The sequence below is a fragment of the Brevibacillus panacihumi W25 genome (assembly GCF_000503775.1).
In the GTDB taxonomy this organism is placed as follows: Bacteria; Bacillota; Bacilli; order Brevibacillales; family Brevibacillaceae; genus Brevibacillus; species Brevibacillus panacihumi_A.
The window spans coordinates 346,028-403,103 of sequence record NZ_KI629782.1 but is presented as its reverse complement, the minus strand read 5'-3'; the positions used below and the strand labels follow the sequence as shown (position 1 = coordinate 403,103).

Annotated in this window: 64 protein-coding genes, 1 tRNA gene and 1 pseudogene (2 of these 66 cut by a window edge); 63 read left to right on the top strand and 3 right to left on the bottom strand. The window is 51.2% G+C overall.

What is annotated here, in order from left to right:
* The 7 genes from T458_RS31405 to T458_RS31375 all read left to right on the top strand — a co-directional run.
* A protein-coding gene (locus tag T458_RS31405) for a YphA family membrane protein (protein WP_023554451.1) crosses the window boundary here: on the top strand, positions 1-429 show its 3' portion. The gene continues 210 nt to the left of window position 1, outside the view; only the last 429 of its 639 coding nucleotides appear in the window; its start codon lies beyond the left edge, outside the window; the stop codon is at positions 427-429.
* Between the two features lie 5 nt (positions 430-434).
* Positions 435-1,328, top strand: coding sequence for a YIEGIA family protein (locus T458_RS31400; RefSeq protein WP_023554450.1), 894 nt, complete (start codon positions 435-437; stop codon positions 1,326-1,328).
* A 23-nt stretch (positions 1,329-1,351) separates the two neighbouring features.
* The gene (locus T458_RS31395; protein ID WP_023554449.1) at positions 1,352-1,531 is read left to right on the top strand and encodes a capping complex subunit for YIEGIA; all 180 of its coding nucleotides are present in this window, start codon (positions 1,352-1,354) and stop codon (positions 1,529-1,531) included.
* A 58-nt stretch (positions 1,532-1,589) separates the two neighbouring features.
* Entirely contained in the window at positions 1,590-2,903 is a 1,314-nt protein-coding gene (der, locus tag T458_RS31390; protein WP_023554448.1) for a ribosome biogenesis GTPase Der, read from the top strand.
* 16 nt (positions 2,904-2,919) lie between these two features.
* Positions 2,920-3,525: a glycerol-3-phosphate 1-O-acyltransferase PlsY gene (plsY, locus tag T458_RS31385; RefSeq protein ID WP_023554447.1), complete on the top strand. Its 606-nt coding sequence runs from the start codon at positions 2,920-2,922 to the stop codon at positions 3,523-3,525.
* 60 nt (positions 3,526-3,585) lie between these two features.
* Positions 3,586-4,620 (top strand): NAD(P)H-dependent glycerol-3-phosphate dehydrogenase, encoded by a 1,035-nt coding sequence (locus T458_RS31380; protein ID WP_023554446.1) that lies wholly within the window; start codon positions 3,586-3,588, stop codon positions 4,618-4,620.
* A gap of 72 nt (positions 4,621-4,692) precedes the next feature.
* Positions 4,693-4,962 (top strand): stage VI sporulation protein F, encoded by a 270-nt coding sequence (locus T458_RS31375; protein ID WP_023554445.1) that lies wholly within the window; start codon positions 4,693-4,695, stop codon positions 4,960-4,962.
* A gap of 120 nt (positions 4,963-5,082) precedes the next feature.
* Here T458_RS31375 and T458_RS31370 read toward each other — a convergent pair whose 3' ends face one another.
* Complete coding sequence (locus T458_RS31370) at positions 5,083-5,571, bottom strand: hypothetical protein (RefSeq protein WP_023554444.1); 489 nt, start codon at positions 5,569-5,571, stop codon at positions 5,083-5,085.
* Positions 5,572-5,705: 134 nt separating this feature from the next.
* Between T458_RS31370 and T458_RS57505 the strand changes: the two genes are divergently transcribed.
* The 44 genes from T458_RS57505 to T458_RS31150 all read left to right on the top strand — a co-directional run bounded on the left by T458_RS57505 (position 5,706) and on the right by T458_RS31150 (position 42,614).
* Positions 5,706-5,894, top strand: coding sequence for a DUF2768 family protein (locus T458_RS57505; RefSeq protein WP_023554443.1), 189 nt, complete (start codon positions 5,706-5,708; stop codon positions 5,892-5,894).
* A gap of 12 nt (positions 5,895-5,906) precedes the next feature.
* Positions 5,907-6,203 carry a 2Fe-2S iron-sulfur cluster-binding protein gene (locus T458_RS31360; protein ID WP_023554442.1) on the top strand — a complete coding sequence of 99 codons (297 nt, stop codon included), beginning with the start codon at positions 5,907-5,909 and terminating at the stop codon, positions 6,201-6,203.
* A 16-nt stretch (positions 6,204-6,219) separates the two neighbouring features.
* Positions 6,220-6,561, top strand: coding sequence for a 2Fe-2S iron-sulfur cluster-binding protein (locus T458_RS31355; protein WP_023554441.1), 342 nt, complete (start codon positions 6,220-6,222; stop codon positions 6,559-6,561).
* A 21-nt stretch (positions 6,562-6,582) separates the two neighbouring features.
* Positions 6,583-7,314 (top strand): hypothetical protein, encoded by a 732-nt coding sequence (locus tag T458_RS31350; RefSeq protein ID WP_023554440.1) that lies wholly within the window; start codon positions 6,583-6,585, stop codon positions 7,312-7,314.
* A gap of 180 nt (positions 7,315-7,494) precedes the next feature.
* The gene (gene spoIVA / locus T458_RS31345) at positions 7,495-8,973 is read left to right on the top strand and encodes a stage IV sporulation protein A (protein ID WP_031305337.1); all 1,479 of its coding nucleotides are present in this window, start codon (positions 7,495-7,497) and stop codon (positions 8,971-8,973) included.
* Positions 8,974-9,214: 241 nt separating this feature from the next.
* Positions 9,215-9,487, top strand: a complete 273-nt coding sequence (locus tag T458_RS31340; RefSeq protein ID WP_023554438.1) for an HU family DNA-binding protein — start codon at positions 9,215-9,217, stop codon at positions 9,485-9,487.
* A gap of 242 nt (positions 9,488-9,729) precedes the next feature.
* Complete coding sequence (gene folE / locus T458_RS31335; protein WP_023554436.1) at positions 9,730-10,293, top strand: GTP cyclohydrolase I FolE; 564 nt, start codon at positions 9,730-9,732, stop codon at positions 10,291-10,293.
* Positions 10,294-10,438: 145 nt separating this feature from the next.
* Positions 10,439-11,941, top strand: a complete 1,503-nt coding sequence (locus T458_RS31330) for a hypothetical protein (RefSeq protein WP_023554435.1) — start codon at positions 10,439-10,441, stop codon at positions 11,939-11,941.
* Positions 11,942-12,268: 327 nt separating this feature from the next.
* Positions 12,269-12,345: transfer RNA gene (locus tag T458_RS31325), tRNA-Pro, on the top strand.
* A 132-nt stretch (positions 12,346-12,477) separates the two neighbouring features.
* On the top strand, positions 12,478-13,149 hold the full coding sequence (locus T458_RS31320) for a lytic transglycosylase domain-containing protein (protein WP_031305336.1): 672 nt from the start codon (positions 12,478-12,480) through the stop codon (positions 13,147-13,149).
* A 28-nt stretch (positions 13,150-13,177) separates the two neighbouring features.
* Complete coding sequence (gene mtrB / locus T458_RS31315) at positions 13,178-13,408, top strand: trp RNA-binding attenuation protein MtrB (RefSeq protein ID WP_023554433.1); 231 nt, start codon at positions 13,178-13,180, stop codon at positions 13,406-13,408.
* Between the two features lie 70 nt (positions 13,409-13,478).
* Positions 13,479-13,988 (top strand): hypothetical protein, encoded by a 510-nt coding sequence (locus T458_RS31310; protein WP_023554432.1) that lies wholly within the window; start codon positions 13,479-13,481, stop codon positions 13,986-13,988.
* A gap of 122 nt (positions 13,989-14,110) precedes the next feature.
* A complete protein-coding gene (locus T458_RS31305; protein WP_023554431.1) occupies positions 14,111-14,947 on the top strand; it encodes a heptaprenyl diphosphate synthase component 1 in 837 nt (278 codons plus the stop codon).
* Positions 14,948-14,965: 18 nt separating this feature from the next.
* Positions 14,966-15,676, top strand: a complete 711-nt coding sequence (locus tag T458_RS31300; protein ID WP_031305334.1) for a demethylmenaquinone methyltransferase — start codon at positions 14,966-14,968, stop codon at positions 15,674-15,676.
* Between the two features lie 77 nt (positions 15,677-15,753).
* On the top strand, positions 15,754-16,623 hold the full coding sequence (locus tag T458_RS31295) for a UbiA-like polyprenyltransferase (RefSeq protein ID WP_023554429.1): 870 nt from the start codon (positions 15,754-15,756) through the stop codon (positions 16,621-16,623).
* Positions 16,620-17,216 carry a UbiX family flavin prenyltransferase gene (locus T458_RS31290; RefSeq protein WP_023554428.1) on the top strand — a complete coding sequence of 199 codons (597 nt, stop codon included), beginning with the start codon at positions 16,620-16,622 and terminating at the stop codon, positions 17,214-17,216. Before T458_RS31295 ends, T458_RS31290 begins: the two co-directional genes overlap by 4 nt.
* A 134-nt stretch (positions 17,217-17,350) precedes the next feature.
* Positions 17,351-18,316 (top strand): polyprenyl synthetase family protein, encoded by a 966-nt coding sequence (locus tag T458_RS31285; RefSeq protein ID WP_023554427.1) that lies wholly within the window; start codon positions 17,351-17,353, stop codon positions 18,314-18,316.
* Positions 18,317-18,422: 106 nt separating this feature from the next.
* The gene (gene ndk, locus T458_RS31280; RefSeq protein ID WP_023554426.1) at positions 18,423-18,866 is read left to right on the top strand and encodes a nucleoside-diphosphate kinase; all 444 of its coding nucleotides are present in this window, start codon (positions 18,423-18,425) and stop codon (positions 18,864-18,866) included.
* Positions 18,867-19,015: 149 nt separating this feature from the next.
* The gene (locus tag T458_RS31275; protein ID WP_031305332.1) at positions 19,016-19,789 is read left to right on the top strand and encodes a CheR family methyltransferase; all 774 of its coding nucleotides are present in this window, start codon (positions 19,016-19,018) and stop codon (positions 19,787-19,789) included.
* Positions 19,790-19,863: 74 nt separating this feature from the next.
* On the top strand, positions 19,864-20,031 hold the full coding sequence (locus tag T458_RS57080) for a hypothetical protein (RefSeq protein WP_023554424.1): 168 nt from the start codon (positions 19,864-19,866) through the stop codon (positions 20,029-20,031).
* Between the two features lie 204 nt (positions 20,032-20,235).
* Positions 20,236-21,396 carry a chorismate synthase gene (aroC, locus tag T458_RS31270; protein ID WP_023554423.1) on the top strand — a complete coding sequence of 387 codons (1,161 nt, stop codon included), beginning with the start codon at positions 20,236-20,238 and terminating at the stop codon, positions 21,394-21,396.
* Entirely contained in the window at positions 21,396-22,499 is a 1,104-nt protein-coding gene (gene aroB / locus T458_RS31265; RefSeq protein WP_023554422.1) for a 3-dehydroquinate synthase, read from the top strand. Before aroC ends, aroB begins: the two co-directional genes overlap by 1 nt.
* Positions 22,499-22,876, top strand: coding sequence for a chorismate mutase (gene aroH / locus T458_RS31260; protein WP_023554421.1), 378 nt, complete (start codon positions 22,499-22,501; stop codon positions 22,874-22,876). The genes aroB and aroH overlap by 1 nt, the downstream gene beginning before the upstream one ends.
* 397 nt (positions 22,877-23,273) lie before the next feature.
* The gene (gene trpE, locus T458_RS31250; protein ID WP_023554419.1) at positions 23,274-24,788 is read left to right on the top strand and encodes an anthranilate synthase component I; all 1,515 of its coding nucleotides are present in this window, start codon (positions 23,274-23,276) and stop codon (positions 24,786-24,788) included.
* Complete coding sequence (gene trpD / locus T458_RS31245; protein ID WP_023554418.1) at positions 24,782-25,807, top strand: anthranilate phosphoribosyltransferase; 1,026 nt, start codon at positions 24,782-24,784, stop codon at positions 25,805-25,807. The genes trpE and trpD overlap by 7 nt, the downstream gene beginning before the upstream one ends.
* Complete coding sequence (gene trpC, locus T458_RS31240; protein WP_023554417.1) at positions 25,797-26,606, top strand: indole-3-glycerol phosphate synthase TrpC; 810 nt, start codon at positions 25,797-25,799, stop codon at positions 26,604-26,606. Before trpD ends, trpC begins: the two co-directional genes overlap by 11 nt.
* Complete coding sequence (locus T458_RS31235) at positions 26,603-27,241, top strand: phosphoribosylanthranilate isomerase (RefSeq protein ID WP_023554416.1); 639 nt, start codon at positions 26,603-26,605, stop codon at positions 27,239-27,241. Before trpC ends, T458_RS31235 begins: the two co-directional genes overlap by 4 nt.
* Positions 27,234-28,469 carry a tryptophan synthase subunit beta gene (gene trpB / locus T458_RS31230; protein WP_023554415.1) on the top strand — a complete coding sequence of 412 codons (1,236 nt, stop codon included), beginning with the start codon at positions 27,234-27,236 and terminating at the stop codon, positions 28,467-28,469. The genes T458_RS31235 and trpB overlap by 8 nt, the downstream gene beginning before the upstream one ends.
* Positions 28,466-29,287: a tryptophan synthase subunit alpha gene (trpA, locus tag T458_RS31225; RefSeq protein ID WP_023554414.1), complete on the top strand. Its 822-nt coding sequence runs from the start codon at positions 28,466-28,468 to the stop codon at positions 29,285-29,287. The genes trpB and trpA overlap by 4 nt, the downstream gene beginning before the upstream one ends.
* A 30-nt stretch (positions 29,288-29,317) precedes the next feature.
* Entirely contained in the window at positions 29,318-30,406 is a 1,089-nt protein-coding gene (gene hisC, locus T458_RS31220) for a histidinol-phosphate transaminase (RefSeq protein WP_023554413.1), read from the top strand.
* A gap of 72 nt (positions 30,407-30,478) precedes the next feature.
* Complete coding sequence (locus T458_RS31215) at positions 30,479-31,579, top strand: prephenate dehydrogenase (RefSeq protein WP_023554412.1); 1,101 nt, start codon at positions 30,479-30,481, stop codon at positions 31,577-31,579.
* A 75-nt stretch (positions 31,580-31,654) separates the two neighbouring features.
* Entirely contained in the window at positions 31,655-32,935 is a 1,281-nt protein-coding gene (gene aroA / locus T458_RS31210; RefSeq protein ID WP_023554411.1) for a 3-phosphoshikimate 1-carboxyvinyltransferase, read from the top strand.
* A 319-nt stretch (positions 32,936-33,254) separates the two neighbouring features.
* The gene (locus tag T458_RS31205; RefSeq protein WP_023554410.1) at positions 33,255-34,370 is read left to right on the top strand and encodes an amidohydrolase family protein; all 1,116 of its coding nucleotides are present in this window, start codon (positions 33,255-33,257) and stop codon (positions 34,368-34,370) included.
* 148 nt (positions 34,371-34,518) lie between these two features.
* Entirely contained in the window at positions 34,519-35,109 is a 591-nt protein-coding gene (locus T458_RS31200) for an RNA polymerase sigma factor (RefSeq protein WP_023554409.1), read from the top strand.
* Positions 35,106-35,759: a zf-HC2 domain-containing protein gene (locus T458_RS31195; RefSeq protein ID WP_051410013.1), complete on the top strand. Its 654-nt coding sequence runs from the start codon at positions 35,106-35,108 to the stop codon at positions 35,757-35,759. The genes T458_RS31200 and T458_RS31195 overlap by 4 nt, the downstream gene beginning before the upstream one ends.
* Before the next feature lie 83 nt (positions 35,760-35,842).
* A complete protein-coding gene (locus tag T458_RS31190) occupies positions 35,843-36,787 on the top strand; it encodes a tetratricopeptide repeat protein (protein WP_031305329.1) in 945 nt (314 codons plus the stop codon).
* A 106-nt stretch (positions 36,788-36,893) separates the two neighbouring features.
* Positions 36,894-38,027, top strand: coding sequence for a hypothetical protein (locus tag T458_RS31185; protein ID WP_031305328.1), 1,134 nt, complete (start codon positions 36,894-36,896; stop codon positions 38,025-38,027).
* A gap of 86 nt (positions 38,028-38,113) precedes the next feature.
* Positions 38,114-38,329: an IDEAL domain-containing protein gene (locus T458_RS31180; protein ID WP_023554405.1), complete on the top strand. Its 216-nt coding sequence runs from the start codon at positions 38,114-38,116 to the stop codon at positions 38,327-38,329.
* A 94-nt stretch (positions 38,330-38,423) separates the two neighbouring features.
* Positions 38,424-38,846, top strand: coding sequence for a DUF2487 family protein (locus T458_RS31175; protein ID WP_023554404.1), 423 nt, complete (start codon positions 38,424-38,426; stop codon positions 38,844-38,846).
* A 215-nt stretch (positions 38,847-39,061) separates the two neighbouring features.
* Complete coding sequence (locus T458_RS31170; RefSeq protein WP_023554403.1) at positions 39,062-39,580, top strand: Rieske (2Fe-2S) protein; 519 nt, start codon at positions 39,062-39,064, stop codon at positions 39,578-39,580.
* A gap of 1 nt (position 39,581) precedes the next feature.
* Positions 39,582-40,253 carry a menaquinol-cytochrome c reductase cytochrome b subunit gene (qcrB, locus tag T458_RS31165; protein ID WP_023554402.1) on the top strand — a complete coding sequence of 224 codons (672 nt, stop codon included), beginning with the start codon at positions 39,582-39,584 and terminating at the stop codon, positions 40,251-40,253.
* 31 nt (positions 40,254-40,284) lie between these two features.
* Positions 40,285-41,076, top strand: coding sequence for a menaquinol-cytochrome c reductase cytochrome b/c subunit (locus T458_RS31160; RefSeq protein ID WP_023554401.1), 792 nt, complete (start codon positions 40,285-40,287; stop codon positions 41,074-41,076).
* Between the two features lie 72 nt (positions 41,077-41,148).
* On the top strand, positions 41,149-41,748 hold the full coding sequence (locus T458_RS31155) for a DUF1405 domain-containing protein (protein WP_023554400.1): 600 nt from the start codon (positions 41,149-41,151) through the stop codon (positions 41,746-41,748).
* Positions 41,749-41,798: 50 nt separating this feature from the next.
* A complete protein-coding gene (locus tag T458_RS31150; RefSeq protein WP_023554399.1) occupies positions 41,799-42,614 on the top strand; it encodes a sporulation protein YpjB in 816 nt (271 codons plus the stop codon).
* A 59-nt stretch (positions 42,615-42,673) separates the two neighbouring features.
* Here T458_RS31150 and T458_RS31145 read toward each other — a convergent pair whose 3' ends face one another.
* A complete protein-coding gene (locus T458_RS31145) occupies positions 42,674-43,531 on the bottom strand; it encodes a YitT family protein (RefSeq protein WP_023554398.1) in 858 nt (285 codons plus the stop codon).
* A 102-nt stretch (positions 43,532-43,633) separates the two neighbouring features.
* A pseudogene (locus tag T458_RS31140) lies at positions 43,634-44,788 on the bottom strand (MFS transporter).
* A 226-nt stretch (positions 44,789-45,014) separates the two neighbouring features.
* On the opposite strand from T458_RS31140, the gene T458_RS31135 reads away from it, so the two are divergent.
* From T458_RS31135 to dinG, 12 genes are all read left to right on the top strand, one after another.
* A complete protein-coding gene (locus T458_RS31135) occupies positions 45,015-45,356 on the top strand; it encodes a nucleotide pyrophosphohydrolase (protein ID WP_023554397.1) in 342 nt (113 codons plus the stop codon).
* The gene (gene dapB / locus T458_RS31130; protein ID WP_023554396.1) at positions 45,356-46,108 is read left to right on the top strand and encodes a 4-hydroxy-tetrahydrodipicolinate reductase; all 753 of its coding nucleotides are present in this window, start codon (positions 45,356-45,358) and stop codon (positions 46,106-46,108) included. Before T458_RS31135 ends, dapB begins: the two co-directional genes overlap by 1 nt.
* A gap of 47 nt (positions 46,109-46,155) precedes the next feature.
* On the top strand, positions 46,156-46,563 hold the full coding sequence (locus tag T458_RS31125) for a methylglyoxal synthase (RefSeq protein WP_023554395.1): 408 nt from the start codon (positions 46,156-46,158) through the stop codon (positions 46,561-46,563).
* A gap of 7 nt (positions 46,564-46,570) precedes the next feature.
* On the top strand, positions 46,571-47,266 hold the full coding sequence (bshB1, locus tag T458_RS31120; RefSeq protein WP_023554394.1) for a bacillithiol biosynthesis deacetylase BshB1: 696 nt from the start codon (positions 46,571-46,573) through the stop codon (positions 47,264-47,266).
* 19 nt (positions 47,267-47,285) lie between these two features.
* Complete coding sequence (gene bshA, locus T458_RS31115) at positions 47,286-48,419, top strand: N-acetyl-alpha-D-glucosaminyl L-malate synthase BshA (RefSeq protein WP_023554393.1); 1,134 nt, start codon at positions 47,286-47,288, stop codon at positions 48,417-48,419.
* Between the two features lie 139 nt (positions 48,420-48,558).
* Positions 48,559-49,782 (top strand): CCA tRNA nucleotidyltransferase, encoded by a 1,224-nt coding sequence (locus tag T458_RS31110; RefSeq protein WP_023554392.1) that lies wholly within the window; start codon positions 48,559-48,561, stop codon positions 49,780-49,782.
* Positions 49,772-50,755 (top strand): biotin--[acetyl-CoA-carboxylase] ligase, encoded by a 984-nt coding sequence (locus tag T458_RS31105; protein WP_023554391.1) that lies wholly within the window; start codon positions 49,772-49,774, stop codon positions 50,753-50,755. The genes T458_RS31110 and T458_RS31105 overlap by 11 nt, the downstream gene beginning before the upstream one ends.
* Before the next feature lie 295 nt (positions 50,756-51,050).
* On the top strand, positions 51,051-51,914 hold the full coding sequence (panB, locus tag T458_RS31100; protein WP_023554390.1) for a 3-methyl-2-oxobutanoate hydroxymethyltransferase: 864 nt from the start codon (positions 51,051-51,053) through the stop codon (positions 51,912-51,914).
* Positions 51,911-52,771, top strand: coding sequence for a pantoate--beta-alanine ligase (gene panC / locus T458_RS31095; RefSeq protein WP_023554389.1), 861 nt, complete (start codon positions 51,911-51,913; stop codon positions 52,769-52,771). Before panB ends, panC begins: the two co-directional genes overlap by 4 nt.
* A gap of 36 nt (positions 52,772-52,807) precedes the next feature.
* Entirely contained in the window at positions 52,808-53,191 is a 384-nt protein-coding gene (gene panD / locus T458_RS31090; protein ID WP_023554388.1) for an aspartate 1-decarboxylase, read from the top strand.
* A gap of 88 nt (positions 53,192-53,279) precedes the next feature.
* Complete coding sequence (locus T458_RS31085; RefSeq protein ID WP_023554387.1) at positions 53,280-54,731, top strand: tetratricopeptide repeat protein; 1,452 nt, start codon at positions 53,280-53,282, stop codon at positions 54,729-54,731.
* A 92-nt stretch (positions 54,732-54,823) separates the two neighbouring features.
* Positions 54,824-57,076, top strand: the 5' portion of a protein-coding gene (gene dinG, locus T458_RS31080) for an ATP-dependent DNA helicase DinG (RefSeq protein ID WP_023554386.1). 648 nt of this gene lie beyond the right edge of the window; 2,253 of the gene's 2,901 nt are visible here — the first part of the coding sequence; its start codon is at positions 54,824-54,826; the stop codon falls past the right edge of the window.

Sequence of the window (57,076 nt, the reverse complement as noted above, 5' to 3'; positions counted from 1 at the left end):
CTTTTCTGCGGCTGGCTGTACGTCCAGATCTCTGCGAGCCGACGCCGCTTTCATCTGTTTGCCGCGATTGTCATGGCCTGGATATTGTTTTGGCTGAGGTGGATTTTTTTTACCGATCCAGTCTTGCTGTTTTGGGACGAGCAGATCATCCTGCCGACTGTCGCCGTTGTCGCAGCCTTGATCATCAACAGGCGGGGGGGAGCTCAGCTTTTTTCTCTTTTGCTCTCTATCGTGCTGGCAGATGCCATTTACGGGTTCTATATCGGGAAATTCTCCGGAACCTGCCAGCTTGGGAGTGAATTCGCACAAGACCTGATCTGGAGCTCCCTTTCCTTCTGGTTCTGTTTCCGGGTTATCTGGTTGTGGATTTGTCGCTGGATCGGGTGGAGTCATACCGAACCCTCCAAATCAGATGCACGTAGGGGATGACGAGATTGTACAAAGAACTGCTGGCGAGTGAATTTCTCGTGCCGTTGTTGCTGGGATTTACGTTCGGGATTATGTGCAGGATCCACTTGCTTCGCACCGATTACCGTCAATATCCGACCTATCCACACGGGAAAATCATCCAGGTTGCGCTGGGCGTCATCGCGGCTGCTCTCGGCGCTGTTGCCATTCCCGCACTGTTCAAGGAAAACTATACAGCCGTTACCTTTTTGACTGTGGCAGCCCAGCAATTTCGTGACGTGCGCAATATGGAGCGTACGACCTTGACGGAGATCGACAAGCAAGAGCTGGTTCCCCGGGGAGGCCCTTATATCGAGGGGATCGCGTTGGTATTCGAGGGCCGGAATTACCTGGTCATCTTCTGCTCGCTCATGACAACCCTTGCTGCTGTTTTCTTTCATTGGTGGGGCGGCATCATTGCCGGAATCATTACCCTCGTGATCGCCAAGTTTCTGATGTCGGGCAAAACGCTCTCGCTGATCGTGGACATCGAGCCTGCTGAGGTGAGAGTAGAGGGAAAAGATCTGTATGTGGGCGATATCTACATCATGAACGTGGGGCTTGAGGATGCGCAAAAAATGATTCAGCAGCATGGCATGGGCATGATCCTCTCGCCGAAAGACCCCAATGCGAAAGTTACGATCTCCCAACCGGGACAAAGGCAAGCGATTCTCCACGATGTTTCGACACAGCTTGGCGTATACATGGATACAGGTGAGCCTTCCTTGACACCCCTTGCCAAGAGGGACATGGCTACAGGACGCTTGGGCGTGTTCTTGCTTCCGCAGGTGAAGGATATAGAGAAGGCGAGGGCGGTGATCGGAGCAGTGCCAATCCTGGAGAGTGTCTACCGCAAACCCACGAAAGCCAAGCAAGACTAATCGGGATGCAGGAGGTGCAGGACATGCTCAGCAGTATCCTTGCTGTCATTACGTTGAATAAGGACCGGGTCGCTGGCGGTGCCCCCATCTTTTATTGTTCCGATCATCAGGAACAGCAGCAGATCGCCTTCCTTTTGGAAAAAATTCTGGACGGGATGGTGCATGAGGTGACAGCAGATACCCTGGTCATTGTTCGGCATTAGGAGTGTATGGTATGATTAGCTAGTCAAAAACAGAAAATGAGAGAGAGTGTTGTCAACTATGGGATTGCCAGTGGTAGCCATTGTGGGGAGACCCAACGTGGGCAAGTCCACGATTTTTAACCGATTGATCGGCGAGCGGATCGCCATCGTGGAGGACAAGCCGGGAGTAACCCGTGACCGTTTGTATGGAAAAGGAGAGTGGCTGACCCACACCTTCCATGTCATTGACACCGGCGGTATTGAATTTGGCGAGACCGACGAAATTCTCACGCAAATGCGTTATCAGGCTGAACTGGCGATTGATGAAGCGACTGTCATTGTCATGATCACAGATGGTCGAACAGGTGTGACAGATGCCGATCTGGAATTGGCGCGCATGCTGAATCGCACGGGAAAGCCGATAGTCCTTGCCGTAAACAAAGTAGACAACCCGGAAATGCGGGCTGATATTTACGATTTCTACACGCTGGGTCTTGGCGAGCCGTTTCCAATATCAGGAAGCCACGGACTTGGACTGGGGGACATGCTGGAGGAGGTCGCAAAACACTTCCCGGACCCCAACGAGGATGAAAGCGGGGAAGACGTGATTCGCGTCTCCATTATCGGTCGTCCGAATGTCGGCAAATCGTCTTTGACGAACGCCATTTTGGGTGAAGAACGGGTTATCGTCAGCGATGTAGCAGGGACGACACGCGATGCCATCGATACCCCGTTTGAACGGGATGGCCAAAGCTATATTCTCGTGGATACCGCCGGGATGCGCAAGCGCGGCAAGGTATACGAAAACACGGAGAAATACAGCGTCATGCGAGCCATGCGAGCCATTGAAGATTCAGACGTTGTGCTGGTGGTCCTCAACGGAGAAGAGGGCATTATCGAGCAGGACAAGAAGATCGCGGGTTATGCCCATGAGGCAGGCCGCGGGGTCATCATTATCGTGAACAAATGGGATGCGTTGGAAAAAGACGACAAGACCATGCAGCGATTTACCGAGTTGATCCGGGAAGAGTTCAAGTATCTGGACTATGCTCCGATTCTCTATGTGTCGGCCAAATCCAAACAACGCGTGCATACGATTCTTCCGAAGGTCAATGAAGTAGCAGAAGCACATTCCATGCGAGTACCGACGTCCGTCCTGAACGATTTGGTGACAGATGCCACCATTCGCACACCACCGCCATCGGATCGCGGCAAACGATTGAAAATCAACTATGCGACACAGGCAACAGTAAAACCTCCGACATTCATCCTATTCGTGAATGATCCGGAGCTGATGCATTTCTCCTATGAACGTTACATAGAGAATAAAATACGTGAAGCGTTTGTCTTTGAAGGCACGCCTGTACGTATCTGGACCCGGAAAAAAACGTAGGGAGAGGGAAAGGGTCATGGTGTTACTATCCTGGGTGATCAGCTATTTGATTGGATCCATTAGTTTTAGCTATCTCATCAGCAAAAAAATAGCCGGCATCGACATCCGCTCCCACGGGAGTGGCAACGCAGGTGCGACGAATACATTGCGGGTGCTCGGCAAAGGACCTGCCATTCTTGTCCTGCTGTTGGATGCGGCCAAAGGTCTATTGGCGATGGGCATCACCCACTTGTTGACAGGCGGGGACCCAGTCGCCTATGCCATGTCAGGGTTGTTTGCCATCGCCGGTCACAACTGGCCCATTTTTTTCGGATTTCGCGGGGGGAAAGGAATCGCCACTACTTTAGGTGTGGCGCTTGGCTTTTCGCCCCTCGCCTTCCTCATCGGTGCCGTCCTAGCAGTGGTCACGATTGCGATTACGCGTTATGTATCGCTGGGATCACTCATTTTGGTATCGGTTCTCCCCGTTGCGATCTACGTGTTGGACAAGCCGAACGCTTTTGTTTGGACCAGTCTAGCACTCGCCGTCTTTGCCTACATTCGGCATTATAACAATATCCGCAATCTTCTTGCAGGGAACGAGCGAAAACTGGGAGACCGATCACACAGGAAACTGGGGTAGTCATTGCCCTGGGTGGTATCGACGGGAGTAAGCCGAGATGAAAACGTGGAGGGAGCGCTCTTGATTCAAAACGTCGCCGTCATTGGCGCTGGGAGTTGGGGTACTGCACTTGCTTCTGTCCTGGCCAAAAACGGTCATCAGGTGACATTGTGGGTGCGTGATGCCCAATTGGCGGATGAAGTAAATCAAACACATCGTAATCAAAAATACCTTCCGGAGGCGACTCTTCCTGTCAACATCGTCGCCACGTCAAGTCTGGAAAAAGCGGTAGCGGGAAAGCCTGTTGTGCTGCTTGCTGTTCCTTCGCACGCCATGCGCCAGGTTTGCCAAAGCATGGCTGCTTATCTTGATCCAGAAGTCTTGCTGCTGCATGCGACAAAAGGATTTGAGCTGGAGAGCTTGAAGCGGATGTCCGAAGTGATCGCAGAAGAGCTGTCGCCACAAATCACCTCTCGCCTTGCTGTCCTTACGGGACCGAGTCATGCAGAGGAAGTGGTATGCGAACAGCCGACAACGGTCGTAGTCTCTTCGGAATCTGAAGAGAGCATGCTGCGGGCGCAGGATTTGCTGATGAACCAGAATTTCCGCGTCTACACCAACCCGGATCTGGTCGGAGCCGAGATCGCCGGCGCCCTGAAAAATATCATCGCGCTTGGCGCTGGGATGTCGGACGGCCTGGGCTATGGAGATAACGCCAAAGCTGCTCTTCTGACGCGAGGGCTTGCGGAAATCAGTCGTCTCGGGATCAAGCTGGGTGCCATGCCTCTGACGTTTGCTGGTCTAGCCGGGGTCGGAGATTTGATCGTGACCTGTACGAGCAAGCACTCTCGCAACTGGCGTGCGGGCTATATGCTTGGCCAAGGAAAGAGGCTGGATGAAGTCCTGGAGCAAATGGGCATGGTGGTAGAAGGAGTCCGCACCACCCACGCCGCTTATGCGCTGGCTCGGCGAGAACAGGTAGACATGCCGATCACGCAGGTGTTGTACGGGATCTTGTTTGAAGGGAAGACAGCCAGACAAGGTGTGGAAGAGTTGATGGGACGAGGAAAAACCTTTGAGATGAGCTATCTCAATCCGGAAGCGGATCGTTCGTAACAGAACGCCTCACACAATTAGGCTCCTGCACATATGATAGGGTGAAAGCCCAGATGCAGGAGGAGGTTTTGTATGAACACCAATCGATCCCGTCGTTTCCTGGATAGTCTGCAAGGGAAACTGGCTGGCAAGGTAGATGAAGGCAAGTTGCAAGCGATGGCCAGTCAGATGAAAAAAAGCGATTTTGAAGATGAAACCAAGCTTCGTCAAATGATTCAGTCGTTGGCAACGTTGACAGGAAAACAACTGACTCCCGAACGCGAAGACAAGATCATTCAGATGTTCCGGGACAAGGAAATCAATCTCCAGGATCTATCCTCTTTAAACAAGCTGCTCAGGTAAGAGAAATGGGCGATTATGACCGTTGCGTGCTGAGCAAACCGTCATACAGTAAGATTAGGAACAATCATGGCTCTACAGGGACATGGCTGACCTACAGAAACAAGAAAAAAAGAGGGGAATTTACCCCTCTTTTTTTCGTTGTTTGCCGTTGTTCGCAAACGTTTGGCTCAGCAAATTCTGGACCAGTGGAGATTGCAGCAATCCGAGCAATTGCGCGATGTCGATATTCGCCAGTGGATTATTGCCGCTGCTGTTGCTCTCTTCTGGTTCCGGCTCCGTAGGCTCGCTGGTTGTACGGGCGGTTTGTGAGGCTGCTTTCTTCTTGACGGTGGTCTTTTCTGTTGCTGCCGCTTTTTCGGCTGAGCGTTTTCCCAAATTCTCGAACATCTCCATCGCGCCGTAGAGCGTGTCCATGGTTTGTTCCACTTGCCGAATGGTTGTACTAATCCCTTTAATATTATTGCGCATTTTGGATACAGAAGTGCGCAGATCGACAGCGGGGATTACCTTTTTGGGCGTTACGGCAAGCGAGACCTCCGTTGCCTGATCATTCAGTTTTTTGCTGGGGATGGGAGCATAGGGATTTCGCCATTTTCGCTTGCTACTCATCTGCTATCCCTCCAATAGGCGAATTCATCACAATAGTCTATGCGAACGTCTAGATGGAGGTTCACATCCCTCAGGTGCAAGATGGTGAAGTATGGTATAATGAAACCAAAAATGCAAAGGATGCTGCAGGGTAGATGTATATTGATCCTATCACCAAGATGAACATCTCTTTTGTCGCAATGGGACTGATGTTCGTCTGTAATTTTCTCATGATATTTTCGCGGAAAACTCAAAACGGCTGGCTCCGTTTCTTGTTTAGAACGCTCGGTCTGCTAATGCTGATTACAATCTTTGTATTAATACTCATCGTTATTTTCGTGTAAGGGGGAATAGATGTGGGACAACTTACGATGCAGACACGTGCAGGGAGCCACACAATTCCCGCAGAGACAGGCAAAACCATCGTGGAACTGGCCAAGCAGCATAAAATCGTCTGGGGACATGCCTGCCAGCGCGGTGTGTGCGCACAGTGCCGTACCTTTGTCGTCGAAGGGGCAGAGGTGTTGAATGAAGTGACCAAAGAAGAAAAGCTGCGTTTGCGAAAAGCAGAGCGAGCCGAGGGGTACAGGCTGGGTTGTCAGATTCAACTCGTCAGAGACGGCGATGTGACGGTTGCTCATCGGCCTTATTAGTTGGGGGCAGTGATTGATGGGGAAAATGACCTTTTTGCCATCCGGCAAATCGATCAAAGTGAGGGCGGGACAGTCCGTAGTCAGTGCAGCGGGTTCAGCACGCGTCGTGATACCACAGCGTTGCAGCGGCCATGCTTCCTGTCTGATGTGCCGCATCGTCCTGGAAAAAGGCGATCTGACCGCTCCGACAGCGTTAGAGCTGCGAAAACTGTCGCCGCAAGACCTCGCCCAAGGGATTCGATTAGGATGTCAAGCAAAGGCGACACAGCAGGATTGTACCGTACGCATACCGGAAAATCGGCTGAAGTCGGTGGTACAGGCTGCTTTGGAGCGGCAACGGGAAGAAAACGAAGATTGAGGTAAGAGGTGCATAAAGACAATGGGGGATTCATCACGTAAATGGCAATACCTGATCGTAACACTGGTTCTGGTTTCTGTAGCATTGACGGGATGCTTGTATCCGGATGAAAGACGTGCAGAGAACCAAATGCCGAGCACCTTTTTTTTGGAGCAGACGCAAAAGGCGATTGATCAGTTCAGAGCGGATACGTCGGTTCTGCCGATCGTCACCAAGGATATGAACACACCAATTTTTGAGAAGTACGAGATAGAGTTCCGCAAATTGATCCCGAAATACTTGCCGGACGCGCCGGGCAATGCCTTTGAAAAGGGCGGGGTCTACAAATACGTTTTGATTGACGTGGAAACCAATCCTGCCGTCAGACTGATCCATCTGCCCTCCGTCAGCACGGTAGCGGATGTCCAGCGTGCGATAGACAGCTATCGCTATCAAAATGATGATCAGCTGCCGATCAAGGCGGATTTGGGAGAAGGCTATTTTTCTATTGATTTTGGCAAAATTGGCATGAAGGAGACACAGGTGCCAGGTACGGCAGGGAATTACCTGCTGCCTCTGATCATGAATGGCAAAGGTCAGGTGGGCATCGATTATGCCATCGACATCGCCACTGTTCTGCGAGAGAGCGAGGCAACCGTCCAGGAACGGACAGACCCGCGTTACGTCATGGCGCGCGAATCCAATTTCGTGCCGGCCAAATCATTTCCCTATACGATGGATGGGGACCAACCGAAATTGCTGAAAATAAAGTAAAGGATGAAAAACGACTCGCAAAATAGAGTCGTTTTTTTTGTTCTAGTTGTGATGTACAGACATATATTTGTACTGTCCACGGAACTTGTACGAGATCCCCGGGAAAATGCTGGCGGTCAGGGATAATTCGGAAAAACGGTCATAGTGTAAAAATAGACAAATAGAAGGAGGTCATCGATGGTGGAACGAGTTGACATCTTTAAAGACATAGCCGAACGGACGGGCGGAGACATCTACCTTGGTGTGGTAGGGCCTGTTCGTACGGGAAAATCAACCTTTATCAAGCGATTTATGGAGCAGGTCGTCATCCCCAACATTCAATCAGAAGCAGAGCGGATCAGGGCGACGGATGAGCTGCCGCAAAGCGCTTCCGGACGAACAATCATGACGACAGAGCCCAAATTTGTTCCCAACCAAGCTGTCAATGTCCATGTTACCGAAGGTCTTAGCATCAACGTCCGCCTCGTTGACTGCGTAGGATACACGGTGCAAGGGGCAAAAGGGTTCGAGGATGACAACGGGCCGCGCATGGTGAACACACCCTGGTATGAAGAGCCAGTCCCGTTCGAGGAAGCGGCAGAGGTCGGTACGCGCAAAGTCATCCAGGAGCATTCAACCATCGGCATTGTGGTGACGACAGACGGCAGTATCGCGGAGATTCCGCGTGTGGGATACATCGACGCCGAGGAGCGCGTTGTCAATGAACTGAAAGAAGTAGGGAAGCCGTTCGTCATCGTAGTCAACTCGACACGTCCCCGCTCGGAAGAAGCACAAAATCTGCGCGTCCAGCTTCAGGAAAAATACGATGTGCCTGTCGTGGCTCTCTCCGTGGACCATATGACAGAACAGGAAATCCTGCTGTTGATGCGGGAAGTATTGTTTGAGTTCCCTGTGCATGAAGTAAACGTCAATCTGCCAAGCTGGGTGATGGTGCTCGAGAGCGGCCACTGGCTGCGTCAGAACTACGAGGAAGCCGTACGTGAGACGGTGCAGGACATTCGTCGATTGCGGGATGTGGATCGTGTAGTGGGCTTCTTCAACGAATACGACTTCGTGGAGAACGCGTCGTTGGCAGGAATGCATATGGGCCAGGGTATTGCGGAAATCGATCTCTACGCGCCAGATGAGCTGTACGATCAGATTTTGATGGAGATCGTGGGTGTCGAGATCAGCGGCAAGGATCAGCTCTTGAAGATCATGCAGGAGTTCTCTCACGCCAAACGCGAGTACGATCAGGTAGCAGAAGCGCTACATATGGTCAGGAGCACCGGTTACGGGATCGCCGCGCCGTCGCTGCATGAAATGACCTTGGACGAACCCGAACTCATTCGTCAAGGACCACGCTTCGGAGTAAGACTAAAAGCGACCGCACCGTCCATCCATATGATCCGCGTGGATGTAGAGTCAGAATTTGCTCCGATTATCGGTACGGAGAAACAAAGTGAAGAGTTGGTTCGCTACTTGATGCAAGACTTCGACAAAGATCCATTGTCCATCTGGAACTCCGATATTTTTGGAAGATCCCTGCACTCCATCGTGAGGGAAGGCATCCAAGCCAAAATCACCATGATGCCGGACAATGCCCGCTACAAATTGCAGGAAACATTGGGACGCATCATCAACGAAGGCTCCGGTGGACTGATTGCGATTATCCTGTAGCAACCGGGAGAAAAGACCTAAAAAAATAGGTATTAGAAGGGGCGCCCTCTGTGATGGGATGCCTTTTTTTCTTGTATTTCGTTCAAATTCGACAGGAGGTACTTGAATTTAAGAAAACGGTGTATTACTATTAGCTTGTCAGAGCGGTAAAAACAACCAATACGTGTATAAAACCGCGCATTTCGGTTAAGAAAAATAATAGCTAGGACTTGTGGTGTTCTTTGAGGGGAGGTGAACAAGAATGAACAAAACAGAACTGATTGCAAAAGTGGCGGAAACCACTGAACTCACCAAAAAAGATGCAACTAAAGCAGTTGATGCCGTTTTGGATGCAATTGCTGATGCTCTGAAATCCGGTGACAAAGTCCAACTGATCGGCTTCGGTAACTTCGAAGTTCGTGAGCGTGCGGCTCGTAAAGGTCGTAACCCACAAACTGGGGAAGAAATCGAAATCGCTTCCAGCAAAGTGCCTGCGTTCAAACCAGGTAAACAACTCAAAGACTCCATCAAGTAATCGTATTGCCTGATAATGGACACTTACATAAAAAAATCCACATTTTCGCGATGTGGGTTTTTTTCTTTTTTCATCCGCTGCCAAATGTGCATTCGCAAGAACTCATTTTTGTTTTTTACCAAGGAATATGGTAAGATGGCTTTGTTTCGTTTTTTGGACAACTTACCCAACAAAAGAAAAGTCATAGGTTCGTACGGATAGATAGAATCGTGCAAATAGAACCAAAAGCTAGGAGGTACAGGATGAACGTTGATATGGAGAAAATTCAACAGGCCGTCCGTATGATTTTGGAGGCCGTAGGAGATAACCCGGATCGGGAAGGGCTGCTGGACACGCCGAAACGCGTGGCAAAAATGTACGCGGAAGTATTGGAAGGCATGCACATCAATGAAGAAGTCTACTTCGAGACCGTATTCAGCGAAGAGCATGAGGAAATGGTCATGGTCAAGGACATCCCGTTCTATTCCATGTGCGAGCATCACCTCGTTCCATTCTTTGGCAAGGCGCATGTGGCATATATTCCACGTGGAGGCCGTGTCGTCGGCTTGAGCAAATTGGCCCGTGCCGTAGATGTCGTCGCCAAACGACCACAACTCCAGGAGCGGATCACGTCAACCGTTGCCGATTCGATGATGCGCAAGCTGGATCCGCATGGGGTAGTTGTTGTCATCGAGGCGGAGCATATGTGCATGACGATGCGCGGGATCAAAAAGCCCGGCTCCAAAACGATCACTTCGGCTGTTCGTGGAATCTTTGAAAAAGATGCGGCTGCCAGAGCAGAAGTATTCAGCTTGATTCGTGTATAAATGAATGACTAGAATACCAGACGCTCCTCATTTCATGCACAGCATGATGGGGAGTGTTTTTTATTTTCTGCAAAATTTGGATTCTTCTATTCCTTATGGTAAAATCAGGAATATGTTTTGGATTAGGAACAAAGGAGAGATGCACATGAAACGGGCACATCATTCATGGATCAAATGGGTCTGCACCGGGATCTTGCTTGCTGCCCCCCTCGCTCCTGTGTCTATCGCACAAGCTAACAGTCCCAAAGCCATGGAGAAGGAAGCTTTGGAACAGATAAAGCAACTGCCCCCCAAAGCGAAGCGGGTTGTAGAAGAGACGGCGGCATACTTTTTCAGAAGTCAGCACAAGCTTGACATTCAAATCCAAAAAAAGAGGGAGGACGCATGGGATGTGCAAATGATCCAGCATCCTGATGAGATCGGACAAAAACATCAGCCGAGTTCGGTCGCATTGCGCCTTTCCAAAGGAGGAAAGCTGGAGCGGCTTGACGCTTTCTGGGATGCAAAAGAGAAGAAGGGCTCGATCAGCCAGTGGACGGCTGTTGATGAGGCCGAAGGATTTGTCAAACAGGTTCTCGGCAGCGATCTCAGGGCTGGGCTGCAGCCCTCCAGGATAGCGAATGATTGGTTTGCGATCCCGTTCTATCCCGTCGTCAATAACATCACTGTCCAGAAAGAGGCCGCATCTGTTATCATCGACGCAGCCGGAAATCTCCGCTCTTTCCAATCCAAGGAGATTGAGCTGCGAGAAGCTATGCTCCCGTCCCGCTCTGGTGTGATCGACAGCCAAGACGCCAAACGAGCGTTTGCAGATCTGCTTTCCGTAGAGTTGGTGTACGATGACGAACGGGGCAAATTCGGTTATCAATCGTCGCCATTCAGCCGAATTGACGCCAAGACGGGTAATCGATTAACCGTTCCGTACGAAACGGTTGATGAAGAGTGGACATGGGATCAAGACAAGAAATCGGCCCATCTGACTACTGATCAGGCAAAAGCAATTGCCAGCGCATATGCTGGCTTGGATGCCGGCAAGCTTAGTGTTCGTACCTCTCGCCAGAAACACCCGGATGAAGACGCCAAAACGATTTTTACCGTAACCGACGGGAAGCGAATACTGATTCTGAAAGCGGATGAGAATACGGGTACCCTGCTCTCCATCCACGAGGAGGATGCGGAGAAGACCACCGCTTCCAATAGCAAAAAAGCGGATGAAGCAAAGCGAAAAGCACGCCAGTTCATAGAATCGTATGCGAGCCTGGAAAAAGGGGATTACGTATTGCGAGAGAAGCGCTACGCAGAAGGGGAAGCTGCGGACGAATACCAGTTTGAATTATACCCGATGCATGGTGACGTACGGGCAGCGAAGCCGATCTTGACGCTGTCTTTCGATCGTAGCCAAAATACGCTTTCCGCCATGAATACCCGCTCGTTCCAACGGTATTCAGCAGCTACTCCTGCTGTGATTGCCGAGGATCAGGCGAAGAGAGCCTGGCTGGACGCCATTTCTCTGGAGCTGCAGTACGTCTATCTGAATACCAGCACGATGAAAGACGAGCAGGCAAAGCTGGCGTACGTTCCCTCTTTCTCTGCGGAGAGCCGTTTCCTGAATGCAGCAACGGGGCAGTTGGAGAAGGCGGCAGATTGAGAGAAAAGATAGGAGACCATCCCAGGAGTTTCGAGGGATGGTCTCGTGTTCATTTACCGCAGTACGGCTCAAAATTTCTGGATTTTCTTCATATTCTAGCAACTGGGTAGAAAAATGGATTACAAAATCGTTACAATCTAGTTAAGAGCTCCATAGTCCCGCGCGTACAACATGAATTTCGTATTCGTACAAATCTTTCAATGGGATGAAAAAAATATGGAAGATATTCGCTTTTCACTCTTGCAACGTTGAGCGTCTGTATTGTATAATCAAATACGTAATTACTTGATCTGAACGGTCAGACATTTCACGAATACGTGAAAACATCGGGATGTGGCGCAGCCCGGTAGCGCGCACCCTTGGGGTGGGTGAGGTCCAGGGTTCGAATCCCTGCATTCCGACCATTGTATAACCGTTGAAGAAGCCCGGATCTCCGGGCTTCTTTTTTGTCATTTTTTCCAATTCCACTCTTGGATTCCCTCGCAATCTTTTCTATAATAGAGGGATGATAGAGGTAGGAAAGGTTGTTTGAGGTCATGAAGATACCCGCATCGGCGCAAGCAATATACTATCAGCTCCAGAATCTTGATGCTGCTACCGCCAAGAATAATACCTATACAGCGGAAGACGATCTTTTTGCTGATCTGTTGCAGGCTCAAGTGGCTGCAGGCCAGCGTGTGATTCGCGCAGAAGAGATCGTGTCCAAGCTCGATGGCGCACCTGATTGGAGCTTCATGCACGAAGGCTCCGCAGCCGGGTCATATAGCGGGAAGCCTGATGGTGCAGCTCAGGGCAGCAATGTTTCGATTCAGGCTATCCTGGATAAAATCAAAACGACAGCTCGTTCTCATGGCGTAGACGAAGATTTGGTTCGCGAAGTCGTTCGTGCGGAGTCCAATTTCAATCCCTATGCGGTCTCGGGTGCAGGAGCGAAGGGATTGATGCAATTAATGGACAGGACCGCCCAGGCGATGCATGTCCGCAATGTATACGATCCCGAGGAGAACCTCGCAGGGGGTACCAAATATCTGAAAAGCCTGTTGGAGCGTTTTGACGGCAATATCGGAGTGGCCTTGGCTGCGTACAACGCTGGTCCCACTCGCGTTAGCAGTCTCGGTATCACCACTGACGAAGAGCTAAAGGAGAAATATGCGTTGCTTCCTCAAGAAACGCAGCGCTATGTAGAGAAAATCTTGAACCGCTTGTAGATCAGCTAGCCGAGAAGGAGGACAGATGATGAGCCAGACACCCAATTTTCAACAAGATTACGTCATCGTGAAGGCGAAGGAAAACGGTGTAAACGTAATTGGACTTACTCGCGGCTCCGATACGCGTTTTCACCATACCGAAAAGCTGGACAAGGGTGAAGTGATGATTTTGCAATTTACCGAGCATACCTCTGCGATTAAGGTGAGAGGAAGCGCTGTTATCTATTCCAAGCACGGAACCATCGACACGACGGAGTAAAGGAAGAATGGGAAAGCAGGCATAGCCTGCTTTTTTTGTTTGTACAATGGGAAGAGAGGAGGGATGCCGGATGCCACGAAGACTATTTCTGGCGATCGCTGTATCTTCATTGCTTGCCTTTGTACTATCTTTGATCCCGATCGATCGGTGGAAACAGGCGGATTTGGCTACTTTCCAGCCTTCTTCTCCGATTCGGTTAGACGAGCAAAATACGCTCGATTTATTTACAACGGTTACAACACATTATAATATTAAGCGTATCAAATGGGATCATGCCTCGATCTACGTCGATCTCGTCGTAAAACCGGAGCAGCAAGTGGAGCTTCCGTTCGTATATCAGGATTTTTACCATGTAACGAATCAATTGTTCACGTTCACCTGGAATGTGAATCAGGTTTACTTTCGCTTGCTCGAGGATCGGGATTATCTAAAAGGGAACCGCATGCTGGTTGCGATTCAATCGGATCGACAGACGCATTCCCGCTACGCCAAGAATTTGACAGGGACGGATGAGATAGCAGGTTTCGTAAAAGAAACCTATTCTGTGCGTATTGACCCTTATTTTTACGAGAGAAATTAGTCCCTGAGGAACGAAGTGTGATATGATGGTAAGGACGGCCTTTTGACCGGGCAGCTTGAAAAATGGACGTGTACGAACAAGCGAAAGACATCAGGTTGTGTACAGCTAGTGGAGGAGGACGCATGAGCAGAGAACAAACTCCAACTGTAGAGGAAGTTCGGAACATTATCGAACAAATCTACAAGCGAACCACCCAATCCTATGTAGAGAAATACGTGGATGTTCCCGCACTTTCGGAGAGCAGACTCTCCCTGTTGTTTCATTTTCTTCTGGAACAGGGCATGAACAAGGAACGCGCCACGATTCTCTGCACGGCGACTGGGCTCGTCCAACTGGGATTGGACATGCATGAACTTGTTACCAACACCTATGAAAAGACGGAAGCGGCAGAACGTAATCGACAATTAACGGTGCTGGCCGGAGATTATTACAGCAGCCGTTACTATCAATTGTTGGCCGAAGCAGGAGAGATCAAGGCGGTCGAAGTATTGTCGGGCGCTGTCCAGCGCGTGAACGAAGCCAAGATGAGGCTGTATATCGCAGGCAAAGACGGCAGACTTTCCTCCGATGAAGAGTACTGGGAATTGCGCAATATGATTGATACAGGTCTTTATGTCGCGATCGTGGAAGAGTACGCTACTCGTGAGGATACACGGCGAATCTGGATTGACCTATTTAAGGATACGGCTACGGTGGAGAGTGTCATCGGCGAGTGGGAGCATTTGAAATGGCAACAGCAACCGCCTTTTGGCTTTTCCAGGTTTCTGCTGCAAAAACCGGGGGCGACTATCTCACAGGTTTTGTACAGCATTGAAACAAAAGCATTGGATATGATCGGCATGTGTGAACAGATGGCCCGGAATCTCCATCCCGTGGAAACGCGTAACATGCTGGCAGCCATTACGGCTCGTTATGCACATCGGGTGAACCGATTGAAACGGGTCATTGAGGAGTTGTAAGCTTTGGAGCAGACACACATGAAAGATAAGGCTCAGTTCGTTCACTCCGTCTTCGAGAGCATTGCGGATGATTACGACAAAATGAACAACGTCATCAGTTTCGGCAGCCATGTAGCCTGGCGAAACTATACCATGAAGCAAATGAATATTCAGCCTGGTCAAACAGCTTTGGATGTTGCATGCGGCACGTGCGACTGGACCATTGCGCTGGCAGAGGCCGTAGGTCCGTCAGGCCGGGTAGTGGGCTTGGACTTTAGCCAAAACATGCTGGATGTCGGTGCCTACAAGGTAGCAAAAGAGAAGCAGGACCAGGTCGTTTCGCTCGTCAATGCAGATGCAATGAACTTGCCATACGAGGATAATACCTTTGATTATGTGACGATTGGTTTTGCCCTTCGCAATGTTCCTGATGTACAGACAGTGCTGAAGGAAATGACCAGAGTGGTCAAGCCAGGGGGGAAAGTGGTCTCACTCGAAGTTTCCAAACCTCCTTTCAAGCCTTATCGCCAATTGTTCTATCTTTATTTTTACCATATTCTGCCATTCGTTGCTAAGCTGACTGTAAACAAGTACGAACAGTATGCTTGGTTGCCGCAATCGTTGACGAATTTTCCAGACAGTCGCGAACTGGCGGGCATGTTCCAAAAGGCAGGGCTCGACCCTGTACAAATCAAGCTGTTCATGGGGGGCGTAGCAGCCTTGCATATGGGGACAAAACCATCACCTTGATGCAAGGGGATGTTGCTTTTTGTTCAGCCAAGGCTCAGTATAGCCAAGTTTTCTAATGGGAATAGGAAGTGTATCGCATGGCTCTTCGCAAGTTGAAAATCATATTGGAAATGATAAAATTTGAACACTCGATCTTTGCTTTGCCGTTTGCGTTTATGGGAGCGGTACTGGGCAGCATTGTAGTAGAGGGAACCTGGCCCACCTGGATGGAGATTTTTTGGGTGACAGTGGCAATGGTAGGGGCCCGCAGCGCAGCGATGTCGCTCAACCGGTTGATTGACCGTTTCATTGATGCGAAAAATCCGCGTACGGTGACGCGTGCCATTCCGGCCGGATTGATTTCTGTGATAGAAGTTCTTGTCTTTATCGTTGTTTCTTTCCTGGTGTTGTTTATCGCAGCGTTCCAGTTAAACGATTTGGCAGTGAAGCTGCTGCCATTGGCAGTATTTGTGCTCGTGCTGTATTCTTATACGAAACGGTTTACCTGGCTTTGCCACTTTGTTCTCGGTATCGCGATCGGCTTCGGTCCGTTGGGCGGTTGGGTGGCTACGACTGGTCAGGTCGATATTACAGGATTCTTGCTGTTTGCTTCCGTCATGTTCTGGACGGCAGGCTTTGATATTATCTACGCTTGCCAAGATGCGGACTTCGACCGCAAAGAAGGCTTGTACTCGATGCCTAGCCGTTTCGGGGTTGCCAACGCGCTGCTTGTGGCGAGAATCTGCCATTTCTTGACGTTCATCGGGCTGGTTTCTCTTTATGCCATGGCGGATCTGTCGTTCTGGTTCCTGATTGGAGTACTGATTTCCGGGGCGATTCTGATCTATGAGCACAGCCTGGTCAAGCCGACTGACCTCTCCAAAGTGGACGTAGCATTCTTCAATATGAACGGTATTTTGAGTGTCGTCATGTTTGTTTTTACCATGATTGATTTGGTGATCACATGACTCAGCAAAAATGGGCAGTCGGGATTACAGGAGCAAGCGGTGCCATTTATGGCGTTCGTCTGGTTCAGGAGCTTCTTCGGGCAGGACATCTTGTGCACCTGATGATCACGGAAGCAGGCTGGCAGGTATTTCGCGACGAATTGGACTGGGATACGCAGGATCGGGAGGCCCTGCTGCAGGAAAAGCTGCAGCAGGATTTTCCCGGTGTGCTTCAGTACTGGGGACTGCGTGATTTTCGATGTCCTGCCGCGAGCGGTTCGTATCGCTGTGATGGGATGATCGTGGTTCCCTGCTCGATGGGGACGGTATCTGGATTGGCGCAAGGCGCATCTGGCAATTTACTGGAGCGAGTCGCTGATGTGATGTTGAAGGAAGGGCGCCGGCTTGTCCTCGTGCCCCGCGAGACGCCTCTCAATGCCATTCACCTGGAGAATATGCTCAAGCTTTCGCGACTGGGGGTAAAAATACTGCCAGCGATGCCCGGTTATTATCAGAAGCCGCAAACGATGGATGATCTGATCAACTTTGTAGTGGGCAAAGCTTTGGATGCACTGGACGTTCCCCATGCGCTGTTTCGACGCTGGGGAGAGTAGGGACCGAAGCTCTTTATCAAGGAATACGCGCCACAGGGCATTCCCGTTACACGGGAGCAAGACCGCTTTTACGGATGTGGGGGACTCTGCGGGCGACACCGATCAATACTACGTCGATGAAATAGGTGGGACGGATGAACCTTGTCGAAATTTACTTCAAGATGAAAAAGGACGTCCAGTACATCGAGGATGAACTGGAAAAGTCCATCGATACCGAAGTGCGGGAGCTGTACCAGTCCTCTACGCATTTGCTGAAGGCCGGAGGGAAGAGGATTCGTCCGGTTTTTGTTCTGCTTGGCGGCAAATGGGGGAATTACGATATAAAAAAGCTCAAGCACGTCGCGGTACCGCTAGAGTTGATTCACATGGCGACATTGGTTCACGACGATGTGATTGATGATGCGGACAAAAGACGCGGACGGGAGACAGTCCGCACCAAATGGGACAATAAGGTCGCCATGTATGCAGGGGATTATATTCTCGCGCGTGCCTTGGCTATCGCGGCACAGCTGCCGATTCCCCAATTGCACCGAATTCTCGCGCACGCCATGGTAGAGGTATGCAAGGGCGAGATCGAACAGGTGAAGGATTTGAATAACTGGAACCAAAATTTCCGCACCTATCTGCGGCGGATCAAACGCAAAACAGCTCTCCTCATCGCGATCAGTTGCCAGATGGGGGCTGTAGCGAGCGGAGCTGCGGAAGAGATAGTCCGCAAAATGTACTGGTATGGCTACAATGTCGGGATGGCATTTCAAATTACCGACGACATCCTGGACTTTACCGGTACGGAAAAGCAGCTTGGCAAGCCGGCTGGCAGCGATCTGCTTAACGGCAACATCACCCTGCCAGCGCTCTATGCGGCACATCACGGGCGCTCACGCGAGCAATTCCAGACGTGGATTGCCGAGGAGATGTTCTGGGATCATGTCCATGAAGCGGTTCAGATGGTTCGCAATGACGAAGGAATAGGCTTTTCGCAGAGACTGGCGGAGCGCTACATCGCACGTGCGCGCGCAATTTTGGCTGACTTGCCGGATAATCAGGCGAAGACGTCTCTGCTGGGAATTGCCGACTTTATCATTGAACGTAAATTTTAAACAAATTTCTTGGTCATGCTGTTGCTTGCGACCCACTGTTTTGATAAAATTTGCGGTGGTGTGATTACACTCACCAATACATAGCTGTAATGGAGGCATACTTACAATGGAAAAAACATTCCTTATGGTAAAACCTGATGGTGTACAACGTAATCTGGTCGGGGAGATTGTATCCCGCTTCGAGAAAAAAGGATACCAACTGGTAGGAGCAAAACTGATGACAGTTAGCCGCGAGCTGGCTGAAAAACACTACGCTGAGCACAAAGAGCGCCCGTTCTTTGGCGAACTGGTAGACTTCATCACTTCCGGTCCTGTATTCGCGATGGTATGGCAAGGAAACAACGTCATCGCCAACGCTCGCTCCATGATGGGCAAAACAAACCCTGCTGACGCAGCTTCCGGTACAATCCGTGGCGATTTCGCAACTTCTGTAGGGATGAACATCATCCATGGTTCCGATTCCCCAGAAAGCGCAGAGCGTGAAATCGCACTGTGGTTCTCCAATGATGAAGTGCTGGCATACGACAAAACGATCCAAGCTTGGATCTAATCCGGAATCTTGGGATTCAGAAAAAGACCCGATATTGGGGTCTTTTTCTATTTTTGTCACAATTCGCTACAAACTCGATAGGGATTTGCCGATATTCTAGAGAATAGCATGAATGATATTGGAAAGAGGATGGATGGCGGGTGGCTGAAATGGAAGATAAGGACTTTCTACAATTTATCCTAAGTGTAAAAAAAATGACTGGTATAGACCTAGCCCTCTACAAGGAAGCGCAAATGAAGCGCCGTTTGACATCCCTGCGGATCAAGCGGGGTTATTCTACGTTCGCGCTATACTTCGAGGCCATCTCGAAAGACAAAGAGCTATTCTATGAGTTTTTGGACCGCATGACAATCAATGTATCCGAGTTTTTCCGAAATCCGGGAAGATGGGAAGTGCTGGAGAACAAAATTCTGCCCAGATTGACCAAGCAGTCGGGGCGCATCAAATGCTGGAGTGCCGCCTGCTCGACAGGGGAGGAACCCTATACGCTGTCGCTGATCCTGCTGCGCAAAAAGATTGATGCAACTCTGCTTGCAACAGACATCGATGAAGGGGCGATAGCAAAAGCGAAGCAGGGAGTGTACACGGACCGTTCGCTGCAGGACTGCCCGCCGGACCTGGTCTCGAAATACTTTGCCAAGGACACGCACAGTTATCGGATTTTGGACGAAGTGAAAAATAAGGTGACTTTCAAAAAGCACAATCTGTTGGCAGATCCTTTTGAATCGCAATTTGATTTGATCATATGCCGCAATGTCATGATCTATTTTACGGAAGAAGCCAAGCATGAGCTCTATCAAAAATTCAGCCGTGCCTTAAAACCGGGCGGCGTCCTGTTCGTCGGCAGCACGGAGCAAATTTTTCAACCGCATCAATACCAGCTTGAAGCAGAAGATACGTTTTTTTATCGAAAAATGGGATGATTCAACCCTGCAGAGGTATAAGGCTGCTCGTTTCTACCAAGACTAGGAATACCTACTAGTATGGGAGGATGCAGATGGATAAGCAGAAAGTCATCGAAGCATATCGTCGGGGCCTGATTACGCTGCAAGAATGTGGGCAAATACTCGGTGCGGAGCAGACGCAACTAGATGATCTGATGCGAACTGAAAACCACCGACGTCCGATTAGTCAAAATCCATTCATGATCGTGGACCACTTCTGAGTGTGTGATAGACCGTTGCGCTTCTCCTTATTCGGAGGAGCGTTTTTCCGTAAAAGAGGGCGGATCCCGCATGGTTTGCCACTTTTATATTTTCACAGGATGGCAGGTATGATATTATAGCGCTTAAAAGTGATAAAGAATGGCGTCCTGATGATAGAGATGTGTCGGTGTGCAGGAGCGCCAAAAGGATGGAGGAAGCAAAGGATGCGTTATTTGACAGCAGGTGAATCTCACGGACCTCAATTAACGGCAATTATTGAAGGGGTTCCCAGCAATTTGCCGTTTTCTGTAGATGCGATTAACGAACAACTGGCCCGCCGTCAAAAAGGACATGGTCGCGGCAGACGGATGCAAATCGAGAAAGACCAGGTAAAGGTCGTCTCCGGTGTGCGGCACGGCTATACGACCGGGGCTCCTATTACACTGGTAGTAGAAAACAGAGACTGGACACACTGGCAAGGAATTATGAGTGCCGAGCCTGTTGAGGGCGCTGAGGAAAAGCGTCGGGTTTCGCGTCCGCGGCCAGGTCATGCGGATTTGAACGGGGCGATTAAATACCATCAGCGCGATATGCGAAATATTCTGGAACGTTCCAGTGCGCGTGAGACAACGATTCGCGTGGCGGTCGGTGCGGTGGCCCGGCAATTGCTGGCGGCGTTCGGCATTCGCGTCGGAGGACACGTCCTGCAAATCGGCGAGGTAGTGGCACAACGCCAGGATGTCAGCTTGGAAGAATTGATCGCGCGTACCGAGGAATCTCCGGTCCGTTGCTTGGATAAAGAGGCAGAGCCGAAAATGATGGCGTTGATCGACAAAGCCAAGGAAGATGGCGATTCGCTTGGCGGTATCGTGGAAGTGATCGTGGATGGCGTGCCGATCGGGCTGGGAAGCCACGTGCAATGGGATCGCAAGCTGGACGGGCGTCTGGCGCAAGCGATCATGAGCATTCAGGCGTTCAAAGGCGTAGAGATCGGCATCGGTTTTGAAGCGGCCGGACGTCCTGGCTCTCAGGTGCATGACGAGATCTCCTGGAATGAACAGTCCGGATACAGCCGCAAATCCAATCGGGCAGGCGGGCTGGAGGGCGGCATGACGACTGGCATGCCGATCGTCGTCCGCGGGGTGATGAAACCGATCCCGACCTTGTACAAACCATTGATGAGCGTCGATATCGATACACATGAAGCGTTCTCTGCCAGCGTCGAGCGATCGGACAGCTGTGCGGTGCCTGCTGCAAGCGTGGTAGCCGAGGCAGTCGTCGCTTGGGAAATCGCGCGGGCGATGTGCGAGAAGTTCCCGTCTGATTCCATCGACGATATGCTGGAGAACGTGAGCCAATATCGCGCCTACACGGAGAAATTCTAATGAGCATGCAAACATTGAAGGTAGAGTTGGGAGAACGATCCTATCCGATACTGATAGGGGAGCATCTCTTGCAACGTGCTTCAGATCAGTTGCAAGAGGTAGGGATTATGTCCAAAAGCAAACTGATGATTATTACCGATCAGCATGTAGCTCCCCGCTATCTGGCTTCGTTGCAAGCGGAGCTGGAGGCGGCAGGATATTCGGTTGTTGCCAAAGTGATCGAGCCAGGCGAACAATCCAAAAGCCTGGCAGTCTATGAAAACGTCATGACGGAGGCAATCAAGGCAGGTCTGGACCGCAAGTCTGCCATTCTGGCACTTGGCGGAGGCGTGGTCGGCGACTTGGCTGGGTTTGTGGCAGCGACCTACATGCGCGGAATTGATTTCGTGCAGATGCCAACCTCTCTTCTGGCACATGATAGCTCCGTCGGCGGAAAAGTGGCGATCAACCATCCCTTGGGCAAAAATCTGATCGGTGCTTTCCATCAGCCCAAAGCGGTGATTTATGATACAGCTACCTTGCAGACATTGCCCAAGCGAGAAATTGCGGCGGGTTTTGCCGAGGTCATCAAGCATGGATTGATTGCGGACGAAACCTTCGTGACCTGGTTGGAGCAGGAAGCAGACCGATTGGGGGCATTGGAGGCGGATGCGATTGCAAAAGCGATCTACCAAGGCTGCCGGGTCAAGGCTGCCATCGTCTCCGCGGATGAGACGGAGCAGGGACAGCGTGCCTTGCTGAATCTGGGGCATACCTTTGGCCATGCCTTTGAAGCCTTGTCATCGTATTCCACCCTCAACCATGGGGAAGCGATCTCCATCGGAATGTGTGTGGCGGCGAGGCTGGCTGAACGCATCGGCTTTGCCAAGTCCGGTACCTATGCACGTACGGCGCGAGTGCTTGGCCTCTACCACCTGCCCACCACCTGGCCTGCGGGCATGTCGCCGGATGCTGTACTGGAAGCGATGAAACGCGATAAAAAGACTGTGGGAGGCAAGCTGGCGCTTATTTTGCCGCGTGCCATCGGCAGTGTCGAAGTCGTCAAAGAGATTGATGAAAATGACATCCTTAGTGTGATGAGAGAAGAAGCGGAGGCAAAATAATGGGAGTGCGAGCAATTCGAGGAGCCATTACTGTAGAGAAGGATACGCGAGAAGAAGTCATATCGGCAACCAAGCTTATGCTGGAGGAAATCATTGCGCGCAATGAACTGGCTGCAGAAGACATTGCAAGCATGCTGTTCACCACGACCGAGGACGTCAACTCGGTATTTCCAGCGCAGGCAGCACGTCTGTTGGAAGGGGAAGACTGGGCGTACGTGCCATTGATGTGCATGCGCGAGATTCCTGTACCAGGCAGCTTGCCCATGTGCGTGCGTGTGATCATGCATGTGAACACGGACAAATCGGCCAAGGAGATTCAGCACGTCTTTTTGCGTGATGCCGTCAAGCTGCGTCCTGATTTGACAAACCGCTCTTGACCCGATTTCCTCTCTGGTCGGGGGAGAAAAGTATCCGGTCATTTTTCACTACAGAGTTGACAAGTGCGGCGCTCTCTTTTACCATAGTAAAAACGAGAGCGCCTCGTTATTTCAGAAGATGAGTTTTAAGTAGCCTTAGCCGCTCACAGAGGAGCGGGAGGCAGATGAGTTGTTTTATCCGGTATGAATAGCAGTTTGCCGGCTGAGAGTAGAGAAGAGCAGAGTAGAGATGAGTTAGGTTGAGGAGAGAAGAGAAGAGCAGGCTGGGTATGAACACACACCCAATCCAGGTCTTTTCCTGGGTTTTTTTATTATTTTCTCCCCCTACCTCTCGCTCTAGAAGCGGGGCAGGAAAGAGGTTCCCTCCTTCCGCTCCCTGAAAAGGAGATGAGAGCATATGTATTTTCCCTCCCTTGCCGAGGTGCAAACCCTCTCGGCGTCGTATTCCTTTATCCCTGTAAGCATGACCTTGCTGGCGGACCAGGAGACCCCGATCCGCTTGTATCAAAAAATTCGGACACGCGATTCGTTCCTGCTCGAAAGTGTGGAGGGCGGAGCTCGCTGGGCGCGCTTTTCCTTCATCGGAAAAAATCCCTTTCAGATCGTGGAGGCAAAAGGCAACGAAATCAGCGTCCGTCGTCGGGATGGCTCGACAACCAGTTTGGCAGGAAATCCAATCAACTTCCTGCGAGCGGAGACAGAGCGCTATAAAAGTCCCAAGCTGCCAGGCTTGCCTCGCCTGAGTGGCGGAGCTGTCGGTTTTTTCGGCTACAATACCCTGCATTATTTTGAAAAGCTTCCTCCTCATTCTAAAGAAGCTTTGCGGGTCCCGGACATGCGCTTTCTGTTCGTCGATGAAATGATCGCATTCGACCACCTCAAGCAGGAGATTCGGTTAATTGTCAACCTGCATGTGGAAGAGAGCGATACCGCAGCGACTATTGCCGCAAAATACGCGCAAGTATGTGAACGGCTGGAACAGCTTGCGAATCAGGTAAGCAGCCCGGCTTTATCTGACCAGCGGATTCCGGTCGCTGTAGAGAAGCCTCGTTCTTTGACAGTAGAAGCCAATATGACTCGCGAGCAATACGAGCAAATGGTCGTGCAGGCGAAGGAATACATCGCGGCAGGGGATATTTTCCAAGTCGTACTCTCTCAGCGTTTTTCGGTAAAGACGGATGTTGATCCGTTTGCTGTCTATCGAGTCCTGCGCACCTTGAATCCATCTCCGTATATGTTTTACCTCGAATATGGCGATGAGACAGTCGTAGGGACATCCCCTGAACTGCTCGTGCGCGTCGAGGACGAGAAAGTGGAGATGAGACCGATCGCTGGTACCCGCAAGCGCGGGGCGACGCCACAGGAGGATGACGCGTTGGCGGCAGACCTGTTGGCGGACGAAAAGGAACGGGCAGAACATTACATGCTGCTCGATCTCGGCCGCAACGATGTGGGGCGCGTCAGCACGTATGGCAGTGTAAAAGTCGAAGAAGCGCTCGTGATCGAGCATTACTCCCACGTCATGCACATGGTTTCCCATGTAACCGGAGAATTGCGCGAAGGCATGCATCCTTTTGACGCACTGGTGTCCGCCTTTCCGGCTGGGACTGTATCAGGTTCGCCAAAGCTGCGAGCGATGGAGATTATTGCCGAACTGGAGACAGATGCGCGTCATCTCTATGCTGGCGCAATTGGCTACATCTCCTTTGACGGTTCGCTGGATAGCTGCATCACGATTCGCACCCTGGTTTTCCAGGATGGTCAAGCCCATGTCCAGGCAGGTGCGGGGATTGTGGCTGACTCGGTTCCGGCTCATGAGTACCAGGAGACACGAAATAAGGCAGCTGCAATGATTTCCGCGCTGGAAAAGGCGGAGCAGTTGTTTGCGCCCAAGGAGGAATTGACATGCTGACGAAAGCGCTGGAGCAAATTTTGCAAGGACAACATCTCAACCGACATGTAGCGGAGGAAGCTATGGGACAGATCATGGACGGGAAGGCGACCGCTGCGCAGATCGGAGCTTTTCTCGCCACACTGCGGTTAAAAGGCGAGCAGGTAGAAGAAATCATCGGGTTTGCCCGAGCGATGCGAGCACGGGCCATCCGCTTTCCCCTCGATATGCCGGGTCTGGTAGACACCTGCGGGACTGGTGGCGACGGAAGCCATACATTCAACATCTCGACCGCCAGTGCCATCGTCGCAGCCAGTGACGGTGTGCGAATCGCGAAGCATGGCAATCGGGCGGTATCGAGCAAGAGCGGCAGCGCCGATGTTCTGGAAGCGCTGGGAATCCCGGTCAACCTGAGTCCTGCAGAAGCAGCTGATTGCCTGCGGGCGACCAACCTTTGCTTCCTGTTTGCCCCGACTTATCACCAGGCGATGAAGCATGCGGCGGGTCCGCGCAAGGAATTGGCGGTACGCACGGTCTTCAATCTGCTGGGTCCCCTGACTAATCCGGCAGGAGCCAGCCACCAGTTGATGGGAGTCTACGACGCGAAGCTGCTGCCGATCGTGGCGGAAGTGCTGCGTGAGTTGAACGTCCAGCGGGCCTTGGTCGTAGCAGGCGAAGATGGATTGGACGAATTGACGGTGACGGGGAAAAGCTATATCACCGAGTTGCGTGATGGAAACATCCACTCGTATGAGGTAGAGCCAGAGCAATTTGGTCTCAATCGGCATGAAAAGGACTCCCTTCGCGGCGGCGATGCGGCGCAGAACGCGAAGATTATCACCAATGTATTCGCAGGAGAGCGTGGCGCAGCCCGCGACGTGGTATTGCTCAATGCGGGGGCGATCCTTTATCTCTCCAACCGGGCAAGAACGATTGAAGAGGGCGTAATCCGAGCGGCGGAATTGATCGATGATGGCCACGTAGCCAGCAAGTTGGACCATATTCGCCAGATTGCAGGAGGGATGATTCATGCTTCGTAAAATTGTCGAGCAAAAAATAGAAGAGGTTAACCGCTTGAGACAAGAGCACACAATAGGCACATTACTGGCAGAAGCCAAGCAGGCTCAGCCACCCAGGGGATTTCGCAAGGCCTTGGAGATGAGCGCTCGCCCTGTAAGTGTCATTGCTGAGGTGAAAAAAGCGTCCCCCTCCAAAGGATTGATTCGGGCCGACTTTGCCCCGGTAGAGATTGCCCTTGCCTATCAAAAGGCAGATGCCGAATGCTTATCGGTACTGACCGACGAAGTCTTTTTTCAAGGTCATCTCTCTTATCTGAAGGACATTCGTGCTGCGGTAGACCGTCCGCTTCTGCGCAAGGATTTTCTCATTGATGAGCTTCAGGTCGTCGAGGCGAGAGCGGCAGGGGCGGACTGCGTCCTGCTGATTGCCGCGATATTGGAGGGAGCTCAGCTTCGAGCGTTGAACCAGACGGCAGAAGAATTGGGCATGGATGTTCTGATCGAGGTGCATGACCGGGCAGAGTGCGACATGGTTTTCCGCCATACGACGCCCAAGCTGCTCGGCATCAACAATCGGGATCTGCGTACATTTCAGACTGATCTGAATGTCACGCGTGAGCTGATCAAGGAGCTGCCTCCTTCCTTGACAGTGGTCAGCGAAAGCGGCATCGGGGCGCCGGAGGATGTGGAAAATGTACGGCGAAGCGGTGCGCGGGCGGTTTTGGTCGGAGAGCATTTTATGAGGCAGCCTGATGTGACAAAAGCTGTTTGCGACCTCGTCGGAAAGACTGCCGAGAAATCGTCGGGGGTGTCTACATGACGCTGGTCAAAATATGCGGCATCAAAAACGAACAAACGCTTGGGCTACTGTCTGAATGCGGAGTTGATTACGCCGGATTTGTCTTTGCTCCAAGCAAGCGCCAAGTAACGGCTGCTGCAGTGGGGGAGATGCTGCGGGCGGTTTCCCAGCATCCGCCAGCGGTTGGTGTGTTCGTCAATCCGACGCTGGAGGAATTGACGCAAGTGCTGGCAGAAGCGCCGCTTGCGGTCATTCAATTACATGGACAGGAGACTCCGGCATTTTGCCAAGAGGTCAAGGAGCGATTTTCCCTGCCTGTCTGGAAAGCGGTGGCGGTTGGAAAAGAAGGAGACATGGCGGATCGATTGGCAGCATACGCGGCCACAGTAGACGCCTTTTTATTCGATACGTACGATCCTGCTCAGGCAGGTGGGACGGGCAAACGTTTTACCTGGGGAGAAATTCCTGGACTTCGGTCAGCTTGCCGAGGGGTCAAGGAGGTCATCGCTGGAGGAATCCACGCGGGGAATGTGACAGAACTGATAGCGCGCTACCAACCTGCAGTCATTGATCTGTCCAGCGGTGTGGAGACAGACGGAGAAAAAGATGAACAGAAAATCAGAGAATTGATGGAGAGGGTGAAGGGACATGGCTGATGTACAATCAACAGCAGCAAGAGTCGTTCCGGACGAAAAGGGACGATTTGGGGAATACGGGGGAAAATTCGTTCCGGAGACACTGATGAATGCATTGATGGAGTTGGAACAAGCCTTTGAGGAAGCGCGGCGCGATCCATCCTTCCGAGAAGAGCTGTATGGATTGCTAACGGAATATGCGGGAAGACCGACGCCGCTTACGTATGCGGAACGGCTGACGGAGGAATTGGGTGGGGCGCGCATCTACCTGAAGCGCGAGGACCTCAACCACACCGGCGCCCACAAGCTTAACAATGCGCTTGGGCAAGGCTTGCTCGCAAAGCGCATGGGGAAAAAGTCGATTATCGCGGAAACGGGAGCGGGCCAGCATGGTGTAGCGAGTGCTACGGTTGCAGCCAAACTCGGACTGTCCTGTCAGGTGTTCATGGGCGAAGAAGATATTCGCCGCCAGTCTCTGAATGTTTTTCGCATGAAATTGCTTGGCTCTGAAGTGATTCCGGCTGTATCCGGCTCTCGCACCCTCAAGGATGCGACGAACGAAGCGATTCGTCACTGGGTATCGCATGTAGATGAAACCTTCTACGTCATCGGCTCTGTCGTAGGACCGCATCCATATCCGTACATGGTGCGTGAATTCCAGAAAATCATCGGGGAGGAAACGCGCAGTCAGATTCTCGACATGCTGGGTCAACTGCCTGATGAAGTGATCGCATGTGTCGGGGGAGGCAGCAATGCGATCGGGATGTTTTATCCCTTTATCCAGGATGAGTCCGTCGCCTTGCGAGGTGTGGAGGCAGCAGGGCTGGGTGTCGATACGGACAAACACGCCGCTACTTTGACCAAGGGACGTCCCGGTGTGATTCACGGCTCCTTGACCTACCTGTTGCAGGATGAACACGGACAAGTGCAGGAGGCGCACTCCATCTCTGCTGGTCTGGACTATCCGGGCATTGGACCGGAACACTCGTACCTCAAGGACACCGGCAGGGTCACGTATGCGGCGATTACAGATGCGGAAGCACTCGAAGCGGTTCAACTCCTATGTCGTACGGAAGGAATTATTCCGGCGTTGGAGAGCGCACACGCAGTAGCCGAGGCGATGAAGCGCGCACCGCAGATGAGCAAGGATCAAGTGTTGGTGATTTGCCTGTCGGGCAGAGGAGATAAAGACGTTTTGACGATTCAGGATGCTTTGGCACCGAAACAGGAAGGGGAAAATCTAGCATGACGACTACTCCAGCAAATCGCATTGACCGTCTGTTTGCTGATCGCAGCCGCAAGCGTTTTATACCGTTTATTACCGTGGGAGACCCAACTCTCGAAGCGACTTTTCAGTTGATTCAAGGCATAGCAGAGGCAGGGGCAGACCTGTTTGAGCTGGGAATTCCCTACTCTGACCCGCTCGCGGATGGCCCTACGATCCAACGCGCTTCCCAACGAGCTCTTAAAAATGGCGTCTCGATCAAAGATGCCCTGCAACTGGTCACTCGCTTGCGGGATAGCGGCATGGAAGCGGGGCTGGTCCTGTTCACCTACGTCAATCCTGTCTTCCAATACGGGATCGAGCGATTCTTCGCGGATCTCGCGGCGAGCGGTGCAGATGGAGTCGTCATTCCCGACCTGCCTGTGGAAGAAAGCGGCCCTGCCGTGGCAGCGGCACAAAAGCACGGAGTGCACGTCATCTCCCTCGTAGCTCCTACCTCGGATGCACGGATCCAAATGATCGGGGAGCAGGCGACCGGTTTTCTCTACTGTGTGTCCTCTCTAGGCGTGACAGGTGCCCGTTCGGAGCTGCGCAGCGACTTGACCGATTTTTTGGCCAGGGTCAGAGAAAGCACGAATGCGCCTACCGCGGTCGGCTTTGGCATCTCGACCCCGGAACAAGTCCGCACACTTGCGCCCCATGCGGATGCGGTGATCGTGGGGAGTGCCATTGTACGGGAAATCGAGCGGTATGAATCAGAATTGAAGGACCCTGCTACAACAGGAGAGGCTGTCGGAAAAATAAAAAACTTTGTACATCAGCTGACGAGTGCGCTACAATAATGTGAAAAAGAATGCAGGAGTGAGACGTGCATGCAACCCAAGCAACGAATCCTCAATGCCCCGGTCTACCAACCTGGGAAACCGATTGAAGATGTAAAACGCGAGTATGGTTTGACGGAAGTGATCAAGCTCGCTTCCAATGAAAATCCGTATGGCTGTTCCCCGAAAGCCAAAGAAGCGATTGTCGCACAACTGGACAACCTGGCGATTTACCCGGACGGCGCCAGCTTGCAATTGCGTTGGGACTTGTCTGAATTCCTCGGTGTTAAGCCTGAGCAGCTGATCTTTGGCAACGGTTCGGACGAAAATCTTCTCATGATCGCCCGCGCCTTCCTCAGCGAGGGTACGAATACAGTGATGGCAAAGCCTACCTTTTCCCAATATCGTTCCAATGCCATTATCGAAGGAGCGGAGCTGATCGAGGTTCCGTTAAAAGACGGTGTGCACGATCTGGAAGCCATGGCTGCTGCTGTCAATGAGCAGACACGCGTGGTCTGGGTATGCAATCCGAACAATCCTTCCGGCACAATTGTTACGACAGCAGAGCTGGAAGCCTTTTTGAAAAAGGTTCCGAAAGAAGTCTTGGTCGTTCTGGACGAAGCCTACTACGAGTACGTGGTGGACCCGGAATATCCGCAGACTGTTCCAATGCTGGCTGACTACCCAAATCTGATCATCTTGCGCACCTTTTCCAAAATCTACGGGCTCGCGACGATGCGCGTAGGTTACGGAATCGCTTCCGAAGAAATTGTATCGGCGCTCGAGCATGTGCGCGAGCCGTTTAACACGGGAACTCTGGGACAGGCAGCTGCCCGTGCAGCCTTGCATGACCAGGAATTCGTGGTTTCCTGCCGGGAGAAAAACAGAGCAGGCATGAAACAGTTGACGGATCGGTTCGACGAATGGGGCTTGCAATACTACCCTTCGCAGACGAATTTTGTTCTTGTCAACTTGAACCAGGATTCCAATGAGGTCTTTAAAAAACTGCTGAGTCATGGTATTATCGTTCGATCCGGTAGTGCACTGGGGCATCCAGGCTATCAGCGAATCACGATTGGGACTGCGGAACAGAATGAAAAATTGCTTCGCGCCCTCGAAGAGATCGTAAAAGGTGCCTAAATTCATGCTTGAGATGCCGGGACTTTCCCGGCATTTTTCGCTACACGCGCAAAGGAAGGATCGAAACTGGAGATGAAGAGAACAACCATAGCTGTGATCGGCGTCGGATTAATCGGCGGATCGATCGCTTTATCCTTAAAAAGAGACCCCGATATTCGGATCGTCGGCTTCGACGTTCGTCAGGATTTTTTGGATAAAGCCTTGAATACAGGAGCCATCCATGCGGGAACGACCGATTTGCAGACAGCAGTAAGAGAAGCAAACGTCATTTTCCTAGCAGCTCCTGTGGAACAGATTTACGCGATTCTCGAATCGCTTCGCACTCTGGATTTGCAGCCCGGCGTGATCGTCACGGACGCTGGCAGCATCAAAACAGGCATTGTAAACCATGCAATTCGCGTCATTCCCGACCATGTTACCTTTATTGGCGGCCATCCGATGGCTGGCTCGCATAAATCAGGAGTTGAGGCAGCCTCCGATCGTTTGTTTGAAAACGCCTATTACGTGCTGACTCCAGCGCCCGGCACTCCTGAAGACAAGGTAGAGTATTTGAGCGAGCTGCTTCAGTTGACGCGTGCCAAGATCGTGCGCATGGACGCCGACACGCATGACCAAGTCGTCGGAGCAGTCAGCCATTTTCCACATATCCTGGCTTCAGCACTGGTGAATCTAGTAGCGGGCTACGATGATGAAAATGCTTGGCATGCCCGTCTTGCTGCGGGCGGATTCCGGGATATTACCCGCATCGCATCCAGCAATCCACGCATGTGGCGGGACATCCTCTTGCACAATCGCGAGCATTTGCTCCAGATCGGACGCGATTGGTCCAAGGCACTGGAGGATGTGATGAAGCTGGTCGAAGAAGGCAATCCCGACGGCATTGAACAGTTTTTTCAATCTGCTCGTGATTTCCGCGATGGACTGCCCGAGAGAAAAGCGGGTGCACTGCCTCCGCTCTACGATCTGTACATTGACATTCCTGACCATCCGGGTGAAATCGGGCGAATTACGACCTTGCTCGGGGCCAAGCAAATCAACATTACCAACCTGCAAATCAGGGAGACGCGGGAGGACATCTACGGAGCATTGCGGATTACGTTCCAATCCCAGTACGAGATGGAAAAAGGGGAAGAGCTGCTTCGCTATTTCGAGTACAATGTGTACAGACGATAATTTTTCATGCAGAGGTACTTTACAACGAAGACGCTTCACAGCATGACTGGCTAGATGAAGAAGGGGAGTGTACGTGTGCTACGCATCAAACCAACCAATCAAATCAGCGGAACCATCCGTGTTCCAGGAGATAAATCAATTTCCCATCGCGCGGTCATGTTCGGAGCGCTTGCCAAGGGAACGACGCGCATCGAGGGCTTTCTCCCCGGTGCCGATTGCTTGAGCACGATTCAATGCTTCAAGCAAATGGGGATCGAGATCGAGCAAGCAGGAGACCGAGTCACTGTCCAAGGGAAAGGCTGGTACGGCCTGCAAGAGCCTTCCTCTCGTCTGGATGTCGGCAACTCCGGCACTACGATTCGCCTGATGGCAGGCATTATGGCAACCCAGCCCTTCCACGTCGTCATGGAGGGAGACGAATCGATCGCCAAACGGCCCATGCGTCGCGTGATTGGACCACTGCGCCAGATGGGGGCCAAAATTGACGGACGCAAAGAGGGGGAGTTCACGCCGCTCTCCATCCGCGGGGGAGGGTTAACCGGGATCTCCTATGAATCTCCGGTAGCGAGCGCGCAAGTGAAATCGGCTATTTTGCTCGCAGGATTGCAGGCACAAGGCGAAACCTCCGTGACGGAGCCCCATCTGTCGCGCGACCATACGGAGAGAATGCTCCAAGCGTTTGGCGTGCAGGTCGAGCGTGACGGCTTGACCGTGCGTGTCAAAGGCGGACAGGAGCTGCAAGGACGCGACATCCAGGTTCCTGGGGACATCTCTTCTGCCGCTTTTCTGATCGCGGCTGTGATGATGGTGCCAGGCAGCTCTCTGCTGATTGAAAATGTAGGGATTAATCCGAGCCGCACGGGAATCATTGACGTCGTACGCCAGATGGGCGGCGGTCTTGAACTGCTCAACGAAAAGTTAGTCAATGAAGAACCGGTCGCGGATCTTCTGGTGACGTACGCGCCGCTGCACGGCATTGAAATCGCAGGAGACATTATTCCGCGATTGATCGACGAGATTCCGGTGATCGCGGTCATGGCGACGCAGGCGGCCGGACAAACGGTCATTCGTGACGCGCAGGAATTGAAAGTAAAAGAGACAGACCGCATCGCAACCGTTGTAAGCCAGCTCAGCAAATTTGGAGCTCAGGTAGAACCGACGGATGACGGGATGGTTATCACCGGCAGTTCCAAGCTGAAAGGCGCTGTCATCGACAGTATGGGCGATCACCGCATCGGCATGGCGATGGCGATTGCCGGACTGGCTGCGCAAGGAGAGACCCAGATCGAGAACGACGAAGCTATCGCCGTCTCGTTCCCTGGATTTTCCGAGTTGCTAAGCAGGATTAGTCTATAGAAGAAAGACAAAAAACCCACATAATGGTGTGTGGGTTTTTTGCATGACCGGCTGTACTAATAAAAAAATTGCCCAATAAAATTATATTGATTTTATTCCCGAATTTTAGCAAAAATGATTTGACAAGCGCTTACATTCCGTTTATTATAAAAATACAGTATGGTTTCTCTCCACTCCTATCCAATATAAAAGCACATATCGTGCTACCGTCTATTGAATGCGTTTTCAAGAGACGGTCTTTTTTTTGTATTTTTCCTGTTTCCCCCTCATAAGCATGTATAAGATAACGTGCGGTTTCGGGATGGGGAGGGGACAAGCATTGCAGCAGGAGACAGTGATTCGCGGCGGTACGATCGTGACAGCACAAGGGCTTATGGAGACGGATGTCTGGATTGTAGACGGAAAAATAGCGCGTTGGGGCAAGGATACGCTGCGCGCCAAAAAGCAGGTGTCGCGTCCGAAGGAAATAGATGCAACCGGGATGTACCTTTTGCCCGGTTTTGTAGCAATGGCTCCGCCGCATCTTCAGCGGTTGAAGGGGGCGGACTACTTGCAAGAGGTAAGGGCGTTGATCCGGACAGGCTGTACGACGCTCGTGGATGTGCTTTTGCCTGAGCGCTGGATGAATCGCGAGCAGGTAGCGTATCTCAAGACGAATCATTACGACAGCCCCATTGATTACGTATGGCATGTCGGTCTGGAAGTCACCCGTTTTACGGGAAAAGAAGTTCTTGAATGGTGCCGCCAAGGTTTTCGGACGATTCGACTGTACCTGCGGCATTTGGGCGATATTTCCACCCTGGAATGGGAAACTATTTCGCAAATCCTTACGTCATATAGAGCGATACTTCATCTTCACCTGCCGCCAAGGTCGTCTCTTGGCAGGGCGGATCGCGAAGAGCTTCGGCGCCGCTGGATGGAAGTCACCCGTTACTGGAATATCCGTATCGTAGTAGAGCAGATGCTTCCTCCCTTTGAGGAAGAAGACTTCGAGAAGTACTACCATCTGTACTGGCTTGATACAGTGCATACGGATCGTGGGCTGCGGGCTCTGCACCGTCAATGGTATGCTTCATGTCCGATCGCTTCCTCGATCAAGGAAATCCGCTGCGATTATCGGCGCAGGTGGTGCTCAGAGGAGGAGCTTTTGTCTCTTCTGGTACGACTGGCGTCGAGAAATGTCGCCAAGGCTTTCGGTTTGTATCCGCGCAAAGGATCGCTTGCTCCAGGGGCAGATGCCGACATCCTTTTCCTGAAAAAGGAATACTGGTTGACAAAGATGGATTCTTCCACTATTCTCAATTTTAGTGAAATCGAGCTTCCAACATCTGTTATGTCGAATGGTATTTGGATATATCGAGATTTGAATTTTCTCCCCGTATTGGGACTTGGCAGGTGCCTTCGCGACACCAGGCCCTATGCCTATGTCATCTAGCCGATGCTTATGGGGATATTTTCATAAAGGATTTTGGTAGACAGACGAGAAAAAAGATCTGATAACAGCGCAACTTTTTAGCTCTCCGGCGGTCTAATTAGGCAAAAGGTCGCTGGGGAGTCGGAATCGCAAGGAGGTAATCCTGAACATGACCGATTCCCAGCTTATCCGAGAGATTAAAGAAGGTAATCTGGAATGCTATGCTGAGCTGATTCGTCGATATGAGAAAAAGATCCTCGCTTTTGTCACACATCTTTTGCGTCAGGCACATCTGGAGCACATTGCAGAGGATATCTGTCAGGAGACGTTTTACAAGGCGTATAAAAGCATTCATTCTTTCCGAGATGTAGAAGCTACATTTTCCACTTGGCTTTATACCATTGCCCGCAACTCCGTCTTGAGCGAACTTCGCAAAAGTCGAAATTCAGATGTTTATCTGGAGGACACGCTACAGGTGCCGACAGCTTCTTCGGAGCGTCTGCCTGAGCAAGTCTTGTTGCGCAATGAAAGGGAACAGATGGTCCGCCTGGCAATCAACAGCTTGCCGGAAAAACAGCGTTCTGCCCTGATTCTGCGCGAGTACGAACAGTTGGATTACAACGAGATTGCTACCATTCTCGATTTGACCGTAAGCTCGGTCAAGTCCCTGTTGTTCCGCGCTCGGCAAAGTATAAAAGGACAATTGGAAGCCTATATCCTGGACCCTCATTTGGATGAAGCTGAAGGGATGAATCGATGATGAGATGTGAAGAAGTTCAGGAGCTCCTGCCTGATTACGCCGAGAATCTGTTGTCCGAGGTAACACAAAGACGCGTAGACCATCATATGGCGAGTTGTTATGCCTGTCGCTCGGATTATGAGTTGTGGACAGACAGCGGAGAATGGATGAAGGAGGACATGGAGCAGTACCATTCCGTGACCCCATCCCGTTCGATTGTAGACGCTGTGATGGCCAGAATTCTCTCGGAGGAAAAATGGGCGATTCCGATCGGTCGGAAAATCTTTACCGTAACGGCGAGAATGAGAAGGATGGGCGCGAGCGCTGCAGCCGTTTTGCTCATGGTCTTTACGTTTACGCTCTATTTGAATACCAGTTCTACGGAGCATGCCAATGCTTTGATGATCGATGGAGAGTTGATGGCGATGGAGACATCCAAGGCTCAAGTCATCTCTTCCTCGATGCAGACCGATGACGGAACGTATGTGGTGGAGACGCCTCCATTGTCCGCCCAGCAAGAGGATGCCTTGCAGTACGCGACAGCGTCCATCGTACCGTTGGACGGAAAACCGGTCAATAACGATTATGCCAAGCCGAATTACAGTATTGTCCTCAGTGTTTTTGGTATTTTAATTACAGTCTTAACAATGAGTTGGCTTACACGGGTATAATGGTATATGATCAAATGAAACAGCAAAAGACCGTCCTCGGACGGTCTTTTGCAACTGTTGATCCTACATATGAGGTGAACGGAATGCCGAAAAAATGGCTCTACGTAATAGACGAGGCGATCAAACGGATTGAAAATGATGAGGTAGAGCTCGGATTGACAGCTCTGCAAAAAGTTCAGGAGCATGGACGGGAGCTGCCCGAGGTCATGATGTATCTGGCGGAGGTCTGGTATCGCTTGGGGCATCTAGAGGAAGCCTCCTCGCTCTTGTCTGAAATTCTGCAGAAGAACCCCGGGATGGAGCCTTCATTGCGGCGGGAATGCCAAATGCTCCTCGCAGAGATTGCGCTGGATTCCGCAGATTTTGAGACAGCGCAGCACTTGCTGTACGAATGCAAGGAATCCGGCGTAGAAAGCATTCAGCTTGATTTGCTGTTGGCTGACTTGTACGCATTGCAGGATTTGGATGAGGTTGCAGTCAAATACCTGGAGCAAGCTCGTCAAAAAGAGCCTGACAACCAGGATATCTTGGCAGCCTTGGGCAATCTGCATTTCCGCATCGGCAATGACGAGGAAGCATTAAGACTGCTGGAGCAGGCAGGAGAAGAGAGCCTGGAGATGCTGCTGAGCAAAGGTCGTTCGCTGGCGCAGAACGGTCACTTCGAGCAAGCTTATCAGGTGTTTCGCCAGGCACTGGTCTTGGACCAATCTGCGGAGGTTTTGTACGGATGCAGTCTGATGGCGTTCCATATCGGCCGCTTGGAAGATGCTGTTGAATTGGTAAACAGATTGCTTGCGCTTGATGAGGAATACGTGGCTGCCTATCCGCTGGCGGCGGATATCTATCTGTCGCTCGGCAAAACGGAGAAAGCCATCGAAGCCCTGCAGCAATACGTGGAGTTGTCAGGATTTGATCTGGATCATATCAAGCGTCTTGTCGCGTTGTTGACACAGGCGGGAAGGTACGAGGAAGCGAAGGATTACCAACATCTTCTCAACCAGTGGGACGATCAATCGAACGAAGAATAGCAGGACATAAAAACAGGAAGTCACATCGGTGGCTTCCTGTTTATTTTTCCGCATTCTGGCAAGAATGGAGGATAAACGTAAGCCAACGCAAAGAAGGGATGCGCAGATGAACTTGGCTGAGATCTTGGTTTACACCGATATCCGGCAGCTCCATCAGATTGCCAACCATTACGGATGCGAATGCAACCCTCATTCCAAAAATGATCTGATCACGTCACTGCTGTCCAGTTTGCGGCACCGGTCGACAATCTCGCAGGAAGTTTCGAATTTAAGCAAAGATGAGACTCACTTCATGCTGCTGCTTTTTCTTGACAAGCGTACGGTGATGTCGCTTGAAGACCTGCTGGCTAAGGCAGGGATTGCACTGGACGGAGCCAAGGAGCAAAAGCAGGCGGAAGCACGCCGTTTTGTAACGCAGGCGATGAAGAGGGGCTGGATTTACCCGATCAGGAACAAAGCAGTGGGACAGTACCAGATACCGCTCGACATTCGCGAGCCTTATTTGCAGGCTTGGCTTGAACAATGGCGGCAGGAGAATCAAATACTGGAGCTGCAAAGCATCGATGCGTATCGGGATGAAGGTACGGCCCTGTGTGACGATATCATGCAATTTTTACAATTTCTTCAGCAGGAGCCAGTTCCCTTGACAGCTGACGGAGGTATGTACAAGCGGCATCAACAACAGCTTTTTCAATTTTTATTTGTAAAAGAAGAGCCGCTCCTTCCGCAAAAATGGCGCTTTGGCTACGGCCTTCACTTTGATCTCTACCCGGATCGTTTTTCGCTGCTGTATGATTTCTGCTATTACAACAAGTGGATTGAGGAGTCGGGCGGCAGGGTCGGATTGTCAGAGGCCGGCAGGGAAAGGCTGGAGCAGCAGTATGAAGACAGCCTGTACCATGATTTGATTCGCTTTTGGATCAGGCTCTACAAAAAGCCGATTCCGAATTTGCCGATGCTGGTGCAGTTGATTCCCATGCTGGTGTCTGGCGGATGGGTTCAACAATCCACTTTGGCACAGACGCTGTTGGAATGGGTGAAGGATTTTTATTACGACGATTCTTTTCAGGTACTGACAAATCGGGTATGCAAGATGATGGTTCATCTCGGTTTGTTGCGTGTCGGACAAGACCAGGAAGGTAACTGGTTGTATTCAGCCACCTACGCAAGTCAGACGTGGCTGCGCAAATACAACGGCTTTGCGGAGACAACGATTCTGTTGGGCGACAAGCACGGCTAGGCCCTACGATTGTTGCTTGAAGGGTGCTCGACTCCTGCAGCTTTGCCAGAGACGGGCAAATCCAGTTTGAAAAGTGAGGGATGGGTATGGAGTGGCTGAATTTCTATTCCAATGCGTATGGTACGAACAATCAAATGGTTTCGGGTTTGTTGTCCGAGATCGTGATCGACGAACAGATGCGCAGCTATCGAAAACGGGAGCTTTACAAGGAGATTGACGAAGCCTTGGCAAAGAAGGACAAGGAAGTATTTTTGCAACTTACAGGAGAGTTGAAAAAAATCATGGCTTACGAGCAGAAGTAATAGAGCTGAAAAGGATGGCGCAGGCGGATTGCCAGCCTTGACAGATTCATGGTACGCTAACTTCCGTAAATCTACGAGAAGAGGAGCTAGAACCATGCAGTGGAATACGAATGAACTGGAGAATTGGGAGGAGCTGCGGAACGATGTAGATACCGCGCTACTCCCTCTTTATTTGTATCGATCTGGCGCTCAGGTGCCCGACCACGCCCTGCGAATGAATTATTTATTGAATGTCGCGGCTGGAATCGAGCGAAAACTGAGGGGGAGGGTTTTGCTGTTTCCGATGATGTATCAGTTTTCGAATGAGCAGATGACCCCTCGTATTCCGGAAGGTTTTGCACATACGGTCATTCTTCATTTTAGCGGGGACACCATGAGGAAGACGGAAGAAAATGCGAACGCCCTGATGCTAGCGGTAGGGGATCAGGAGTTGGATTCTGCTTTGCGCTTTGAGGTAACCGTAGATGTCTTGTACCGAGAAGTCATTCGACATTGGCAGCGAAATAGCGAGCATTAGAGAGCGACTTCGGGTCATACTAGATTTTAGCAAGAGGAAAGGGCTATTTTTGACAAAATGGTAACAATATCTTTATTATCAGGGGTTTGATTCGGTCCTGTCCATTGGACATTCTTGACATCTGAATAGGCGTTAGCTATGATTGGGATTGACCTAGTGTATATGTATGAAAACGCCATCGTTGCGCTATTTTACAGGATAAGGAGGGAAAAGATATGGGCGATAAACGCGAAATTTCCAGACGTACATTTCTAAACTACGCACTGATGGGAACTGGCGGGTTTCTTGCTGCAGGAATGATCACCCCAATGCTTCGCTTTGCGGTTGACCCACTGCTCCAAGGACATGCTGGAGGAGATATGGTAGCGGTTGGAAGTCCTGATGACTTCGGACCAGACCCGAAGCGTGTTGAGTTTAAGGTACATACCAAGGACGGTTGGTATGAATCAGAGACCACACTGTCTGCCTGGATTCGTAAGCTAGAAGACGGCACGATCCTGGCTTTGTCCCCGATTTGCAAGCACTTAGGCTGTACAGTTGACTGGAACACAAGCCCTGATTTTCCAAACGAGTACTTTTGTCCATGCCACATGGGCCGCTATGCAATCAACGGTGAACACATTCTGGGTACGCCGCCTACTGCATCTCTAGACGAATATGAGACTGAGATCAAAGACGGTAAACTGTATCTGGGCGCTGTGAAAGCGAATCCTCGTGCGGGGGTGAGTGGTTAAGATGATGCAAAAAATGTACGATTGGGTTGATGAACGACTCAATATCACTCCGATGTGGCGTGATTTGGCCGACCACGAGGTACCTGAGCACGTGAACCCGGCACACCATTTCTCTGCTTTTGTTTACTGCTTTGGTGGTCTTACGTTCTTTATTACCGTTATTCAAATCTTGTCTGGCATGTTCTTGACCATGTATTACGTACCAGACATCATCAATGCGTATGAATCGGTGAAATACCTGCAAAACGAGGTTGCTTTCGGATCGATCGTTCGTGCGATGCACCACTGGGGTGCCAGCTTGGTCATCGTCATGATGTTCCTGCACACCTTGCGCGTATTCTTCACCGGTGCTTACAAAAAACCGCGTGAATTGAACTGGGTTGTTGGCGTACTGATTTTCTTCGTCATGCTCGGTCTTGGCTTCACCGGTTACCTGCTCCCGTGGGACAACACAGCATACTTCGCAACCAAGGTAGGTCTGCAAATTGCTGACTCCGTACCGTTTATAGGTCCGTACGCAAAAATGCTGCTTACGGGTGGCGAAATCGTTGGGGCCCAAACCCTGACACGTTTCTTTGCAATTCACGTATTCTTCCTGCCTGCTGGTCTGTTTGCCCTGTTGGCAGCTCACTTTGTAATGATTCGTTCGCAAGGGATCTCGGGTCCACTATAAAATAGTCTTCATAACATAAGGAGGAATTAGCATGGCAAAACAGGATAAAGATGCTACCTTCGTTGGAGACTCCCGAGTATCGGCGAAGCGTATCCCTAATATTTCCCCATCCTACTCTGACTTTCCGGGAAAAACCGAGCCTTTCTGGCCGAACTTCCTGTTGAAAGAGTGGATGGTTGCGGCCGTTTGCTTGGTCGGTTTCTTGATTTTGACGGTATCCCATCCGTCTCCACTGACTGACAAAGCAAACCCGAATGACACCTCTTTCCTCCCGTTGCCAGACTGGTACTTCTTGTTCCTGTATCAGTTGCTCAAGTATCCTTGGGCTGCCGGAGACTGGGTCGTCATCGGTATTATTGGTATCCCGGGTATTGCCTTCGGCGCCCTGATGTTGGCTCCATGGCTGGATACCGGTAAAGAACGCCGTCCTTCCAAACGTCCAGTAGCAACTGGTCTGATGCTGACAGCGTTGGTCGCTATCTTCTACCTGACCTGGACTGCAAACGATCAAGCGAACCATTTGAAACACAAGAGTGGTGGCGAGGGCGGTGGCGGCACGCCTCCAGCTGCTGCGGCACCAGCTCCTGCAGATTCCAGTTTTAAAGCAGATGCTGTCTGGAAAGCCCAAGCAAGCTGCATGGGTTGCCATGGCGGCAACATGGAAGGCGGAATGGGACCTAACCTGCAAAAAATCGGCAGCGAACTGGATGCTACCCAAATTGCCGACATCATCAAGAACGGTAAAGGTGCAATGCCACCTAAATTGATCAAGGATGATGCAGAAATCCAAAAACTTGCTGAGTACTTGGCAAGCCTGAAATAAGCTCATAGAGAAAAAGCTGGCTGACGTTCGGTCAGCTTTTTCTTTCAGCGTAAACAGCGGGAGACGATGATCATGATCTGGATATGGGAGTGGTTTAGGCAATCCTTGACGAAAAGATGGTTTCTTTGGACGCTCTTGGTCGTGAACCTGCTGGGAACCATATACGGATTTATCTGGTATGGCAATCAACTGGCAGCAACCCCTGCATTCTTGCGTCCTTTCGTCCCGGATAGCCCGACCGGTAGCGGATTGTTTACGCTCGTCCTGCTTACTTATTTGTTGGGTCGCCACGTTCCTGTTCTGGAAGCATTGGCTGGCATTACCAATTTTAAATACGGCGTGTGGGCTGTATGCATCATCGTGGCAGGGTGGATCATGGGAAATGAACTGCGCTGGACCGATATTATGCTCATGGTCTCACATGCGGGCATGGCGATTGAATCAGTCCTGTATGCAAGGTTTTTCAAATTAAGCATCCTGCCAGTCGGGATTGCTGCACTGTGGACGTTGAATAATGATTTTCTCGATTATGTCATGAAAATTCATCCATGGCTGCCTTCGGTTCTGGAACCATATGACGGAATAGTCGGCCTGTTCACGGTCATGCTGAGCTTACTTTCAATAGGGGTCATTTGGTTTACCAACCAGATGTTCACGAGAAACAAGGTCTAATCTTGTCCTCCTTTCCATAGTCTGTACAAGGGAAAGGAGGGTTTTTTGCGTTGAGAAAAAACATACGCTATCTTTCGGTCTTCCTGTTGATTGGCATTTTTCTCTCGTGGCCGATACACAGCTTGTATATGAGATTGGACCAGCCACGGGAAGAGAAGCAATTGGCTGATCTGGACCAGATCGCACAGGAACTGCTGACGAACGTAAAAAAAGGAGATTTGGAGGGGGCAAGAGAGCGCATCGAGCGGTTGGCTGTACGCTTCCCGAATCAGCACCTGCCGATCCCGATTCGCATCGAGACATTAAACGCCGTTACACAGTCCATTCTGGCAGCCAAGCAAAGCATCCAATCTCCTTCCGTGAACGAAGAACAGATTCTCTGGCATGCAACTCGGGTTCGCGTCGCCATCGATGCTTTGAGAGAAAACCATCAACCGATGTGGCGCAGCTATTATCCCTCTTTTATGACGCAGGTGCAAAACTTGCAGCTATCTGCCGTGGAGCGGGATTTCGAGACGTTTCGTGTGCAGTTTGAGGAGAATCAACGCTTGTTTTTGGCGCTCAAGCCTGCGATGAGTATCCAGCTTGATGAAGCCAAGATGCAGACCATATCCTCTGCCTACGAGCAGATTCTCAAGGAAATGCGCAAAGGGGAGAAGGATTGGCAAATCGTACGAGAAACCTTGCGCGTCTTGAACAGTGAATTGCAGGATGCTTTTGTAGGAGGGGAAAAAAGCGCGTTTACACGTTTGATGATGAGACCCGATTCCCCGCTGGTGATCACGACAAGCATATCGGTAGCTGTCATCATCGCACTCGCGTACGTAGCCTACCGCAAATACGACGCTGAATTTCACTCCACGTAAACACGACGCATGTAAAAAACCTTGCTGCCAAAGAGCAAGGTTTTTTCGCATTCAGATGTTCAGTCATGGAGCGGCTTTTTGTTCTCATCGAGGGTGAAGCCTTCCCCAAGGACTTCATGCACGTCATTGACGATCAGAAAAGCATGAGGGTCTATCTCCTGGATGATGTTTTTATAACGCATCACTTCATTCCGGCTGACGACAACATAGACAATCTGCTTCTCGGCGCCGGAGAAGGCCCCTTTGCCGGAGAGAAGCGTCACGCCACGGCCAAGCTCGAGAATCTGCTTGGAAATCTCTTCAGCGCGTTCGGAGATGATGGTCAATGCTTTGCCTGCGTATGCGCCGTCCTGGAAGAAATCAATGACCCGAGCGGCGATGAAGACGGCAACCAATGTGTACATCGCGCTTTCGAGATTGAGGTAAATGAGTGATGCACAGATAACCAGGATATCGCTGAAAAAAAGGGTTCTTCCCATGCTGACACCCCAGTATTTTTGCAGCATGCGGGCGATGATGTCGACGCCGCCGGTGGTTCCCCCATAGAGAAAGATAATACCTAGCCCGATACCTACGGCAACCCCTGCATACAACGATGCGAGCAGTCGATCATCCATGGGCAAGGGGAGGACGCTGTCAAACACGGAAAGGAAGACCGACAGGGACACAGTCCCTAGAATCGTATAGATAAACGAGGTGCGGCCAAGGATTTTCCACCCGAGAATGAATAGGGGAATGTTGAGGGCAAAGAATACGATCCCCTGGTCCACCGCCGGAAAAAGCAATTTGATCAAAATGCTAATGCCCGTAATGCCGCCTTCCGCTAAATGATTGGGGATGTTAAAGGAGTTAATGCCAAATCCCATAATGGCAGTACCGACAATAATGGCAATAATGCTGTCCAAACGTAATTTCATCTTGTCCTCCTGTGTACCCGTCGAGACGGGCGCGGGCAATGTTCATTCGAGTGTCATTATATGACAATCGCGGAGGAAAATAAAGTTAGGAACAGGTGCGACTCAAGCTTCTTGCGCTGATTCCTGCTTTTGATTCATTTGCTTTGCGGTCAGGAGGTAAATCGCCAGTGAGACGGCGCCGAAGAAAGTTGCAACGAGGAAGAGAGCGGAGTAGCCACTCCATTCAGAAATCCAGCCGAGAGTGATCGAGCCTATGCCGAGTCCAAGATCGAATGCAGTCGTAAAGGAGGCATTCGCCATTCCTTTTTGATCGGGACGGACCAGTCGCAGCGCTACCGCCTGCAAGACAGGATGGGCCGAACCAAAGCCAAAACCGAAAAGGATGGCTCCCGCGACAACACCAGTCAGGCCCGAAGTAGAAGCCAGGGTAATCATTGCGGCGACGGTTACAAGTAGACCCGGAATGATCACATACGCTTCTCCATAACGGTCAGCAAAACGGCCGGAAAAAAACCGGACGAATGTAAGAGCTATGGCATAGACGAGAAAAAACAAACCGGGATTGACCTGAACCGATGTAGAGAAAAGGGGAATGAAGGTGACAATTCCGCCATAGACGAAAGCAAGGAAAAAGACAATGAAGCTAATCGGAAGCAGCGATTTCTCAAAAAGTCTCATTCGCCCGGTATACGAACTTTTCTGAAAAGGCATTTTCACCATCGAGCTCCCGACCAAGGCGATCAAGACAAGCAGAGTGGCCACGAGAAAAGTACCTGTAAAGGACTGCTCTGCGATCAGATACACGCCCAAGAGGGGACCGATCGCCATCGCAAGTGTGCCTGACAGGCCGAACTACCCCATGCCTTCACCGCGTCGCTGTTCAGGAATCGTATCCGTAATCGCAGTTGCGATTGCGGTTGTGGCAAAACCCCAACTAATGCCGTGAATCACCCGAAATACCAGTAACAGGAGGATGCTGCTGGCCCAGGTATACAAGTACATCGTAATAGCAAACAAAGACAGGCCCCACATTACGAAAGTTTTTCGTCCGATTTGGTCAAGCAAGCTTCCGACGAACGGTCTGATAACTACCGCTGCAATCGTAAACAGGCCAATGACCAGTCCAACCTGTGACTCGTTGCCGCCAAGCTCTTTGATGTAGAGAGGCATCGTCGGCAAGAGGAAATAAAAGCCCGTTGATAAAAAGAACATCGCGAGCGTCAAAGTGACAAAAGATTTCGTGAAAAGCGGTTTCATTCTTTTCACACTCCCATTAATCATATATTGAAAACAAAAATGTATAATAATTTTGCCGTTTCTTATTTAAGCATGGAGCACAACCTTTGTCAAGATTTTCCTATCTGATTTGATCGATGTAGTGACAGACGCTTTTATGCACCGCATCGCGATTTCAAATTTGGCAAACCAGGGCTTTTCAGTTACGATAAGTGAAAGGATGTTTCAGATAGAAGAGGAGTGGCCTATGGAACAGAAAAAGAAAAACTTGCAGGAGATTCAGCAGGAAGTGGATCAATACATATCGCAGTTTAAGGAAGGCTATTTTTCTCCCTTGGCCATGATGGCTCGCATGTCGGAAGAAGTCGGCGAATTGGCGAGGGAAATCAATCACCATTATGGAGAAAAACCCAAGAAAACGGATGAAGGCGAGAAAACCGTCGAAGAGGAGCTGGGCGATGTGTTTTTTATCGTCCTGTGCTTCGCCAATTCCCTGGGAATTGACCTGCAGGAGGCCTTCGACCGCATCATGCACAAATTTAATACAAGAGATAAAGATCGCTGGACGAAAATAGAGGAGACAGAGTAATGGAACAGCAAATTCGAGTAGCAGTAGCAGGTGCAAATGGACGAATGGGACAGGAAGTTGTCACCATGCTGGGACAGGACAAGCAATTGGTTTATGTAGGAGCCTTGGATACAAGGGGGGAAGATGAGGCAATCCGCGCCAGACTGGAAGAGATGAAGCCGGATGTGTTGGTCGATTTCACGACCCCCCATAGCGTTTACCGCCACTTGGAGATTTGTTTGCAGCACGGGATTCGTCCAGTCGTGGGAACTACCGGTCTTAGCCAGGACGAGATCCAGGAGATGACCAGACGATTTGGTGAAGCAGGATTGGGCTGTATTGTCGCGCCGAACTTTGCGATCGGGGCGATTTTGTGCATGAAGTTTGCAGCGATGGCGGCCAAGTACATGCCGCATGTCGAAATCATCGAGCTTCACCATGACCGGAAGCTGGATGCGCCGAGCGGGACCGCTTTGAAAACAGCCGAGATGATTGCGGCTGTGCGTGAAGAGATCAAACAGGGCCATCCGGAGGAAAAAGAGACGATCCCAGGTGCTCGCGGAGCCGAATACGAGGGTTTCCGCATCCACAGCGTGCGGTTGCCGGGGATGGTAGCCCATCAGGAAGTACTGTTCGGTGCGACCGGTCAGACCCTTTCCATCCGTCATGATTCAATCAATCGCGAGTCTTTCATGCCAGGAGTCAATATGGCCATTAAAGCCGTGATGAATATGAACGGATTCCTGTATGGATTGGAGCATCTCATCGATTAAACAACTGTTTAACGGGAATTTTGTCAGGAGAAAAGGGAGAGGGTAGTGTGAAAATTGCTTTAATCGCCCATGACCGTATGAAAGAAGAGATCGTCCAGCTCGCTCTTGCCTATGAAGCGATTTTATCCGAGCATGAATTGTTTGCGACTGGCACAACCGGTAAGCGGATCATGGAGGCCACCTCCTTGTCGATCACGCGATGTCTCTCCGGACCCATGGGAGGAGACCAGCAAATCGGGGCGAAAATCGCACAGAACGAGATGGATCTGATCATTTTTCTGCGCGATCCGCTGACTGCTCAGCCACATGAACCAGATATTATTGCACTACTGCGGCTTTGTGATGTGCACAAGATTCCTTTCGCCACCAATCTGGGCACAGCAGAGATTTTGCTGCGTGCATTGGAGCGCGGGGAGCTGGACTGGCGGGAAATCATTCATGAGGAGAAGGAATGAACAAACCATGAGTTCATTGGATATATTGGCAATTGGTGCTCATCCCGACGATGTCGAGATCGGGGCGGCTGGCAGTCTCTTGCTGGCCGCCAAGCAAGGGCAGCGGGTAGGCATCCTGGATTTGACTTACGCAGAGCTGTCCTCGAATGGCGATGTGGAGCGCAGACAGCAGGAGGCAGCAGCAGCAGACCGTTTGCTGGGAGTGGCAGCGCGCTACAATTTCGGGTTTCCCGACAGAGGGCTGGAGCCGGTGCGGGAGCAGGCGATCAGCCGCATAGTGGAGTTGATACGACAGACACGTCCGCGAGTCGTACTGGCGCCGTACTTCCAGGATCGACACCCAGATCACGAAAGTGTCAGCCGGATCGTACGGGAAGCCGTTTTTTCAGCCGGAATCCGCAAGTACCAGCCGCACGACAAGTACCCTGCGTATCGGCCTGCGCAATTGCATTATTACTTCATTAATTCGACGGTGACACCGCAGATCGTGGTGGACATCACGGCTGTTTATCAAGAAAAAATGGAAGTGCTTCGCTGCTACAAAAGTCAATTTGAATTAGAGGAAGGCAGTGTCGCTACACCGCTGACCAATGGATATCTCGAATCGGTGGAGTACCGGGAACGGCTGTTTGGGCAACAAGCAGGGGTGCGCTACGCGGAGGGATTTATGTGTGCGGCGCCATTTGTAGTGGCGAACCTGTAAGAAGGAGTGACATCCTGGTATGAAGATCGGGATTACCTGTTATCCGTCATTGGGCGGTTCTGGGGTAGTGGCTACCGAGCTGGGCAAGCTCTTGGCTGAACGCGGACACCAGGTCCATTTTATTACGTCTGGCATGCCGTTTCGGCTGGGAGCCTTCCACCCCAACATTTTTTACCATGAAGTAGATGTTAACAATTATGATGTATTTAAATATCCACCGTATGATTTGACCTTGGCGAACCGTATGGCGCAGGTTGCCAAAAATGAGAACCTGGATTTGCTCCATGTTCACTATGCTGTGCCGCATGCTTTGTGTGCTTTTCTCGCCAAGCAAATGGTCGGGGATCATCTAAAGATCGTCACGACTCTGCACGGCACGGATATTACGGTCCTGGGCTATGATTCCAATCTCAGCGATATGATTCGTTTCGGCATCGAACGTAGCGATCTCGTCACGGCTGTATCCAGAGACCTGATTCGCCAGACGAAACAGCTTTTGCACGTGGAAAAAGAGATTGTTCCGGTCTATAACTTTGTCGACAAGCGGCGTTACTATCCCAAAGAGGTAAGTGCGCTGAAAAAGAAGTTTGCGCCAAATGGCGAAAAAATTCTTATGCATATCTCCAATTTCCGTCCGGTCAAACGTGTCCCGGATGTGATCCGAATTTTTGCCAAGGTGCGCAAGGAAGTGGCGTCCCGACTGATCCTGATCGGGGAAGGGCCAGAGATGGGGCTCGTCCGCAACATGATTGCCGAGCTGGATTTGACTCAAGATGTGTGCTTTTTGGGAAAACAGGATGACGTAGCAGAAGTTCTCTCTCTCGCCGATGTGATGCTTCTGCCATCCGCGAAAGAAAGCTTCGGACTGGTCGCACTGGAAGCAATGGCGTGCGGGGTACCCGCTGTCACCTCTGATGCAGGGGGATTGCCCGAGGTGGTCCTGGATGGCGTATGCGGCTTTTTACGGCCGATCGGGGATGTCGACGGGATGGCAGAGGCAGCAATCCGGCTTTTGAAGGATGAGGAATTGTATCGGATTCATTCGCGCAAAGGTATCGAACGATCGAATGATACGTTTTGCCATGAAAAAATTGCCTCGCAGTATGAGGCTTTGTACGAACAGCTTCTCGGAGTTAGCCATCAGCAAAATTAGGGGCGTTGAAAGGCTTCTTTGGCGTATTGATGAAGCTTGGAGATCAGGATAAACAGGCCATACAACATTCTCATGCAAGATGCCTCCTTTTCAGAGTGAAGGATAGGGAATGCCATGTGAAAACGGGAGGAAAACCACAGTGGTGTACGAGATAGCGTTACGAATCCTGCAGACGCTTGAAAAAAACGGATACGAAGCGTATTTTGTCGGGGGTTGCGTCCGCGACTGGCTCTTGCATCGCACCGTGCACGATATAGATATATGTACGAATGCCCATCCCGGCGACGTCATGACTATTTTTCCCGATCATGTCTTGACGGGTCTCAAGCACGGGACCGTCAGTGTCAAATTGGAAGGTCTGTTCTTTGAAGTGACGACGTACCGGACAGAGGGCAAATACGAGGACTACCGCAGACCGAGCACCGTCCAGTTTGTATCCGAGCTGCGGCTTGACCTGCAGCGGCGTGATTTTACGATCAATGCGATGGCGATGGACCGTCACCGCAGGCTGCACGATCCCTTTGACGGACAAGAGGATTTGAAAAAGAAGCAAATCCGTGCAGTGGGGGAGGCAGTCGAACGTTTCCAGGAAGACGCGCTTCGCTTGCTTCGTGCGGTTCGGTTTGCAGCCCAGCTTTCTTTTGACATTGAGAGCAAGACGATGGCAGCGATGAAACAAACGGCTCCTTTGCTGGCTCATATCGCAGTGGAGAGGGTGCGTGAGGAAGTGAACAAGATGTTGGCCAGCGCTGCACCGCAATGGGGGTGTCAGCTTCTTTGCGAGGCTGGACTCTTTGTTTCCACACCACTGTTGGAAAGGCTTTTTCAGCATGGGTCCCAACAAGCATGGAGACTTTCTCATGTACAGGATCTGGTGCAAAAATGGGCGCTGCTCTTTTACGCGGCGGAATTTACGCTCTCTGAGGTGAAGCAGGTTGCGACCCACTTGAAAATGTCCAAGCGAGAGAGCGAACGTCTGCTAACGCTGCTGGGATGGCTTGAGAAAATTCGCCCTCAGTGGGATATCCCCAAAGACATTGAGTGGCGTACCCTCATACTGGATGCAGGTTTGGCGACAAGCCAGGAGGTAAACAGCCTGTTGCTGGCTATCTGGTGGCAGCAACGCCAGCAGGTTGATACAGAGGCGCTTCAACGAGCCTACGACAGCCTGCCTGTCAAAAACGCCAAGGAGCTGGCAGTGACGGGCTATGATCTCCAGGTGGCATTGAAGAAGCATAAAGGTGAGTGGATTGGTCGGGTTCTGGTAAGCCTTTTGCATCAAACGGCATTTGCGGGTTTGCCAAACACGCCTGAGGCACTGATCGCAGCGGCAAAAAATGAGGTGGCACGCAATGAATATTAAACAGGTGATACTGCAGGCCTTTCACGATCAGCCAGATCGTTTCATATCGGGAGAAGAATTGAGCCAGATGTGCGGCTGTTCCCGTACAGCAGTGTGGAAGCATATGGAGGAGCTCCGCCGCGACGGTTATGAGGTAGAAGCCGTCCGCAAATCCGGGTACCGGCTGGTGGCAGCTCCAGATCGCTTGTCTGCCGCTGAAGTGACGGCAGGCTTGGGCACTCAGCGAATCGGACAGCAGGTATTCGCCTATGACGAGGTAATTTCGACACAACCGCTCGCACATGATGCTGCAACCAAAGGCGCTCCGGAAGGAACTTTGGTGCTGGCAGAGCTGCAGACAGGCGGAAAAGGACGCTTGGGCCGCCCCTGGCATTCGCCGAAGGGGTCCGGGATCTGGATGAGTTTGATCGTAAGGCCGGTGATCCCGCTGCCCAAGACACCGCAAATGACTCTTTTGACAGCGGTTTGTGTAGCTCAGAGCATTCGCGAAGAGACTGGGCTGCCAGTCAAGATCAAATGGCCAAATGATATTTTCATCGGGGATAAAAAAGTATGCGGTATTCTGACAGAGCTGCATGCCGAGTCGGATCGGGTTCATTATCTGGTGATCGGTATCGGTATCAATGTAAACAGCGTCAGCGCCGATTTTCCAGCAGACTTGGCTCAGATTGCCACATCTCTGCGGATCGAGTCCGGGCAACCTGTAAACCGCATTCGTCTAATCCAGCGGTTTTGCCGTATTTTTGAATCTTGGTACGATCATTTCCTGCAGGATGGCTTTCAGCAGATCAAGGAAAACTGGGAAGCCCATTCCTATACCATCGGTCGGGACGTAAGCGTCCAAACCATTTCCCAAAAATTAGAAGGCAGAGCAATCGGCCTCGATGAAGCAGGCGTGCTGCTCGTGCGGGATGAGTCCGGACATGTGCACAAAGTCTATTCGGCAGATGTCAATTATCGTGCAAAACATTAAATTTTCTGTTATACTCCAAAAAGTGGAGGCTGTATCATACCTGAACGGCACTCCGAATGAAAGACATGCTCGAGGTGAAATCTTTTCGAGTAAAGCACTTGTTGATGGAGAATAGTGATACTTACAAGCTTATGGACTAAAATCTGCTCAGAGCCTGTGTGGACCGAGACAGAAGGAATCCTTTCAGACGCAAGATGTCTCTTATGTATGGACAACCTTCTCCCGTATTCGGCGCGAGAAGGTTTTTTACGTTCCAGATCAGCCCAGGCTTTCGGCACGTACAGAGGTGAAAGAATTGGCAGAGAGCACGAAACCGGTAACGACAGCTTTTATCCGTAAAAAGAAAGAGACGGGGATACCGGTCACCATGATTACAGCGTATGACTACCCTACCGCCAAGCTGGTGGAAGAAGCAGGGGTAGATATGATTTTGGTGGGTGATTCACTCGGGATGGTTGTCCTCGGATACGACTCGACGATCCCGGTGACAATGGAAGACATGATTCATCACACAAAAGCCGTGACCAGAGCGGCAAAACGTGCACTGGTCGTCGCTGATCTCCCTTTTCTCAGCTATCACGGAACCGTTGAGGAGGCCGTGAAGAATGCGGGCAGGTTGATGCAGGAAGGCTTGGCAAAAGCGGTAAAAATGGAAGGCGGCAACGAAATCGTACCGATCGTCATCCGCTGTGTGCAAGCTGGCATCCCCGTCGTCGGGCATATTGGCTTGACGCCGCAGGCCGTACATCAGCTTGGTGGCTACAAAGTGCAGGGGCGTGATCTGCAAGCGGCAAAACGTCTGCTTTCAGATGCATTTGCTTTGCAGGAGGCGGGTGTCTTTGCCCTCGTCCTGGAAGCAGTGCCGGAAGAAGTGACAGCTCAGATCGCCAGCAAGTTGAGTATCCCTGTCATTGGAATTGGAGCGGGAGTTCACTGTGACGGACAAGTCCTGGTCTTCCACGATTTGGTGGGGTACGCTTCACAACTTACACCCCGATTTGTGAAACGTTATACAGACATCGGGGAACAAATTCGATCCGCTGTTGCTTCTTATGTCCAAGAAGTGGAAGCGCGTGCTTTTCCTGCACCGGAGCATGTATTTCATGCGACGGAGGAGACGATACAACAGTTGTACGGCGAAGGAGTGTCAAAGCCATGATTAAGACGCTGCAACAGATAAACACCGTCGCAGAAATGCGTGAACACATACAAACGGCAAGAATGCAGGGCAAGCGCATCGGCATAGTGCCAACCATGGGGTATTTGCATGAAGGCCATCTCAGTCTTGTGAGGGCGGCTCGGGAAAAATGTGACGTGGTGGTCATGAGCATTTTCGTCAATCCCTTGCAATTCGGTCCCAATGAGGACTTTGACCGGTATCCGCGTGATTTGGAGCGGGATCGCGCACTGGCGGATCAAGCGGGGGTAGACGTACTGTTTACGCCGGATGTCAGCGAGATGTATCCGCGCAAGATCCTGACCAATATTTCCGTATCGAATGTGACAAATCCCCTTTGCGGACGATCGCGGCCCGGCCATTTTGACGGAGTAGCTACAGTCGTGATGAAGCTGTTCCAGATCGTACAGCCCGATTACGCATTTTTTGGGCAAAAGGACGCACAGCAAGTGGCTGTGGTCACACAGATGGTCCAAGACCTCAATGTTCCTGTCCAAATCGTGCCATGCCCGATCATCCGCGAAGCAGACGGCTTGGCGATGAGCTCGCGCAATGTCTATCTGACGCCGGAGGAGCGTGCACAGGCACTTGTCCTGTCCCATTCTCTTTCGCTGGCGGAAAAATGGCTCCGTGAAGGCGTGACGATCGAGGAAGTACGTGGCCGCGTCATCGACATCATCAGCGAAAAGCCGTTGGCTGCCATCGAATATGTCGAGATTTTGAGCTACCCAGAGTTGGAGCCGCTCGAACAGGCGGTCTCAGGCACTACGTTGATTCTGGCACTGGCGGTGCGTTTCGGCAAAACCCGCCTGATCGACAATTGGATCGGAACGATCTAAGAAATAGAGTGGACAGATGACTTGAGGAGGAAAAACATGTTTCGCACCATGATGAAAGCCAAAATTCACCGTGCTACTGTCACCGAAGCCAATCTGAACTATGTCGGGAGCATTACGATCGATAAAGATTTGCTGGATGCCCTGGATATTCTCCCAAATGAAAAGGTGCAAATTGTCAACAACAACAATGGTGCTAGATTGGAAACCTATGTGATTGAGGGAGCCCCCGGCAGTGGTGTCATCTGCCTGAACGGCGCTGCAGCACGCCTTGTCCAGGAAGGGGATATCGTCATCATCATCGCCTACGCCATGATGACAGATGAAGAAGCGCGTACCTACACGCCACGTGTCGCCATCATGGACGAGAACAACAAAATCAAGCAACTGATCGCCGAAGAGGTGCATGCGACGGTCCTGTAACGGCCCTCGCGCTTCCAGGCTTTTGCATAGAGCCCACCGCCTTGTGAGACAATGAGAGTACTTACGCCTCACAGGGGGTGGCTTTTGCATGAAGATCGAGGATTGGTTTCAAGGTTTGCGCAACAGAGCGGAGACCATTGAACAAAAATGGCCGAAAGCGACAGAGCAGGAACGCTTGGAGCTGGCGGATCAATTGTTTTATTTGCGTCAGGTCAGCGACAGAGTCGTAGATTTATGGCTGCAATTCGAAGAAAGGCTCTCCCATACGATTCGTCATGTGAAGCAATGGGAGGGACAAGGCTCATCTGATCAAGGAGACCAGGGAGTCGAGCTGAAGGAATTGCAGCAAGAATTGAAAAAAGAAGCGACCGTGGCGGAGCACAACAACAATGGGACAGAAGAACAAGTGCATGCGTACGAGCATTTGTTTCGTCGCGGAGAAGGATTTTATCATCTGCGGATGTACCCCGACGCGAAAAAATGCTTCTCTGAACTGGTAGCTGCGGCACCGGATTGGGAGACAGGTCGCCTCTACTACGCTTACAGCCTCTTGTTTTGCAATGACAAGGGACAAGCGATGCGCGAGTTCCGGCTCTTATGCAAGTCAGCCAGCTCGCCCAACATCGTGTCAATCAGTTATAATGCGCTAGGATGCATACTGGCAGAGGAAGAACAGTGGCTGGAGGCAGCGCAAGCATTTAAGGCGTCGTTGGAAGCCAAACCAGACCTGCCTGATGCCCGCTTCAATCTCGCTCTGTGCTATTACTGTGATGGAGACGCACAGGAAGCAGTCGATGAGAGCACCAAGTATCTAGAGGAACATGAACATGATTGGGAAGCGCAGATGCTCTGGCTGCGAGCGGCAAAACAGCTGCAAGGCATGGACGAAACGGCTGAGTTGGAACCCCCGGTTTCTCTGCGTTTGCCGACACGGGAGCTGGACAGTGAGACGCTGCAGGAGATGGCTGCACTTTACGAAGCAGTCGGGAATCATCACCGGGCGCAAATCTGCTATCATTTTTTGACCGAGCGCTTTCCGAAAGAAGGCTGGGCTTGGCATGGACTTGCCTGGCATACCTGGTTGATCTCTGGTTCCAAACGAGCTGCAACCTTGATGAAAAAGGCGATCTCTCTCGCGCCAAATCAGGCTGATTTCTTGTTCAGCTTTGGCTGGATGCGCTTGTTTGACGGAGATATCGAGGCTTCCGTAGAAGCCTTTCGTCATATTCTGGAAAAGGATGGGACGAATCGACTTGCTCAATCCGGAATGATTTCAGCCTATGAAAAAAGCGGAGATATCCAGGCTGCCAAGCAACTGGCGAAGTCTTTTCTTGCGGATGAGCGGCCATCCATCCAATCCCTTGGCTATTTTCATTTGGGGAGATTGGCGATGGGGGAAGAAGAGTGGCTTTTGGCTGAGCAATACCTGAAACGGGCCGAACCAAACAGCGGCTGGCTTCAGGAGATTCCCGTTTATCTGCAACTCTGTGCCAGCAAACAGGGAAAAGCCATTGCGTTTGACGAGCTGTTGAAGTCATAGTGTTTTTTCAGCAGGAAGATCCCCCGTCGTTGCCGAATGTGAGGAGAGCCGTTTTCTTATGCTCTGCTTTCGATTACGAGGTGACTAACGTTTTGAATCGATTACTCGTTGTAGATTTTGAAACTACGGGAAGCAACCCGCGCCAGGGTGATCAAATCATCCAGATCGGTGCTGTCGCGATCGAGGATGGTGCGATTGTGGACAGCTTTTCCAGCCTGATCAATCCGGAAATGGATATCCCTCCTTTCATCACGCAGTTGACCGGGATTACGGATGAGATGGTAAAAGAGGCACCCACCCTGGAGGAAGTGTTTCCCCGTTTTTTGCGCATGCTGGAGGGACGTGCCTTCGTCGCCCACAATGCCTATTTTGATCTCCAATTTTTACAAGAAGCCCTGCTGAGTCAGGGCTATTATACGTTTGACGGCTATGTGCTTGATACAGTCGAGCTGGCGCGTCTGCTATTGCCGATGCAGAACAGCTACAGGCTGGGGGAGCTTACCGTAGATCTCGGCATCATTCACGAACGTCCTCACCAGGCGGACAGTGACGCGGAGGCAACTGCCAAGCTGTATTTGCACTTGGTCGAAGTGTTGCGGTCATTGCCGCTGGTGACGATCCAAAGGCTGCACATGCTGGTCGCTTCTTTTCGCTCCGACATCCATGTCTTGCTGCGTCATCTGGAAATGGAAAAGCTCGCTGCTTTACCTGAATTTGAGGAAAAGGGCACAGGAAAAGACGAACAGATGTGGGATGTGTACCGTCAACTGGCCTTGTACAAGCGTGAAGAAAAGCTGGAGGCATCTTTGAAGTCAATGGACCGCAAGCACGAGGTGGAAGAGAGCTTCGAAGAGCTGCTGGAGGAGACCATCGGGGAACAGGGCAGATTGCTTCACAATATTCCGTCCTATCAGCGCCGGGATGCACAGGAAGCCATGATGCAAGCTGTCTTTTCCGCGATATCCGAAGGGGTCCATCTCTTGGTGGAAGCGGGGACCGGAACGGGGAAATCTCTGGGGTATCTCTTGCCAGGAGTGATCTGGGCGAAACAGAACCAGCAGCAGCTGGTAGTAAGCACAAACACCATTCAACTGCAGGAACAGTTGTTTCACAAGGAAATGGCTGCCTTGCAGGAAGCGCTGCCCTTCCCGGTCACGGCGGCTACGCTCAAGGGGAGAGGCAATTACCTCTGTTTGCGAAAATTTGAACAAGCGCTTGAGGAGCCGATCGAAGGAAGCAGTCAGGAGCTCCGCTTGGTAAAAGGACAAATGCTCACCTGGCTGACGCAAACCAAGACCGGTGATGTGGAAGAGTTAAGCTTGCCAGCGGCAGGTCAGCTTTTTTGGCAGCAGGTGAAGAGCGATACGGGCTCTTGCCTGAATCGGGCCTGTCCGTGGTTTAGCCGTTGTTATTACTTCCAGGCGAAGGACCGTGCAAGGGAAGTGGATGTCATCATCGTCAACCACGCCCTCTTAATCAGCGACATGGAGGCGGAAAATCGCATTCTGCCGCCCTATGAGGTGGCGATCATTGACGAGGCCCATCACCTGGAGGAAGCCGCGACACAGCATCTGGGCAAGCATTTGTCGACCACGGAGCTGTTGTTTTTACTGGATCGTGCCGCTGTGGATTGTGGCAGCCTGCTGCATCGTTACGTGGAAGAATTGACCTTATCCTTTCCGGAGACCAAGGAGAGGGGAGAAGAATTGCTTGCAGAGATAGGCAAGGAAATCTCCCCGCTGCGCGAACACGTTCAGAAGTGGACGACGTATGTGTATGATTGGGCATCCAGACGAGCGGAAGAAACGACAGATGCCGGCCGGGAAACGGTACGTTATCGGACTGAGATGTTTACCGGGAAAAGCGAACGAATCAAAAGAGAAACACGCAAGATCATCGAAGAGATGGGTGAAATTGCCAAATTATGGGACCAACTCTGGCGCTTGTTGAACAAGGAGGAGAAACCTTCGTTCTCCTTGCGCAGCCTGCGGACCGATCTGCATGGTCTGATGCAGGAATGGCAGCAGGGGATGGAGGGACTGCACTTTTTCCTGTTGGAGCAAGATCCGCAATACGTCTACTGGATGGAGGTAGAGTCCAGGATGGCCCGCAAGCAGGTGCATTTTTCAGCAGCGCTGCTCCAGGTTTCCGAAGCGTTGGCGGAGCCTTTTTTCGCTGAGAAGCGAAGCGTGATCCTGACGTCAGCCACCTTGACAGTGAAGAACAGCTTCTCCTACTGCCTGAGTCGTTTTGGTTTGGATTTGCTGCCGGAGGAGCGTGTACGCACAATAGTCCTTCCCTCGCCGTTCCACTATGAGGAGCAAGGACTCCTGTTGATCCCGTCG

Bases quoted from the DNA above. Each gene is read 5' to 3' on its own strand.
- panC (WP_023554389.1), top strand. From the start codon at position 51,911: ATGATTAAGACGCTGCAACAGATAAACACCGTCGCAGAAATGCGTGAA.
- T458_RS31160 (WP_023554401.1), top strand. From the start codon at position 40,285: ATGGCAAAACAGGATAAAGATGCTACCTTCGTTGGAGACTCCCGAGTA.
- dapB (WP_023554396.1), top strand. From the start codon at position 45,356: ATGGAACAGCAAATTCGAGTAGCAGTAGCAGGTGCAAATGGACGAATG.
- T458_RS31295 (WP_023554429.1), top strand. From the start codon at position 15,754: ATGGCTCTTCGCAAGTTGAAAATCATATTGGAAATGATAAAATTTGAA.
- T458_RS31195 (WP_051410013.1), top strand. From the start codon at position 35,106: ATGATGAGATGTGAAGAAGTTCAGGAGCTCCTGCCTGATTACGCCGAG.
- T458_RS31300 (WP_031305334.1), top strand. From the start codon at position 14,966: ATGAAAGATAAGGCTCAGTTCGTTCACTCCGTCTTCGAGAGCATTGCG.
- trpC (WP_023554417.1), top strand. From the start codon at position 25,797: ATGCTTCGTAAAATTGTCGAGCAAAAAATAGAAGAGGTTAACCGCTTG.
- T458_RS31180 (WP_023554405.1), top strand. From the start codon at position 38,114: ATGGAGTGGCTGAATTTCTATTCCAATGCGTATGGTACGAACAATCAA.
- T458_RS57080 (WP_023554424.1), top strand. From the start codon at position 19,864: ATGGATAAGCAGAAAGTCATCGAAGCATATCGTCGGGGCCTGATTACG.
- aroC (WP_023554423.1), top strand. From the start codon at position 20,236: ATGCGTTATTTGACAGCAGGTGAATCTCACGGACCTCAATTAACGGCA.
- folE (WP_023554436.1), top strand. From the start codon at position 9,730: ATGAACGTTGATATGGAGAAAATTCAACAGGCCGTCCGTATGATTTTG.
- qcrB (WP_023554402.1), top strand. From the start codon at position 39,582: ATGATGCAAAAAATGTACGATTGGGTTGATGAACGACTCAATATCACT.
- der (WP_023554448.1), top strand. From the start codon at position 1,590: ATGGGATTGCCAGTGGTAGCCATTGTGGGGAGACCCAACGTGGGCAAG.
- T458_RS31375 (WP_023554445.1), top strand. From the start codon at position 4,693: ATGAACACCAATCGATCCCGTCGTTTCCTGGATAGTCTGCAAGGGAAA.
- trpA (WP_023554414.1), top strand. From the start codon at position 28,466: ATGACGACTACTCCAGCAAATCGCATTGACCGTCTGTTTGCTGATCGC.
- bshB1 (WP_023554394.1), top strand. From the start codon at position 46,571: ATGAGTTCATTGGATATATTGGCAATTGGTGCTCATCCCGACGATGTC.
- T458_RS31215 (WP_023554412.1), top strand. From the start codon at position 30,479: ATGAAGAGAACAACCATAGCTGTGATCGGCGTCGGATTAATCGGCGGA.
- T458_RS31155 (WP_023554400.1), top strand. From the start codon at position 41,149: ATGATCTGGATATGGGAGTGGTTTAGGCAATCCTTGACGAAAAGATGG.
- T458_RS31355 (WP_023554441.1), top strand. From the start codon at position 6,220: ATGGGGAAAATGACCTTTTTGCCATCCGGCAAATCGATCAAAGTGAGG.
- trpE (WP_023554419.1), top strand. From the start codon at position 23,274: ATGTATTTTCCCTCCCTTGCCGAGGTGCAAACCCTCTCGGCGTCGTAT.
- T458_RS31145 (WP_023554398.1), bottom strand. From the start codon at position 43,531: ATGAAATTACGTTTGGACAGCATTATTGCCATTATTGTCGGTACTGCC.
- plsY (WP_023554447.1), top strand. From the start codon at position 2,920: ATGGTGTTACTATCCTGGGTGATCAGCTATTTGATTGGATCCATTAGT.
- T458_RS31135 (WP_023554397.1), top strand. From the start codon at position 45,015: ATGGAACAGAAAAAGAAAAACTTGCAGGAGATTCAGCAGGAAGTGGAT.
- T458_RS31200 (WP_023554409.1), top strand. From the start codon at position 34,519: ATGACCGATTCCCAGCTTATCCGAGAGATTAAAGAAGGTAATCTGGAA.
- T458_RS31330 (WP_023554435.1), top strand. From the start codon at position 10,439: ATGAAACGGGCACATCATTCATGGATCAAATGGGTCTGCACCGGGATC.
- T458_RS31320 (WP_031305336.1), top strand. From the start codon at position 12,478: ATGAAGATACCCGCATCGGCGCAAGCAATATACTATCAGCTCCAGAAT.
- T458_RS57505 (WP_023554443.1), top strand. From the start codon at position 5,706: ATGTATATTGATCCTATCACCAAGATGAACATCTCTTTTGTCGCAATG.
- panD (WP_023554388.1), top strand. From the start codon at position 52,808: ATGTTTCGCACCATGATGAAAGCCAAAATTCACCGTGCTACTGTCACC.
- T458_RS31170 (WP_023554403.1), top strand. From the start codon at position 39,062: ATGGGCGATAAACGCGAAATTTCCAGACGTACATTTCTAAACTACGCA.
- mtrB (WP_023554433.1), top strand. From the start codon at position 13,178: ATGAGCCAGACACCCAATTTTCAACAAGATTACGTCATCGTGAAGGCG.
- aroB (WP_023554422.1), top strand. From the start codon at position 21,396: ATGAGCATGCAAACATTGAAGGTAGAGTTGGGAGAACGATCCTATCCG.
- T458_RS31310 (WP_023554432.1), top strand. From the start codon at position 13,479: ATGCCACGAAGACTATTTCTGGCGATCGCTGTATCTTCATTGCTTGCC.
- bshA (WP_023554393.1), top strand. From the start codon at position 47,286: ATGAAGATCGGGATTACCTGTTATCCGTCATTGGGCGGTTCTGGGGTA.
- T458_RS31190 (WP_031305329.1), top strand. From the start codon at position 35,843: ATGCCGAAAAAATGGCTCTACGTAATAGACGAGGCGATCAAACGGATT.
- T458_RS31395 (WP_023554449.1), top strand. From the start codon at position 1,352: ATGCTCAGCAGTATCCTTGCTGTCATTACGTTGAATAAGGACCGGGTC.
- trpB (WP_023554415.1), top strand. From the start codon at position 27,234: ATGGCTGATGTACAATCAACAGCAGCAAGAGTCGTTCCGGACGAAAAG.
- aroH (WP_023554421.1), top strand. From the start codon at position 22,499: ATGGGAGTGCGAGCAATTCGAGGAGCCATTACTGTAGAGAAGGATACG.
- T458_RS31350 (WP_023554440.1), top strand. From the start codon at position 6,583: ATGGGGGATTCATCACGTAAATGGCAATACCTGATCGTAACACTGGTT.
- T458_RS31305 (WP_023554431.1), top strand. From the start codon at position 14,111: ATGAGCAGAGAACAAACTCCAACTGTAGAGGAAGTTCGGAACATTATC.
- T458_RS31175 (WP_023554404.1), top strand. From the start codon at position 38,424: ATGCAGTGGAATACGAATGAACTGGAGAATTGGGAGGAGCTGCGGAAC.
- T458_RS31285 (WP_023554427.1), top strand. From the start codon at position 17,351: ATGAACCTTGTCGAAATTTACTTCAAGATGAAAAAGGACGTCCAGTAC.
- T458_RS31105 (WP_023554391.1), top strand. From the start codon at position 49,772: ATGAATATTAAACAGGTGATACTGCAGGCCTTTCACGATCAGCCAGAT.
- T458_RS31290 (WP_023554428.1), top strand. From the start codon at position 16,620: ATGACTCAGCAAAAATGGGCAGTCGGGATTACAGGAGCAAGCGGTGCC.
- trpD (WP_023554418.1), top strand. From the start codon at position 24,782: ATGCTGACGAAAGCGCTGGAGCAAATTTTGCAAGGACAACATCTCAAC.
- T458_RS31085 (WP_023554387.1), top strand. From the start codon at position 53,280: ATGAAGATCGAGGATTGGTTTCAAGGTTTGCGCAACAGAGCGGAGACC.
- T458_RS31185 (WP_031305328.1), top strand. From the start codon at position 36,894: ATGAACTTGGCTGAGATCTTGGTTTACACCGATATCCGGCAGCTCCAT.
- ndk (WP_023554426.1), top strand. From the start codon at position 18,423: ATGGAAAAAACATTCCTTATGGTAAAACCTGATGGTGTACAACGTAAT.
- T458_RS31340 (WP_023554438.1), top strand. From the start codon at position 9,215: ATGAACAAAACAGAACTGATTGCAAAAGTGGCGGAAACCACTGAACTC.
- T458_RS31235 (WP_023554416.1), top strand. From the start codon at position 26,603: ATGACGCTGGTCAAAATATGCGGCATCAAAAACGAACAAACGCTTGGG.
- hisC (WP_023554413.1), top strand. From the start codon at position 29,318: ATGCAACCCAAGCAACGAATCCTCAATGCCCCGGTCTACCAACCTGGG.
- T458_RS31370 (WP_023554444.1), bottom strand. From the start codon at position 5,571: ATGAGTAGCAAGCGAAAATGGCGAAATCCCTATGCTCCCATCCCCAGC.
- T458_RS31275 (WP_031305332.1), top strand. From the start codon at position 19,016: ATGGAAGATAAGGACTTTCTACAATTTATCCTAAGTGTAAAAAAAATG.